At 63.1% G+C, this 57,671-nt stretch carries 47 protein-coding genes, 1 tRNA gene and 1 pseudogene (1 of these 49 running past the window's edge); 27 read left to right on the forward strand and 22 right to left on the reverse strand.

The genetic code is table 11. From position 1 onward, the window contains the following. Positions 1–288, reverse strand: a 288-nt coding sequence (locus tag J6497_RS27705; RefSeq protein WP_225707442.1) for a transposase, incomplete at its 3' end; no start/stop codon positions are given. Between the two features lie 253 nt (positions 289–541). Between J6497_RS27705 and J6497_RS27710 the strand changes: the two genes are divergently transcribed. Both J6497_RS27710 and J6497_RS27715 read left to right on the forward strand, forming a co-directional pair. Beyond that, positions 542–1,540: an SPFH domain-containing protein gene (locus J6497_RS27710; protein ID WP_225707443.1), complete on the forward strand. Its 999-nt coding sequence runs from the start codon at positions 542–544 to the stop codon at positions 1,538–1,540. 38 nt (positions 1,541–1,578) lie between these two features. Continuing rightward, entirely contained in the window at positions 1,579–2,025 is a 447-nt protein-coding gene (locus tag J6497_RS27715; protein WP_225707444.1) for an NfeD family protein, read from the forward strand. A gap of 157 nt (positions 2,026–2,182) precedes the next feature. On the opposite strand, the gene J6497_RS27720 is transcribed toward J6497_RS27715, so the two are convergent. Beyond that, the gene (locus tag J6497_RS27720) at positions 2,183–2,524 is read right to left on the reverse strand and encodes a winged helix-turn-helix transcriptional regulator (RefSeq protein ID WP_225707445.1); all 342 of its coding nucleotides are present in this window, start codon (positions 2,522–2,524) and stop codon (positions 2,183–2,185) included. A 74-nt stretch (positions 2,525–2,598) separates the two neighbouring features. Here J6497_RS27720 and J6497_RS27725 point away from each other — a divergent pair, with 74 nt between their 5' ends. Further along, positions 2,599–3,138: a carboxymuconolactone decarboxylase family protein gene (locus tag J6497_RS27725; RefSeq protein ID WP_225707446.1), complete on the forward strand. Its 540-nt coding sequence runs from the start codon at positions 2,599–2,601 to the stop codon at positions 3,136–3,138. 289 nt (positions 3,139–3,427) lie between these two features. On the opposite strand, the gene J6497_RS27730 is transcribed toward J6497_RS27725, so the two are convergent. Then, positions 3,428–4,420, reverse strand: coding sequence for a KpsF/GutQ family sugar-phosphate isomerase (locus J6497_RS27730; protein WP_376708280.1), 993 nt, complete (start codon positions 4,418–4,420; stop codon positions 3,428–3,430). A gap of 210 nt (positions 4,421–4,630) precedes the next feature. On the opposite strand from J6497_RS27730, the gene J6497_RS27735 reads away from it, so the two are divergent. Continuing rightward, a complete protein-coding gene (locus J6497_RS27735; protein ID WP_376708279.1) occupies positions 4,631–6,355 on the forward strand; it encodes an outer membrane beta-barrel protein in 1,725 nt (574 codons plus the stop codon). A 114-nt stretch (positions 6,356–6,469) separates the two neighbouring features. Here the strand turns inward: J6497_RS27735 and J6497_RS27740 are convergent, their stop codons facing one another. Next, entirely contained in the window at positions 6,470–7,927 is a 1,458-nt protein-coding gene (locus J6497_RS27740; RefSeq protein ID WP_225707449.1) for a glutamate synthase subunit beta, read from the reverse strand. 181 nt (positions 7,928–8,108) lie between these two features. After that, positions 8,109–12,842, reverse strand: a complete 4,734-nt coding sequence (gene gltB, locus J6497_RS27745; RefSeq protein WP_225707450.1) for a glutamate synthase large subunit — start codon at positions 12,840–12,842, stop codon at positions 8,109–8,111. 456 nt (positions 12,843–13,298) lie between these two features. On the opposite strand from gltB, the gene J6497_RS27750 reads away from it, so the two are divergent. Further along, positions 13,299–14,018: a hypothetical protein gene (locus J6497_RS27750; RefSeq protein WP_225707451.1), complete on the forward strand. Its 720-nt coding sequence runs from the start codon at positions 13,299–13,301 to the stop codon at positions 14,016–14,018. Positions 14,019–14,204: 186 nt separating this feature from the next. Here J6497_RS27750 and J6497_RS27755 read toward each other — a convergent pair whose 3' ends face one another. Then, positions 14,205–14,681: an Hsp20 family protein gene (locus J6497_RS27755; protein WP_225707452.1), complete on the reverse strand. Its 477-nt coding sequence runs from the start codon at positions 14,679–14,681 to the stop codon at positions 14,205–14,207. A gap of 218 nt (positions 14,682–14,899) precedes the next feature. Here J6497_RS27755 and J6497_RS27760 point away from each other — a divergent pair, with 218 nt between their 5' ends. After that, positions 14,900–15,847: an alpha/beta fold hydrolase gene (locus J6497_RS27760; RefSeq protein ID WP_225707453.1), complete on the forward strand. Its 948-nt coding sequence runs from the start codon at positions 14,900–14,902 to the stop codon at positions 15,845–15,847. Positions 15,848–15,868: 21 nt separating this feature from the next. On the opposite strand, the pseudogene J6497_RS27765 reads toward J6497_RS27760, so the two are convergent. Continuing rightward, positions 15,869–18,627, reverse strand: a pseudogene (locus J6497_RS27765) (di-heme-cytochrome C peroxidase). A 174-nt stretch (positions 18,628–18,801) separates the two neighbouring features. Then, positions 18,802–20,595 carry an adenylate/guanylate cyclase domain-containing protein gene (locus J6497_RS27770; protein ID WP_225707454.1) on the reverse strand — a complete coding sequence of 598 codons (1,794 nt, stop codon included), beginning with the start codon at positions 20,593–20,595 and terminating at the stop codon, positions 18,802–18,804. Positions 20,596–20,836: 241 nt separating this feature from the next. Between J6497_RS27770 and J6497_RS27775 the strand changes: the two genes are divergently transcribed. After that, positions 20,837–21,472, forward strand: a complete 636-nt coding sequence (locus tag J6497_RS27775) for a LysE family translocator (protein WP_225707455.1) — start codon at positions 20,837–20,839, stop codon at positions 21,470–21,472. A gap of 3 nt (positions 21,473–21,475) precedes the next feature. On the opposite strand, the gene J6497_RS27780 is transcribed toward J6497_RS27775, so the two are convergent. Continuing rightward, entirely contained in the window at positions 21,476–22,228 is a 753-nt protein-coding gene (locus J6497_RS27780; protein ID WP_225707456.1) for a sulfite exporter TauE/SafE family protein, read from the reverse strand. An 89-nt stretch (positions 22,229–22,317) separates the two neighbouring features. Here J6497_RS27780 and J6497_RS27785 point away from each other — a divergent pair, with 89 nt between their 5' ends. Further along, positions 22,318–23,208 (forward strand): LysR substrate-binding domain-containing protein, encoded by an 891-nt coding sequence (locus J6497_RS27785; protein WP_225707457.1) that lies wholly within the window; start codon positions 22,318–22,320, stop codon positions 23,206–23,208. Positions 23,209–23,220: 12 nt separating this feature from the next. Here J6497_RS27785 and hisN read toward each other — a convergent pair whose 3' ends face one another. Together hisN and J6497_RS27795 are read right to left on the reverse strand one after the other, a co-directional pair. Next, positions 23,221–24,000 (reverse strand): histidinol-phosphatase, encoded by a 780-nt coding sequence (gene hisN / locus J6497_RS27790; RefSeq protein ID WP_225707458.1) that lies wholly within the window; start codon positions 23,998–24,000, stop codon positions 23,221–23,223. 485 nt (positions 24,001–24,485) lie between these two features. Next, positions 24,486–25,373, reverse strand: a complete 888-nt coding sequence (locus tag J6497_RS27795; protein WP_225707459.1) for an N-formylglutamate amidohydrolase — start codon at positions 25,371–25,373, stop codon at positions 24,486–24,488. A gap of 311 nt (positions 25,374–25,684) precedes the next feature. Between J6497_RS27795 and cpdR the strand changes: the two genes are divergently transcribed. Next, positions 25,685–26,044, forward strand: coding sequence for a cell cycle two-component system response regulator CpdR (gene cpdR, locus J6497_RS27800; RefSeq protein WP_027583737.1), 360 nt, complete (start codon positions 25,685–25,687; stop codon positions 26,042–26,044). Positions 26,045–26,123: 79 nt separating this feature from the next. Beyond that, positions 26,124–26,198: transfer RNA gene (locus J6497_RS27805), tRNA-Val, on the forward strand. A gap of 961 nt (positions 26,199–27,159) precedes the next feature. On the opposite strand, the gene J6497_RS27810 is transcribed toward J6497_RS27805, so the two are convergent. Next, positions 27,160–27,450, reverse strand: coding sequence for a PilZ domain-containing protein (locus tag J6497_RS27810; protein WP_225707460.1), 291 nt, complete (start codon positions 27,448–27,450; stop codon positions 27,160–27,162). A gap of 660 nt (positions 27,451–28,110) precedes the next feature. Between J6497_RS27810 and J6497_RS27815 the strand changes: the two genes are divergently transcribed. Further along, positions 28,111–28,815, forward strand: coding sequence for an energy transducer TonB family protein (locus J6497_RS27815; RefSeq protein WP_225707461.1), 705 nt, complete (start codon positions 28,111–28,113; stop codon positions 28,813–28,815). A gap of 214 nt (positions 28,816–29,029) precedes the next feature. On the opposite strand, the gene J6497_RS27820 is transcribed toward J6497_RS27815, so the two are convergent. Both J6497_RS27820 and J6497_RS27825 read right to left on the reverse strand, forming a co-directional pair. Continuing rightward, positions 29,030–29,854, reverse strand: a complete 825-nt coding sequence (locus J6497_RS27820) for a glutathione S-transferase C-terminal domain-containing protein (RefSeq protein WP_312010373.1) — start codon at positions 29,852–29,854, stop codon at positions 29,030–29,032. 183 nt (positions 29,855–30,037) lie between these two features. Continuing rightward, on the reverse strand, positions 30,038–30,523 hold the full coding sequence (locus J6497_RS27825; protein ID WP_225707462.1) for a hypothetical protein: 486 nt from the start codon (positions 30,521–30,523) through the stop codon (positions 30,038–30,040). Between the two features lie 213 nt (positions 30,524–30,736). Here J6497_RS27825 and J6497_RS27830 point away from each other — a divergent pair, with 213 nt between their 5' ends. The 3 genes from J6497_RS27830 (at position 30,737) to J6497_RS27840 (ending at position 33,537) form a co-directional block, all read left to right on the forward strand. Next, positions 30,737–31,801 (forward strand): amidohydrolase family protein, encoded by a 1,065-nt coding sequence (locus tag J6497_RS27830; protein WP_225707463.1) that lies wholly within the window; start codon positions 30,737–30,739, stop codon positions 31,799–31,801. Positions 31,802–32,008: 207 nt separating this feature from the next. Beyond that, a complete protein-coding gene (locus J6497_RS27835; protein ID WP_225707464.1) occupies positions 32,009–33,121 on the forward strand; it encodes an amidohydrolase family protein in 1,113 nt (370 codons plus the stop codon). A gap of 2 nt (positions 33,122–33,123) precedes the next feature. Further along, positions 33,124–33,537: a Rieske (2Fe-2S) protein gene (locus J6497_RS27840; RefSeq protein WP_225707465.1), complete on the forward strand. Its 414-nt coding sequence runs from the start codon at positions 33,124–33,126 to the stop codon at positions 33,535–33,537. A gap of 87 nt (positions 33,538–33,624) precedes the next feature. Here the strand turns inward: J6497_RS27840 and J6497_RS27845 are convergent, their stop codons facing one another. After that, positions 33,625–34,236: a TetR/AcrR family transcriptional regulator gene (locus tag J6497_RS27845; protein ID WP_225707466.1), complete on the reverse strand. Its 612-nt coding sequence runs from the start codon at positions 34,234–34,236 to the stop codon at positions 33,625–33,627. Between the two features lie 230 nt (positions 34,237–34,466). Here J6497_RS27845 and J6497_RS27850 point away from each other — a divergent pair, with 230 nt between their 5' ends. Continuing rightward, positions 34,467–35,522 (forward strand): hypothetical protein, encoded by a 1,056-nt coding sequence (locus tag J6497_RS27850; RefSeq protein ID WP_225707467.1) that lies wholly within the window; start codon positions 34,467–34,469, stop codon positions 35,520–35,522. After that, complete coding sequence (locus J6497_RS27855; protein WP_225707468.1) at positions 35,522–36,721, forward strand: hypothetical protein; 1,200 nt, start codon at positions 35,522–35,524, stop codon at positions 36,719–36,721. Before J6497_RS27850 ends, J6497_RS27855 begins: the two co-directional genes overlap by 1 nt. A gap of 42 nt (positions 36,722–36,763) precedes the next feature. Here the strand turns inward: J6497_RS27855 and J6497_RS27860 are convergent, their stop codons facing one another. After that, positions 36,764–37,387, reverse strand: a complete 624-nt coding sequence (locus J6497_RS27860; protein WP_225707469.1) for a hypothetical protein — start codon at positions 37,385–37,387, stop codon at positions 36,764–36,766. A 147-nt stretch (positions 37,388–37,534) separates the two neighbouring features. After that, positions 37,535–38,386 carry an SDR family NAD(P)-dependent oxidoreductase gene (locus tag J6497_RS27865; protein WP_225707470.1) on the reverse strand — a complete coding sequence of 284 codons (852 nt, stop codon included), beginning with the start codon at positions 38,384–38,386 and terminating at the stop codon, positions 37,535–37,537. Between the two features lie 205 nt (positions 38,387–38,591). Between J6497_RS27865 and J6497_RS27870 the strand changes: the two genes are divergently transcribed. The 4 genes from J6497_RS27870 to J6497_RS27885 all read left to right on the forward strand — a co-directional run bounded on the left by J6497_RS27870 (position 38,592) and on the right by J6497_RS27885 (position 43,745). Next, complete coding sequence (locus J6497_RS27870) at positions 38,592–40,088, forward strand: aldehyde dehydrogenase family protein (RefSeq protein WP_225707471.1); 1,497 nt, start codon at positions 38,592–38,594, stop codon at positions 40,086–40,088. A 243-nt stretch (positions 40,089–40,331) separates the two neighbouring features. Then, positions 40,332–41,459 (forward strand): alkene reductase, encoded by a 1,128-nt coding sequence (locus J6497_RS27875; protein WP_225707472.1) that lies wholly within the window; start codon positions 40,332–40,334, stop codon positions 41,457–41,459. 109 nt (positions 41,460–41,568) lie between these two features. Further along, a complete protein-coding gene (locus J6497_RS27880) occupies positions 41,569–42,051 on the forward strand; it encodes a GFA family protein (protein ID WP_225707473.1) in 483 nt (160 codons plus the stop codon). A 209-nt stretch (positions 42,052–42,260) separates the two neighbouring features. Further along, on the forward strand, positions 42,261–43,745 hold the full coding sequence (locus J6497_RS27885) for a serine hydrolase domain-containing protein (RefSeq protein WP_225707474.1): 1,485 nt from the start codon (positions 42,261–42,263) through the stop codon (positions 43,743–43,745). A 214-nt stretch (positions 43,746–43,959) separates the two neighbouring features. Here the strand turns inward: J6497_RS27885 and J6497_RS27890 are convergent, their stop codons facing one another. Beyond that, the gene (locus J6497_RS27890) at positions 43,960–44,343 is read right to left on the reverse strand and encodes a rhodanese-like domain-containing protein (RefSeq protein WP_225707475.1); all 384 of its coding nucleotides are present in this window, start codon (positions 44,341–44,343) and stop codon (positions 43,960–43,962) included. 585 nt (positions 44,344–44,928) lie between these two features. On the opposite strand from J6497_RS27890, the gene J6497_RS27895 reads away from it, so the two are divergent. The 3 genes from J6497_RS27895 to J6497_RS27905 all read left to right on the forward strand — a co-directional run bounded on the left by J6497_RS27895 (position 44,929) and on the right by J6497_RS27905 (position 49,084). Then, on the forward strand, positions 44,929–45,342 hold the full coding sequence (locus J6497_RS27895; RefSeq protein ID WP_225707476.1) for a cupin domain-containing protein: 414 nt from the start codon (positions 44,929–44,931) through the stop codon (positions 45,340–45,342). 371 nt (positions 45,343–45,713) lie between these two features. Beyond that, complete coding sequence (locus J6497_RS27900) at positions 45,714–47,147, forward strand: sensor histidine kinase (RefSeq protein WP_225707477.1); 1,434 nt, start codon at positions 45,714–45,716, stop codon at positions 47,145–47,147. A 272-nt stretch (positions 47,148–47,419) separates the two neighbouring features. Then, positions 47,420–49,084, forward strand: coding sequence for a thiamine pyrophosphate-binding protein (locus tag J6497_RS27905; RefSeq protein WP_225707478.1), 1,665 nt, complete (start codon positions 47,420–47,422; stop codon positions 49,082–49,084). A gap of 107 nt (positions 49,085–49,191) precedes the next feature. On the opposite strand, the gene J6497_RS27910 is transcribed toward J6497_RS27905, so the two are convergent. Then, positions 49,192–50,580, reverse strand: coding sequence for an LLM class flavin-dependent oxidoreductase (locus J6497_RS27910; RefSeq protein ID WP_225707479.1), 1,389 nt, complete (start codon positions 50,578–50,580; stop codon positions 49,192–49,194). 149 nt (positions 50,581–50,729) lie between these two features. On the opposite strand from J6497_RS27910, the gene J6497_RS27915 reads away from it, so the two are divergent. Beyond that, positions 50,730–52,115 carry a M20 family metallopeptidase gene (locus tag J6497_RS27915; protein WP_225707480.1) on the forward strand — a complete coding sequence of 462 codons (1,386 nt, stop codon included), beginning with the start codon at positions 50,730–50,732 and terminating at the stop codon, positions 52,113–52,115. Between the two features lie 88 nt (positions 52,116–52,203). Next, on the forward strand, positions 52,204–53,490 hold the full coding sequence (locus J6497_RS27920) for an MFS transporter (RefSeq protein WP_225707481.1): 1,287 nt from the start codon (positions 52,204–52,206) through the stop codon (positions 53,488–53,490). Positions 53,491–53,600: 110 nt separating this feature from the next. Here J6497_RS27920 and J6497_RS27925 read toward each other — a convergent pair whose 3' ends face one another. From J6497_RS27925 to J6497_RS27935, 3 genes are all read right to left on the reverse strand, one after another. Beyond that, entirely contained in the window at positions 53,601–55,109 is a 1,509-nt protein-coding gene (locus J6497_RS27925) for a tripartite tricarboxylate transporter permease (RefSeq protein WP_225707482.1), read from the reverse strand. A gap of 7 nt (positions 55,110–55,116) precedes the next feature. Next, complete coding sequence (locus tag J6497_RS27930) at positions 55,117–55,602, reverse strand: tripartite tricarboxylate transporter TctB family protein (protein ID WP_225707483.1); 486 nt, start codon at positions 55,600–55,602, stop codon at positions 55,117–55,119. A 73-nt stretch (positions 55,603–55,675) separates the two neighbouring features. Beyond that, on the reverse strand, positions 55,676–56,647 hold the full coding sequence (locus tag J6497_RS27935) for a Bug family tripartite tricarboxylate transporter substrate binding protein (protein WP_225707484.1): 972 nt from the start codon (positions 56,645–56,647) through the stop codon (positions 55,676–55,678). A gap of 123 nt (positions 56,648–56,770) precedes the next feature. Between J6497_RS27935 and J6497_RS27940 the strand changes: the two genes are divergently transcribed. Together J6497_RS27940 and J6497_RS27945 are read left to right on the forward strand one after the other, a co-directional pair. Beyond that, positions 56,771–56,962: a hypothetical protein gene (locus tag J6497_RS27940; protein WP_225707485.1), complete on the forward strand. Its 192-nt coding sequence runs from the start codon at positions 56,771–56,773 to the stop codon at positions 56,960–56,962. Positions 56,963–57,124: 162 nt separating this feature from the next. After that, positions 57,125–57,671, forward strand: partial view of an amino acid ABC transporter substrate-binding protein gene (locus tag J6497_RS27945; RefSeq protein WP_225707486.1) — the 5' portion only. Its footprint extends 365 nt past the window's final position; 547 of the gene's 912 nt are visible here — the first part of the coding sequence; it begins with the start codon at positions 57,125–57,127; its stop codon lies off the right edge, out of view.

A 57,671-nucleotide genomic window follows, 5' to 3' on the forward strand; every position in this document is an offset into this window, starting at 1 on the left:
GTCCAGCACAAAACCGCAGAAATCGCGGAACGAGGCGCGGTCATCCAGCGCCTCTTCAAGCTCCGGATCGGACAGTCCATACCATTGCTGCAGCAGCAGCGCCTTGAACATCACCAGCCGCGGGTAGGGCGGCGCGCCACGCTCCGGTTCCGGAAGGCCGCGCAGCACAAGCTCCACAGCCGCCCAATCGACCAGCTCGCCGATCCGCTTCAACGCTGGATTGCCTTTTCCCCGCCGCGATACCAGCGCATCTGCGAAGCTCGGTTGTCCAACCCGCCGATATGTCACTCCAGCCCCCCTCCGATCCTCTCTTAGAGAATCGCAGATTCGCCCATTATGCAAAGCTCTCGCTTGCGGGAGAGATGAGGTGAACTCCCACAGGCATAACGCCTGACACATCGTTTACGTTCACAGGCTATATCTGGCAGCCTCGCAAACCGCTTCTTACCTATGGTGGTAACCAACAGCCGGCTGAACCGGCGCAGCGGTTTTGCAGACCAAATGCAGGGCCGCACCGGCTTCGCCGGTCTTGGAGGACTTTATGAGTGGTTTCGACATTTTCGCGATTGCCCTTGTTCTGCTTGTCGTCGTCACGCTGTTCGCCGGGGTCAAGACCGTGCCCCAGGGCTATGTCTGGACCATCGAGCGCTTTGGCAAATACACCCGCACGCTGCTCCCTGGCCTCAATCTCATCGTGCCCTATTTCGATCGCATCGGGCGCAAGATGAACATGATGGAGCAGGTGATCGACATCCCCGAGCAGGAGGTGATCACCAAGGACAATGCCACCGTCACCGCTGATGGCGTTGCCTTCTTCCAGGTGTTCGACGCCGCGAAAGCGAGCTACGAGGTCGCCAACCTGCACCAGGCGATCACGGTGCTGACCATGACCAACATCCGCTCGGTGATGGGTTCGATGGATCTCGACCAGGTGCTGTCGCATCGCGACGAGATCAACGAGCGGCTCTTGCGCGTGGTCGATGCCGCGGTCTCGCCCTGGGGTGTCAAGGTCAACCGCATCGAGATCAAGGACATCGTGCCGCCGGCCGACCTCGTGGAGGCGATGGGCCGGCAGATGAAGGCCGAGCGCGTCAAGCGCGCCGACATCCTCCAGGCGGAAGGTCAGCGGCAATCGGAAATCCTGCGCGCCGAAGGCGCCAAGCAGGGACAGATCCTGCAGGCGGAGGGCCGCCGCGAAGCCGCCTTCCGCGACGCCGAAGCGCGCGAGCGCCTGGCGGAGGCCGAGGCCAAGGCGACCCAGATGGTGTCCGAAGCGATTAGCCGGGGCGACGTTGCCGCGCTCAACTATTTCATCGCCGACAAGTACATCAAGGCGTTCGGACAATTGGCGGAAGCGCCGAACCAGAAGATCGTGATGCTGCCGATCGAGGCCTCGAGCGTGCTCGGCTCGCTTGCCGGCATCGGCGAAATCGCACGCGCCACCTTCGGCGAAAGCGCCGCTTCCGCGACCGTCGCCCCGCGGCGATCCGCGGTGCCGCCGTCTGGCCCGACGCCGCCGCCGGTCGCGCCGCAAAGATAAGGAGTGCTGGGTCGCGCTCGAAATAATAGAGTCGTGTCATGATCGAGATGTTTTTGACATTGGGTAGCTGGAATTGGCTGGTCCTCGGCTTCGTCCTGATGGCGCTGGAATTGGCGGCGCCGGGCGTGTTCCTGTTCTGGCTCGGGCTGTCGGCACTCCTGGTTGGGCTGGTGTCATTCGCCATCGATCCGCATTGGCAGACGCAGTTCCTGATGTTCGCCCTGTTTGCGGTCGCCGCCGTGCCGGCATGGCGGCACTTTGCCAAAAGCGCGAGCTCGGCAAGCGCGAGCAGCCCGTTCCTCAACCGGCGCACCGAAGCCCTGGTCGGGCGCGAGTTCACGCTGGAGAAGCCGATCATCGACGGATCAGGCACGGTGCGGATCGATGACACGATCTGGCGCGTCGCCGGCCCCGACGCGCCGGCCGGCAGCCGCGTCAAGGTGATCCGCGCCGACGGCGCCAGCCTGACGGTGGTGGTGGCGTAGCTCTTTACCTCTCCCATCGGGAGAGGTCGGATCGCATCGTCAGATGCGATCCGGGTGAGGGGCGAGGTCCCTCGATAGAGGGTAACCCCTCACCCGATTTGCTGACGCAAATCGACCTCTCCCTTTGGGAGAGGTGTTCCGAACAAGCGGCGTCTTCTCAATCTTCCTCGCGCTTGCTCCATCGCTCCGCGAACCGGTGCAGCGGCACAAAATTCTCCAGCAAGTCTTTGCCCCATCCGGTGAGGCCATAGCCCTCGCCCGGAGCGAGTTCGACAAATCCGGCCTCGCGCAGTTCGGTCAGCCGTGTCTGCAGGATGGTCGGGGACGCCTGATCGCAGACCGCCCGCAGCGCGCGCGAGGTGAGGGCGCCGCCACGCAATTCCCAGATGATCCGCAAGGTCCAGCGCCTGCCGAGCAGATCGAGCAGCGCCATGATTGGCCGGCCGGTTCGCGACCCGCGGACGGAGTGTTTCCCGGCGGCTGAGGGTGACTTCGGCATCGTTGTTTCCCGCTTGCGTCTTGCTACATATATTGTAGCGTATTGCTACGTTTATTGTAGCAGAGGAGCCGGCCATGTCACGGATCGCCCCGCTCGAGCCGCCATATGCGGCCGAACTGAAGGCACAGTTCGACCGCATCATGCGCGGCGCACCGCCGTTGCTGTTGTTTCGCGTGATAGCAGGCCAGGACCGGGCCTGGCGGAAATTCACCGCCGGCAGCCTTTTGGATCGCGGTCCGCTGAGTTTGCGGGAGCGCGAGATCGTCATCGATCGCACCTGCGCGCTGACCGGCTGCGAATATGAATGGGGTGTCCATATCGCAACCTTCGCCGAGGCTGCATCGCTGACCGAAGCACAGATCAGCGCCACCGTGCACGGCGAGCCCAATGATCCCTGCTGGTCAGATGCCGAGCAGGCGCTGATCGCCGCCGTCGACGCGCTGCATTACCGGGCGACCCTGAGCGAGGCGGAATTCGCGGCGCTGTCGGCGCACTATGATGACGCGAAGATCCTGGAGGTCATGCTGCTCTGCGGCTTCTACCACACGGTCTCCTACATCGCGAACGGCCTGGCATTGCCGCTGGAAGAGAAGGGGGCGCGGTTTCCGCAATAACAACGCCGTCATTGCGGACGCGGGGAAGTTTGAATCAGAGCCTCTCCCCACGTCGTCCCGGGCTTGCCACGGGCCCATAACCACAGGCGTTTGTGGTGTGCAAAGCTGTAACCGCTTGCCCGCATCACAATAACATCCTGTGGTTATGGCCCCGTCTTTCGACGGGACGACGGGGGGCGTAGGATGGGTAGAGCGCAGCGAAACCCATCATTCGCGCCGTTCGCTTCATCGCGATGGGTTTCGCTGCGCTCTACCCATCCTACGCATCTCGCGATGACCGCCCGCGAGCCTACGCCACGCCCGCGCGCAGGAAGTCGTGGAAATGCACGATGCCGACCGGCTTGCCGGCGTCGATGACGATCAGCGCGGTGACCTTCGACGAGTTCAGCAATTCCAGCGCTTCGCCGGCCAGCGTGTCGCGGCTGATGGTCTTTGGATTTTTGGTCATGATCTCGTCGACGACAGCCGTCATCAGGTCGGGGCGCATGTGGCGGCGGAGGTCGCCGTCGGTGACGATGCCGACGAGATGGCCGCGGCCATCGACGATGCCGACGCAGCCAAAGCCCTTCGAGGTCATCTCGACCAGCGCGTCCGACATGCTGGTGCCGAGCGGCTTCAGCGGCACGGCTTCGCCGGCGTGCATGAGATCGCGGGTATATTTCAGCATCGCCCCGAGCTTGCCGCCGGGATGCAGCACGCTGAAATCGGTTGAGGTGAAGCCGCGGCCTTCCAGCAGCGCGATTGCCAGCGCATCGCCGAGCGCGAGCATCATCAGCGAAGAGGTGGTCGGCGCCAGATTGTACGGGCAGGCCTCGCGCGCCTTCGGCAGGGTCAGCGCGATGTCGGCGGCCTTGCTCAGGCTCGATTCCTTTTCCGCCGTGATCGCGATCACGGCGATGCTGAAGCGCGCGGCGTAAGAGATCAGGTTCTTCATCTCCGGCTGCTCGCCGGACCATGACAGCGCCAGGATGACGTCGTCGGCGGTGATCATGCCGAGGTCGCCATGGCTGGCTTCGGCGGCATGGACGAAGAAGGCCGGCGTGCCGGTGGAGGCAAAGGTCGCCGCGATCTTGCGCCCGACATGGCCGGACTTGCCGAGCCCGGTGACGATCAGCCGTCCCTTGGCGCTGCGGATCATCTCAGCCGCCGCGGCGAAGGGCACGCCGAGGTCGGATCGAAGCGCGGCGTCGATCGCGGCGACACCGCTTGCTTCGGCCTCCAACGTCCGCAGCGCCGATTGCACGGAGGTGTCTGCAGGCTCGGTGTCCGACGATTTCGGCATCAGCGGTTTGGGCTTGGCCATGTCTGTTTCCAGGGAGGAGGGGCGTCGCGCCCAGAGCGCTTCCCTTAGCACGGCGGCGTGCGCGAGGCGACGTGGCTAGCAGCTCTCAACGGAGCATTAACCATAATTGTTTTAACTCCATTAAGGACGTTCTCGGCCCGGTTCCGCGTATGCCGTGTAAGTCAGTGAATTTGTTGAGGTATTTCTATCGTGGGACGAGGGCGAGCAGGGAGCCGGAGGGGGCGCGCGCGCCATTTGCTCGCGCCTGTGGCATGGCTTGCCGTGCTCGGACTGAACGGCTCCTTCGCGCAGGCCCAGACGGTCACGCCTGATTTGTTCAGCCCGTCGCGCACTACCCAGGTAGCGCCATCAGATTCGCCCTTGCGCAAGACCGCGGCCGAACTGGCCGATCCGCTGAACGATCCACGATTGCGTGACCGGGATCTCGATGGCCGCCGCGCACCCTCGCGTGTCGGCCAGGTGCCGTCCTACGGCCTGCCGGCCGCGAATGGCGCTTCGACCTCCGGCTATGACTCACTCAACCGCAAGCGCCAGCAGCGGAAATACTATCCGGGACAGGCGAAGCCGAAGCCGCCGCCCGGTCCTGGTACGCCGCCACCCCCGCCTCCGCCGAGGAATCTGGCCGGACAATTACGCCTCTCGATCCCGCCATCGGAGACCGCCAACAAGCCGCCGGTGCCGCCGGCGCTGGCGGGCAATGTGGTGGGCCAGCCGCCGCGCAAGCGGCTCAAGATCGACGACGATCCGTTCGGTGCAGTCGGCGACTATGCCGGCAGCTTCCTGATCAAGTCGGCGGTCGAACTCAGCGCCGGCTATGAGACCAATCCCGGCCGGCTGGCGGTGCCGCAGGGCAGGCCGACATACGTGATCGCGCCGGAATTCCTGGCGGTGTCCGACTGGGAGCGTCATGCGCTGGTCGCCGACCTGCGCGGCTCCTTCACCGGCTACACCCAAAACCTGACGCCGAACGCCGACGGCACGCCGCTGTCGGCGCCGCTCGATGTCGATCGCCCCAACTTCATCGGCCATATCGATGGGCGGCTCGACGTCACCCGTGACACAAGGCTGCTGGGACAGGCGCGGCTGCTCGTGTCCACCGACAACCCCGGCAGCCCGAACGTGCAGGCAGGCCTCGCCAGATATCCGATCTACACCACCGTCGGCGGCACCTTCGGCTTCGACCAGAACTTCAACCGCCTGCAGGTCTCCGCAGGCGCCACCGTCGACCGCACCGATTACCAATGGTCAAGGCTCACCGACGGCTCGTCGAGCTCGAACGATGACCGCAACTTCAGCCAGTATGGCGGCGTCGCGCGCGTCAGCTACGAGGTGAACCCCGCGGTCAAGCCGTTCGTGGAAATCCAGGGCGACAGCCGTGTTCATGACTTGCGGCTCGACCGCTCAGGCTTCGCGCGCGATTCCTCGGGCGGCTATGCGAAGGCTGGCACGTCCTTTGAGTTCTCGCGGCTCTTGTTCGGCGAAGTCTCGATCGGCTACGCCGCGCGCGACTATCAGGATCCGCGGCTGAACCGGCTGGAGGGCCTGCTCACCACGGCATCGCTGACCTGGACCGCGACGCCGCTGACGACCGCCAAATTCTATTCCGACACGCAGCTAGGCGAGACCACGCTGCCGGGCACCTCGGGCGTGCTGGCGCGCACCTACACCGTCGAGGTCGATCACGACTTCCGCCGCTGGCTGACCGCGATCGGCAGGTTCACCTACGGTACGCTCGACTACCAGGGCGACGACCGCTTCGACAAGATCTACTCGCTGTCAGGCGATCTCATCTACAAGATGACCCGCAGCCTCTGGATCAAGGGCACCGTACGCCACGACATCCTGGACTCGAACTCGCCGGGATCGAGCTCGCAGTCGACGGTGATGCTGCTGGGGGTGCGGGTGCAGAATTGATGGTGAGCCAGTCGCACCGACGTCATACGCGGGCTTGACCCGCGTATCCATCTTCTTCGTCAGACTCTTTGCTAAGGGATGGATTGCCGGGTCAGGCCCGGCAATGACGAGTGCCTACCGCGGCAGATCCGTCTTCCCCATCAGGAACGTGTCGATCGCACGCGCGCAGAGGCGGCCTTCGCGGATGGCCCAGACCACCAGCGATTGGCCGCGGCGCATGTCGCCGGCGGAGAAGACGTTGGGCAGCGAGGTCTGGTAGTCGCTCGTGTTGGCGCGGACGTTGCCGCGCTGGTCGAGATCGACCGCGAGCTGCTTCAGCAGGCCATCGTGCACGGGATGCACGAAGCCCATCGCCAGCAGCACGAGCTCGGCGTCGAGTGCGAATTCGGTGCCGGGCAGTGGCTTGAACTTGTCGTCGACCTTGATGCAGTGCAGCTTTTTCACCTTGCCGCCAGTGCCCTCGAACTTCTGGGTCAGCACGGCGTATTCGCGGATCGCGCCTTCGGCCTGGCTCGACGACGTCCGCATCTTCAACGGCCAGTTCGGCCAGGTCACGCCCTTGCTCTCGCGCTCGGGCGGCGCCGCCATGATCTCGAGCTGGGTCACGGACTTGGCGCCCTGGCGCAGCGAGGTGCCGATGCAGTCGGACCCGGTGTCGCCGCCGCCGATCACTACCACATGCTTGTCCTTGGCGAGGATGTCGGCCACGCCGCCCAGCGGCTCGCCGGAGACACGGCGGTTCTGTTGCGGCAGGAAGTCCATCGCGAAATGGATGCCGTCGAGGTCACGGCCGGGGATGGGGAGGTCGCGCGGAGCTTCCGCGCCGCCGGTCAGCGCGATTGCATCATATTGGTTGTGCAGTTCGCGCGGATCGATCGCGCGGGGTGCATCGCCGCCGACAGGGACACCGTAGTGGAAGGTGACGCCTTCGGCCTCCATCTGCGCGACGCGACGGTCGATGACGCCTTTCTCCATCTTGAAGTCGGGAATGCCGTAACGCAGCAGGCCGCCGGCCCTGGCATACTTCTCATAGACGTGCACGTCGTGGCCGGCGCGCGCGAGCTGCTGGGCACAGGCCAGGCCCGCCGGCCCGGCGCCGATCACCGCGATCTTCTTGCCGGTCTTCTCGGCCGGAATCTCCGGCTTGAGCCAACCATTGTCCCAGGCGCGATCGACGATCGCGCATTCGATGGTCTTGATGGTGACGGGGTTGTCGTCGATGTTGAGCGTGCAGGACGCCTCGCACGGCGCCGGACAGATCCGGCCGGTGAATTCGGGGAAATTGTTGGTCGAATGCAGGTTGCGCGAGGCTTCTTCCCAATTGCCCTGATAGACGAGGTCGTTCCAGTCGGGGATCTGGTTGTTGACCGGGCAGCCGGGCGTGCCCGGCGCTACCGATCCGGTGCCGTGGCAGTAAGGAATGCCGCAGTTCATGCAGCGCGCGGCTTGGTCGCGGATGTCCTTCTCGCTGAGCGGAATGACGAACTCGTGGAAATGCTTTAGCCGCTCGGCGACCGGCGTGTACTTGCGCTCATTCCGATCGATCTCGAGAAAACCTGTAATCTTTCCCATTAAGCCTGAGGCCCCTGCACCCTGGTTCGTCCTGTTTCGTCATCCGGTTCGCGCTACGCGCCCCCGTAGACCCTCATCCTGAGGCGCGGCGCTCGCGCCGCGTCTCGAAGGATCAAGGCCGGTATCGTGGCCTCATGGTTCGAGACGGCGCGTCGCGCCTTCTCACCATGAGGGTCTGATATTACGCTCCGATCGCGATCTTCGGCTCGGCGTCGGCGTTTTTCTGCAACTCCTGCAGCGCGCGACGGTACTCGACCGGCATCACCTTGCGGAACTTCGGCAGCCATGACTTCCAGTCCGCCAGGATCGCGACGGCTTTCCGCGAGCCGGTCAGCTTGGCGTGCCGCGTGATCAGCACATGGAGCCGTTCGACGTCGGAATCAAGCAGGTTCTGGAACACGTCGACCCGGCCATGCGCCTCGAGATCGCCGGCATGGTGGTAGGTGGCGGCGTTGATCATCTCTTCGGACAGCACCGGTTCTAGGTCGACCATCGAAAGGTTGCACAGCTTCGGGAAGTCGCCGGCTTCGTCCAGGACATAGGCAATGCCGCCGGACATGCCGGCTGCGAAGTTACGGCCGGTCTTGCCGAGCACCACGACGATGCCGCCTGTCATGTATTCGCAGCAATGATCGCCGGCGCCCTCGACGACCGCGACCGCGCCCGAGTTCCGCACGGCGAAGCGCTCGCCGGCGATGCCTCGCAAGTAGCATTCGCCCTCGATCGCGCCGTACATCACGGTGTTGCCGACGATGATCGACTCTTCCGGCACAATGCCGGAATTCTTCGGCGGCTTGACGATGATGCAGCCGCCGGAAAGGCCCTTGCCGACATAGTCGTTGCCTTCGCCCTCGAGTTCGAAGGTGACGCCCTTCGCAAGCCACGCGCCGAACGCCTGGCCCGCGGTGCCCTTGAGGCTGACATGGATCGTGTCGAGCGGCAGCCCTTCATGGCCGTAGATCTTCGCCACCTGGCCCGACAGCATTGCGCCGGCGGAGCGGTCGGTGTTGTTGATCTCCGCCTCGATCCTTACCGGCGCGCCACGATCGAGCGCGGCGCGTGCCTTCTCGACCAGGCGACGGTCGAGCACAGCTTCCAGATGATGGTTCTGGGCCTCCGAATGATAGATCTTCTGGCCCTTCTCCTCCTTCTGCCGCACGAACAATCGCGAGAAATCGAGGCCCTTGGCCTTCCAATGTGCGACCAGCGAGCTCTGATCGAGCATCTGGGTCTGGCCGACCATCTCGTCGAACGTCCTGTAGCCGAGCGAAGCCATGATCTCGCGCACTTCCTCGGCGACAAAGAAGAAGTAGTTGATCACGTGCTCGGGCTGGCCGGTGAAACGCTTGCGCAGGACCGGGTCCTGGGTCGCGACCCCGACCGGGCAGGTGTTGAGATGGCACTTGCGCATCATGATGCAGCCGGCCGCGATCAAAGGCGCCGTGGCGAAGCCGAACTCGTCAGCCCCGAGCAGCGCGCCGATCACGACGTCGCGCCCGGTGCGGAAACCGCCGTCGACCTGGACCGAGATGCGGCTGCGCAGCCGCTCGCGCACCAGCGTCTGGTGGGTTTCGGCGAGCCCGATCTCCCATGGGCTGCCGGCATGCTTGATCGAGGTCAGGGGCGAGGCACCGGTCCCGCCCTCGAAGCCTGCGATCGTCACATGGTCGGCGCGCGCCTTCGCGACACCGGCGGCAACCGTGCCGACGCCGATTTCGGAGACGAGCTTGACCGAGACCTGGCCGTCCGGATTGACGTTCTTCAGGTCGTAGATGAGCTGCGCCAGATCCTCGATCGAATAGATGTCGTGGTGCGGCGGCGGCGAGATCAGGCCGACGCCGGGCGTCGAATGGCGGACGCGGGCGATCGTCGCGTCGACCTTGTGGCCGGGCAGCTGGCCGCCTTCGCCGGGCTTGGCGCCCTGCGCCATCTTGATCTGCATCATGTCGGAGTTGACGAGGTATTCCGTCGTCACGCCGAAGCGGCCCGAGGCGACCTGCTTGATCGCCGAGCGCATGGAATCGCCGTTCGGCAGCGGCTTGAAGCGATCGGATTCCTCGCCGCCTTCGCCGGTGTTGGACTTGCCGCCGATCCGGTTCATCGCGATCGCGAGCGTGGTGTGCGCCTCGCGCGAGATCGAGCCAAACGACATCGCGCCCGTGGAGAAGCGCTTGACGATCTCCTTGGCCGGCTCAACCTCTTCGAGCTTCACCGGCTTGCGCTTTTCGTCTGCCGCGGTCTTGATCCGGAACAGCCCGCGCAGCGTCAGCAGGCGCTCCTGCTGCTCGTTCAGGATCTTGGCAAACGCGCGATAGCGTTCGAGCGAGTTGCCGCGCACGGCATGCTGCAGCGCCGAGACCGACTCGGCCGTCCAGGCGTGGTCCTCGCCGCGGCTGCGGAAGGCGTATTCGCCGCCGACATCGAGCGCGGTCTTGTAGACCTGCGCGTCGCCGAACGCATCGGCATGCCGCCGCGCGGTTTCTTCTGCGATCTCAGCGAGGCCGACGCCCTCGATGCGGGTATGCGTGCCGGCAAAATACTTGGCGACGAAATCGGCCTTCAGCCCGACGGCGTCGAAGATCTGCGCGCCGCAATAGGACTGGTAGGTCGAGATGCCCATCTTGGACATCACCTTGAGCAAGCCCTTGCCGATCGACTTGATGTAGCGCTTCACGATCTCCTTGTCGTCGAGCCCGCCTGGCAGGCGGTCCTTCATCGCGATGATGGTCTCGAATGCGAGATAGGGGTTGATCGCCTCTGCGCCGTAGCCGGCGAGGCAGGCGAAGTGATGCACCTCTCGCGGTTCGCCGGATTCGATCACGAGGCCGACCGAGGTGCGCAAGCCAGTGCGGATCAAATGATGGTGCACAGCGGCGCAGGCGAGCAGCGCGGGAATCGGGATCCGGTCGGTGCCGGTCATGCGGTCGGACAGGATGATGATGTTGATGCCCTCGCGCACCGCGCCTTCGGCGCGCGCGCAGAGCTCGTCCAGCACCTGCTCCATGCCTGCCGCGCCGAAGCCGGCGTGGAAGGTGGTGTCGAGCGTGCGCGACTTGAAGTGCGTCTCGGCGACATCGGAGATCGAGCGGATCTTCTCCAGATCCGCGTCGGTGAGGATCGGCTGGCGCACTTCGAGGCGCTTGGTGGAGGCGAGCCCCTGCAGGTCGAACAGGTTCGGCCGCGGCCCGATGATCGAGACGAGGCTCATCACGAGCTCCTCGCGAATCGGATCGATCGGCGGGTTCGTCACCTGTGCGAAGTTCTGCTTGAAATAGGTGAAGAGCGGCTTCGGCTTGTCCGACAGCGCCGAGATCGGCGTGTCGTTACCCATCGAGCCCGCGGCTTCCTCGCCGGTCGCCGCCATCGGCGTCATCAGGATGTTGATGTCTTCCTGCGAATAGCCGAACGCCTGCTGGCGGTCGAGCAACGGCAGGTTCGAGCGCACGCTCTTGGTCGAGGCATCAGGCAATTCCTCGAGCTGCATCTGGGTCCGGGCGAGCCATTCCTTGTAGGGATGGCTCTTGGCCAGATCGGCCTTGATCTCGTCGTCGGGAATGAGCCGGCCCTGCTCGAGATCGACGAGCAGCATCTTGCCCGGCTGCAGACGCCATTTGGTGACGATCTGGTCTTCCGGGATCTTCAGCACGCCCATCTCGGACGCCATCACGATGCGGTCGTCTTTTGTCACCAGATAGCGCGCCGGTCGGAGCCCGTTCCGATCCAAGGTCGCACCGATCTTGCGGCCATCGGTGAACGCGATCGCGGCCGGGCCATCCCACGGCTCCATCATCGCGGCATGATATTCGTAGAATGCGCGGCGCTCTTCATCCATCAAGGGATTTCCGGCCCACGCTTCCGGGATCATCATCATCACCGCGTGCGGCAGCGAGTAGCCGCCCTGCACCAGGAATTCGAGCGCGTTGTCGAAGCAGGCGGTGTCGCTTTGGCCTTCGTAGGAAATCGGCCAGAGCCGGCTGATATCCTTGCCGTAGAGCTCCGAATGCACGGAAGCCTGCCGCGCCGCCATCCAGTTCACGTTGCCGCGCAGCGTGTTGATCTCGCCGTTATGCGCGATCATGCGATAGGGATGCGCCAGCGACCAGGTCGGGAAGGTGTTGGTCGAGAAGCGTTGGTGCACCAGCGCCAGCGCGCTCGCGAAGTCGTCCTCGTGCAGGTCGGGATAATACTTGCCGAGCTGATCGGCCAGGAACATGCCCTTGTAGATCACTGTGCGGCACGACAGCGAGACCGGGTAGTAGCCGGCCATGCCGCGGTCGCGGCGCTGATAGATCGCCTGCGAGATCGATTTGCGCAGGATGTAGAGCCTGCGCTCGAACTCGTCCTCGGTCTTGGCGGCGCCGTTGCGGCCGATGAACAGCTGCAGGTGATAGGGCTCGGTCGGCTTCACGGTGACGCCGAGGGAGGAATTGTCCGATGGCACGTCGCGCCAGCCGAGCAGCTTGAAGCCCTCGTTCCTGATCTCGTCGGCGATGATGCTCTTGATGACGTTGCGCCAGGAAGCGTCGCGCGGCATGAACAGCGCGCCGATCGCATAGTCGCCCGGCTGCGGCAGCTTGAAGCCAAGCTCGGCGGCCTTGCGCGCGAAGAAGGCGTGCGGGATCTGCACCAGGATGCCGGCACCGTCGCCGGCACGCGGATCGGCGCCGACGGCGCCGCGGTGCTCGAGGTTGCAGAGGATATTCAGCGCGTCGGAGACGATCTGGTGCGAGGGCTTGCCCTTGATGTTGGCGATGAAGCCGACGCCGCAGGCATCCTTCTCCAGGCTCGGGTCGTACATGCCTTCGGCTTTGGGACGCCAATCATGTTCGCGCGCCGGTTCGTCCGCTTTCGAGGCTATGGCCGCCGACAGCGCTTCTGTCACGATGGTTTCGCGCTCGAATTCCGACCCGCTCATGTTTCCTCTCAAAATAAGGCTAAAAGGCCTCACGGTCGTTGGCGCACCTTGGGCGTTGCGGCACCCACCGGGGCCACCGCTCGTCCTCCGCGAGCCGCAATGTCCTAAATCAGGCGAGGAGCGTTCAACGTCCCTGAGGAACGGCCTTGCCCGCAGCATTCTCGGAGCCCAAAGGGCCGAGGTTCCGTCGCAATCCCCTATGCCGGAACTGCCCCGCGATTAAGACAGCTATACTGTCCTAACTCCGACCTTGCCAAATTTTTTTCTATCACACAAGCGCGTCAGAGTCCTCGTCTGCATGTAGTTTTGGGTGGAGCGCGGTGAAGGCCCGCCCCCGATTTGAAGCAAACGCGCCCTGATGCGGCCCAAGGACCGCCGGAATTGCCGATGAAGTTTCCTGCGGGCGCCAGAGAGCAAAAATGCTCCACGCCCAGCGTCTTACAGGAGCTACCGGTGATGAAGCTGTTTACGGGATGGGTCTTGTCTGTGGGGTTCATGCTTTCGGCCCCGACCGCCAATGCGCAATTTCTGGCGCCCAATCACGTCGGAGATCCGTCGGTCGTGACCGTGTCCGACTTCGATGGCCCCTATGCGGCGACGCCGCCGGAGGCGCCGGCGCCGCGCTATGGGCCCGTCTACGAACCAAGGCTGCTGCCGCCCATCGAAGTCTACACCGTGCTGCGCGAAAACGGGTTCTTGCCGCTCGGCATCCCCCGGCGGCGCGGACCGGTCTATACGATCGCAGTGATCCAGCCCGGCGGCAGCGACGGCAGGCTGGTCATCGACGCGCGTACCGGCCGCATCATCCGCTTCATTCCGGCCGATGGGATGGACGACGATGACCGAGGCGATGATCTGACCGGCGCCTATGGCCCTGCCGGACCCTTGCCGCCGGCAACCCCCGTTCGCAGCGGCGTGCCACGGCCGCCGGCTCCCATTCCGCATGTGGCGAGCCGGACCGTGCCAAAGCCGAAGCCAAACCCGCGCCCGCAGGCAGCACGGCCTGCCCCGGAGCCGGCCCAGCAATCAGCCGCGGTGCAACAGAAGCCTGCGGAGACACCCCAGACCGCTCCGGTGGCTGCTGCGTCGGCCGTCGGCGAGTCGAAGCCGGCTGCGCCCGCCGCGCCGACGATTTTGCCGACGCAGGAAATGCCCCATGTGCAAGGGTTGGAGTAGCTGACCTCGTCATTCCGGGGCGCGCGAAGCGCGAACCCGGAATCCATTTCGCCCCTTGTCCCATGGCTGAATGGATTCCGGGCCTGCGCCTGACGGCGCATCCCGGAATGACAGAGGGAAAAACAAAAACGCCCCGGTTTCCCGGAGCGTTTTGCGTTCGGCCAATACCTGCCGAAGCTGCCTCAATTAGGCGGCGGCCTTGTTGGTGGAGCCGTCGGCGACCTGCGGCGCGGCGGAGCCGGTCGTGATCGGAATGCTGCGCGGCTTCTTGGCCTCGGGGATCTCGCGAACGAGGTCGACGTGGAGCAGGCCGTTCTCAAGCGAGGCGCTCTTCACCTGCACGAAGTCGGCAAGCTGGAATACGCGCTCGAAGGCCCGAGAGGCGATGCCGCGATAGAGAACGTTGGATTTGTCCTTGCCGTTCTCGTTGGCGGTCTTCTCGCCCTTGATCGTCAGCGTGTTCTCCTTCGCGACGATCGAAAGCTCACTCTCGGAGAAGCCGGAAACCGCTACGGTGATGCGGTAGGCGTTCTCGCCCGTGCGCTCGATGTTGTAGGGGGGATAGCCGGGGCTGCCGTCCGAAGTCGCCTGGTCAAGCAGGTTGAAAAAGCGGTCAAAGCCGACGGTGGAACGATAGAAGGGGGTCAGATCATAGGTACGCATAGTAGTCCTCCAATGAGCGACTGATTCGATTACCCGCCCGCCAATCGGGCCGGGCTTTAGTCTGTGTGCAGCCTGATGTTCCGGTTCCGAAACACTGGTAGCGGCCTGCACGAAGATGATATGGGTGGGGCTATCAGGCGTTCAAGAGGCGGAAATATCGTCGCTTTTTGGCGCTCACGCCTTGATTCCCGCCGTCTCTCACCTAGCGGTTCCCCTTCATGACGCTCGTCTCCATTCCAGCCAATCCGGTTCCGGAAGACGTCGTCAGCGCGATCATCAAGACGCCGGATGGCGCCGAATTGCGCTTTGCGCGCTGGGCGCCGCCGCCGGGCCGCAAGGGAACGGTCTGCGTGTTCACCGGCCGCGGCGAGATGATCGAAAAGTATTTCGAGACCGTGCGCGATCTGCGCGACCGCGGCTTTGCGGTGGCGATGATCGACTGGCGCGGGCAGGGCCATTCCTCGCGGAGATTGCGCGATCGGCGCAAAGGCTATGTGCGCGACTTTGCCGATTACGAGATCGACGTCGAAACATTCGTGCAGCAGGTGGTGCTGCCGGATTGTCCGCCGCCCTATTTCGCGCTGGCACATTCGATGGGCGGCGCGGTGATGCTGCGCATCGCGCATGCAGGGAAACGCTGGTTCGATCGCATGGTGCTGTCGGCACCGATGATCGATCTCCCGGGACGCCGCACCTCGTTCATCCCGACCGCACTGCTGCGGATCATGCGACTCACTGGCCAGGGCGGACGCTACGTTCCGGGCGGCAGCGATGAGTTGGTCGGGCTGGCGCCCTTCAGCAACAATCCGCTCACCAGCGATCCCGTGCGCTACTCGCGCAACGCGGCGATCCTGGAAGAAGACCCTACGGTTGGCCTCGCCGCGCCGACGGTCGCCTGGGCCGACACTGCCTTCAAGGCGATGCGCACGTTCCGCGAATATTACTACCCGTCGCAGATCCGTCAGCCGATCCTGATGCTGGCGGCTAGCAACGACACCGTGGTCTCGACGCCCGCGATCGAGGAGTTCGCCTATCACTTGCGCGCCGGATCGCATCTCGTGATCGCCGGCTCCAAACACGAGATCCTGCAGGAGCAGGACCGTTACCGCGCACAGTTCTGGGCGGCGTTCGACGCCTTCGTGCCGGGCACGCCGCTGTTCGGCTGACGCGCCAGCTTCCTCGGTCAGCTACAAGGTCTTCAGATATTCGATCAGCGCTTCACGTTCGCTTCTATCGAGCGCGCGGCCGACGATACCCTTCGGATACGGCGCCGCTCCCTCGAACGAGTGGCCGCTCACGCTGTTGCCGTGGATGTCCTTTCCGTCGCGATCGGCCGCCGAAAACAGTGTTTGGCCGTTCTTGCACTTCGTCTCGTCGCCCTTGACGTCGAAGCCGACCTGCTCCGGATCGAAATCACGCGCGCCCATGCAGAACTTCCTTGGGCGCTCGGCAGCAGCCAGTCGAGCGAGGGGACCGAGCCGTTATGCAGGTAGGGCGCCGTGGCCCAGACGCCGTTCAGCGGTCGCGCGCGATAGCGCGGCGCCGGCTCGCGGTTGGGGCAGTTCTTTCGCTCGCCCCACAGCTTCTTCTGCGCTGCTGACGGGATGTGCTGATCGTCCATCCATTTCCGGCTGACGAGGTCCACCGTCACCATCAAGGCGAGGGCATAGGACATCTCGGTGGAAGAGGTCGGCTGAAGGTCAGGACATTCCCACCACTTCGCGAGGTCGCGCGTGGGATCGATGCCGAGAAAGCCGGGGACCTGAACGGTTCGCGTGGTCAGTACCTTGGCCTGCGCGGAGTCCGTTCCCATGTCATCGGCCTTTTTCTGGACGGGGTCGAGGACCGGGCTCCCGCCGGTGTGGTCCCAGCGCGGCGAAGACCAGAAGCTCTTGTCCGGAAATTGAGCGTCGAACGCGGGGTCATTGACCGGACCGAGATGACATTCGACGCAGATCTCGGCGTACAGCTCCCGGCCCTTCGCGACGCGATCGGGCTTGAGCTTCCAGGCCTGATCGTCGAACAGCTGCGACGGCCATTTCGGCGCGGTCAAACCGCCGAAGCGCGGCGGCGTCTGGCTGAAGGGATCGGGGCCGCGCAGCATCGATTCGATCCACAACAAATTCTGCACCTCCACCGACGAACGGAACAGCGTGTCGGCCGGATACTCGGGCGACATGTTGATCAGCGCGGTCACTCCCAGCGCCTCGCCGGCATTGCGGATCAGCGGCTGCTCGATCGAGGCGTCGTATTGCGCGTATTTGAGCCATGGCACGGTCCAGATCGGCGGGAAGCTGACCGGCGCGTCCTGGGCATGCAGATTCTTCTCGAAGCCGCTGAGGCCGTTGATAACCGGGTTCTGCGAGAAGACCTGGTTGCCGATGCGGTTGAGCGCGTCAAGACGGCCGAATCCCTCTTCGGTGTCCTTCTGCGGATCGCCATTTTCGGTCGTCTTGTCGGCTATCGTCTTGTCATAAGTCTTCTGCCAGTCGATCAGGAATGTGCCGATTGCTGCCAGCTTTTGCTTGAGGACGCTGCGGTCTGCATCGCTTGCGTCGGGCCCGAGCACGCGATCCGCGAAGCGCTTGAAACGGAACGGCACATACAAGGTATAGGCAATCGACAGGCCGGTCGCGAGTTCGAGCTTTTTCAGGTCGGTCATGGCCGGGCCGCCGTCGAAGCGCACGGCCACGCCCTTGTAGTGAAGCTGTCCGGTGTGACAGGCGGCGCAGGTCAGCCCGATCCTGTCGTCTTCGCGGCGGCCCGTCGCCGGATCGACAACGCCGGTCATCCGCGCGAAGCCGACCGGCAAGCCGTCGACATTCTCAACCGGTGTCTTCCACAGGCCCGAAGATGCCGGCGTCGGTGTCGTCTCGAAGATGCTTGCATAGCCGAAGCGACGCAGTGTGCTGTCGTCGGTGTGGATGGTCTGAGGGCTTGGAATGAAGCCGAAGCGCTCAAGATAGGGGCTGTCCTTTATCAGTCCGGGCTGGCTGAACAGGTACAGGTATGGCTGCTCCAGCGCGACGAACCACGCATAGGGCACCGGAAATGTCGCGGTGCCCTGGCTGACATGGTGGAACCAGTAACGATCCTCGCGCGACCAATTCTGGTCGAGCCAGTACGCAGCCTTGGTCGCCGGCGCGTCCGGCAGCGGAGGCGGCAGCAATTGTGCGAGCTTGTCGGGCAGGAGGGCCCTGACGTGATCCGGGAACTGAGTGAGCGCAACCAGCAGCGCGATCACCACGGCCGCGGCGCTGCCGAGAACGCAAAGCGCGCGCCGGGCGGGGGCGACTTCCGGTTGGGATTCGATGCGCGCGACAATCCGCTCGGGCAGCCGGCGATCGACGAACAATGTCCTCACCTCCGTGACGCTGAGGTAGCGGTCCTTGCCTTGGCCCTTGCCCATGATGCGAAGCAGGACGGGCCATTCGCCCTTCATCAGCAGTGGGTCGTACCAGCGCCGGTCGTCTTTCGCCCGTTCGAAATTGGCGCGCATGAAGGTCGTGATTTCGGACACCGTCAGGCCGCGCTCGACGTCGCCGGCGGGATTCGTGCACTCCTGGCCGAACTCGGCAAGGCGCGCGATCTGGTCCTCGTGCACATGGGCGTGGGTGTCAAGAATGCGCGAGCCGACGCCGTGCTTATCGAGTGGCCCGTCGCGCAACGCATCCAACTCGGCACCGGACCACCAGCTCTTGAGCAGGCGCCAGGGACTGAGGCCGTTCGCCACGAGCGCGACGAGATAAATCTCGATGCGAGCCCGTATCTTGCTCAGCCCCGTCTCTCCGCTGGCCGCTCCGATTGTCCTTGATAGCGTCGAGAGGGGGACGATGTGGCCGTCGACAAATCCTTCCGCGACCAGCGCACGCAGGAACGGGCAAGGATTGTTCGGAGAAACGTCGATTGGCGGCGTGACCGGCTTCTTGGTGCGGGGGTCGTGCATGGCGCAACATCCTGAGCGCAACGAATCATGAAAAGCGATCGCCCGATAGAAGCGGACGAAGTCTTAACATCCAGAATACAAGCGAGATGTTACGCTACTACAGCGTGTGGCAAAGCCTGGCCGAACCCTCAGTGAGCGAACGATCGGAGGTGCCGTGCTGGATTGCACGATCGTTCACGATTCGGCGGCAAGCTTCCGGGTTTCGACAAGGGTCAGCCGGGCGAGCGGTATGCCGGCCTTCAAGAGACCCTCACGATAGTGCTCGATATCGGCCGGCTGTTTCCAATGGAAATTCCTCAAATGCCGATCGACGGTGAAAGTCGGATAGTTGGACATCAGAACGCTGGTTGCGTCCGCCGCCTCTTTGGTCCGTCCCAATTGGGCCAGCGCGGCTGCGCGGATCGCCAGCGCCGGCATATGGTTCGGATTGATGTAGAGCTGCTCGCGCGCCCAGGACAGCGTCGCGTCGTATTGTCCCAGGAGGTAATGGCTGAACGCGTTCAAGGCCGCCCACTGGTACCGCGGGTCACTGTTGGCGCGCTGCGCCCCCATGGAAAAGAGCTCGATGGCCTGGCGATGCTCGCCGCTCACGAGGTGAACATATCCAAGGACGCCGCGTGCACCCATATCGTATGGGTTGAGCGCCACGGCGCGGTTCGCGGCATCCATGGCCGCTTCGTAGTGTCCCTCTACCGAACGCACATAGGACAGGATCTGAAAGGCGAAGGATGAGCGCGGATCGAGCCGAACGCTGGCCTCGGCAAGGCCGACTATCGACGTCCACAGTTCGCGCGTGCGCTTGATCCAGCCAAACTGGATGCTCTGCACCTGGATCGTCGCGAGATAGGCATGCGCGATCGAAAGCGTCGGATCGAGTGCGATCGCTTCCTTGAACAGCGCGATGGAAGCCTCGTAGTCCTGCTTGGTGTGCCGATAGTAATAGGAGAGCCCTTTCAGGAAGCGATCCCACGCCGTGACATCGTTGGAAATGCGGGCAGGTGCGGACGCCTCCGCGCGGAATATCTCGGTGGCGATCGCCGCGGAGAGACTGGTCGTGATCTCGTCCTGCATCGCAAACAGGTCGCCCATGTCGCGGTCATAGCGGCCGGTCCACAATTGCTCGCCGTTCTCAGGCGCGACCAACTCGGCCGTCACCCGGACCTTGCTGCCGGCCCGCCGCACCGAGCCCTGGATCAGGTAGGTCGCATCGATCTCGCGCGCGATCAGGCGGGTGCTCACATTCTTGCCCTTGAAAGAGAATGTCGAGTTGCGGCTCAGCACCCGATAGAAGGACTGTAGCGAGAGCGCGTGGATCAGGTCTTCGGTTAATCCATCGGAAAAATATTCGTCGCTGGAGTCGCTCAAGTTGGCGAAGGGAAGCACACCGACGATCGCGGTCCGACACTGCCCCGGCAGGCTCGACGAATCCCGTGGCTGACGCTCACGCGCCTCCGAGCCGCCCGGCTCCCAGGTGAAGACCTCCACCGGGTCTGCGATGTTCTTGAAGCGATGGCTACCGGAATTGACCAGGGTTGCTTTGAGGTGCTTGCCGGCCTCCTGATACGCCTTGGCCGAAGCGGCCAGCCCGCCTGGCGGGGAAACCGTCTCAAGCCGGACGGCGATGTTGACATCATCCCCGAACAGTTCGTCCTCGTCGGCCATCACATCGCCCATGTGAACGCCTATCCGGAACTGCATGACACGGTCGGCGGGAAGCTGGTTGTTACGTTCCGCCATCAGCATCTGCATCTCGATGGCGGCCTCCAGGGCTCCGACGATGCTCGGAAATTCCAGCAGGAAGCCGTCGCCGGTGTTCTTTACGATACGGCCGCCATGATTGAGGATGATTGGATGGATCGCGGTTCGATGGGCTTTGAAGGCGGCATGCGTGCCCGCTTCGTCGGCACCCATCATCCGCGAGTAGCCGGCGACATCGGCGCAGACTATGGCAGCTAGCCGTCTCTCCATAACCGTGTCTGTACTCCGGAATCGGTCGATGACTGCCGAGGGCGCGGCCGACCGTTCCATTTTTCTTATAAAGCAAGATGTGCCTGGCGGAAGCCCGAACCGGAGATCATAGTAATGCAAACGTTCCGGAATTGGCAGCGGATCGCCTCGGAAATGTTAGCTGCACGATTTTTATGTAGCGGAACAATGCGGCACGGCTGTCCCTGTCAGTCGGCCAACGATCGCGCGAGAGACCACGACGATGCTCGGAATTCACGAACTATGGCTCTTCATTCTTTCGGGGCTGCTGCTTAACGTCACGCCGGGGCCGGACACCGCCTATATCATCGGCAGGAGCCTGCAGCTCGGATGGCGCGGCGGGGCGGCGGCCGCGATCGGTATTAGCTGCGGCTGCCTTTTTCATGTCCTTGGGGCGGCGATAGGGCTTTCAGCGCTGCTGATGACCTCCTCACTGGCCTTTGCCGTCCTCAAATGGGTTGGCGCAGCCTATCTCCTGTTCACGGGTGTCCAGATGCTGCTGTCACGCCAGCGTCCGACCGCGGATGTCGCCCTTCAGGGTGACGCGCCGACGCTGCACCGGGTCTTCTGGCAGGGCGCGCTGACCAATGCGCTCAATCCGAAGGTGGCGTTGTTCTTCCTCGCTTTCCTGCCGCAGTTCGTGGCCGCTGATTCGCCGCACAAGACCGTCGCGTTCCTGCTGCTCGGCGCAATCTTCGTCTTCAACGGCACGCTGTGGTGTCTCGGTGTGGCGGCCTTTGCAGCGCGGGCGGCGAGGCGGATCCGTCGCTCCAGCGGCGTGATCGCCTGGATCAACCGCACGCTCGGCGGGCTGTTCGTCTATCTTGGCTTCCGTGTCGCGATGCTGGAGGCGCGCTAAAACTTAGCCATGGATCTTCACCAGCGCGCTGCCAGCGAGATAGAGCCCGAGCAGGATCATCGCGATCAGGAACCAGCGGCGGAATGCCTCCGGCTGCAGCCGTGACCGCACCGCCTGCCCGATGAACATGCCGATGAACGACGCCGCCATCGCCACCGCGCCGGGCAGCGCAGTCGCCGCGGTCAATACGCCGGCGGCGGTAAGATTGAAGGCGAGAGCGATAGTGGCCGTCGTGAAGAACACGCCGAGCGCCTGCACCAACTCATCCTTCTCCATGCCGATCGCCTGCATGAAGGGCATCGAGGGGATCACCTGCACGCCGGTTGCCGCCGAGATCACCCCGGTCACGAGGCCGACGATGCCGCCGATCCATTTCTCGTCGCGGCGAGCGACCTTGAAGCTGACGCGGCTGAGGCCAACGACCGCATAGATGATGAGCAGGAGACCGAGCACCACGGTGCCATACGGCGCATAAGGCCCGGTCAGCAGCCCGCGGTTCAGCCAGATGCCGACCACGGTGCCGATCATCAGTGGCCATAGCCGCTTGATGATGTCGCGCAGATAAGGGCCGACGAAGGTCTGCCAGACGTTGGTGACGATCGCCGGCACGATCACGATCGAGATCGCCTGCGCAGGCGGCATCGTCACCGCCAGCAGTCCCATTGAAACCGTCGGCAGGCCAAGCCCCAGCGTTCCCTTGACAAAACCGGCAAGCAGGAAGGCGAAGGCGATCAGGATCAGCATCGAGTCGAACATGTCTGCAGATTGACCGATCGGCGGGAGCGGCACAATCTGGAGATTACGGAGAGTGCCTTCGGCTCTTCCGAAGGTAAATGGAGCCCGATATGCGCTTCGACCTGGTCGATCTGCAGCTCTTCATCGCGGTGGCGGAGACGCGCAGCATCACCAATGGCGCTTCCCGCGTTCACCTGGCGCTGGCGTCCGCCAGCGAACGTATCAAGGGATTGGAGGCTGCGCTCGGCGTGTCGCTGCTCAAGCGCGGCCGCCGCGGTGTCGAATTGACCGCCGCCGGCGAAAGCCTGCTCGACCACGCGCGGATCGTGATCCACAATGTCGAGGCGCTGCGCGGCGACCTTGCCGCCTATGCCAGCGGCGTCAGGGCGAGCGTACTGTTGCTCGCCAACACATCGGGCCTGTCCGAACATCTGCCGCGGGCGCTAGCGGCCTTCCTGCGCGAGCACCCCGACATCAATGTCGACGTCGAGGAGCGAGAGAGCGCCGACATCGCGGCCGCGATCGCGACCGGGGCCGCGGATCTCGGCTTCGCTGCCGAGCACGCCCTGCCCGAAAGCGTCGAGCGCTTCCTGTTCAGCGAAGACCGCCTGACGCTGGTGGCCTCGCGCCGCAGTGATCTCGCAGGCCGGCGCCAGATCGATTTCCAGGACGTGACCGGCTACGACTTCGTCGGGCTGACCGCCTCTACCGCGCTGCAGGCCCACATCGCAAAGCACGCCGCCCGGCTGGGCGCCCGCCTGCGGTTCCGGGCGCGCCTGCGCGATTTCGACGCGATCTGCCAGATGGTCGCGGCCGATGTCGGCATCGCCGTGATCCCGGAAACGGCTGCCCGGCGCTGCGCCCGGTCGATGCCGATCGCGACGATCCGGCTCCGCGACTCCTGGGCCGACCGGAAACTCACCATCTGCGCCCGCAGCTTCAAGGCGCTGCCGCGCCCGGCGAAGCTGCTCGTCGACTATCTTCGCAAGGGCGCGCCGTGATGGGCTGCTCGCTCAACCATTGAGCAGCTTCATCGCCGCCTCATGCACGCGCGGGTCGCCGGCCGCGATGATGCGGCCGCCGCTCTGCGCCGGCTTGCCTTCCCAGGTCGTGACGATGCCGCCCGCGCCGGTGACGATCGGGATCAGGGCCGCGATGTCATACGGCTTCAGCTCGGTCTCGACCACGAGGTCGAGATGGCCGGCCCCAAGCATGCAGTAGGAGTAGCAGTCGCCGCCATAGCGCGTGAGCTTGGTGGCGCTCTCGATCCGCGCAAAGCACGCCCGGTCGGTGGCGTTCATCAGCAGCGGACTGGTGGTGTAGGCCGTCGCCTCGCTCAGCGACGCGCAGCGCCTGACCGACAGCCGCCGCTCGCCGGACGGACCGGAATAATGGGCTGAGCCGTTGTCGCCGGAGAACCGCTCGCCGATATAGGGCTGATGCATCATGCCGAACACCGGCGTGCCCTTGTGCAGGAGCGCGATCAGCGTGCCCCAGATCGGGAAGCCGCCGATGAACGACTTGGTGCCGTCGATCGGATCGAGCACCCAGACATATTCGGCGTCTTCGCACTCATTGCCGAATTCTTCGCCGATGATGCCGTGCTGGGGGAAGTTGGCCTTGATCAACCGCCGCATCACCGCTTCCGCTACGCGGTCGGCCTCGGTCACGGGATCGAAATCATTGACGCTCTTGTTGTCGACGGAGAGCGAGGTGCGGAAGAACGGCAGGATGGTTTCGCCGGCGGCGGTCGCGAGGCGGCCGATGAAGGCAGTGAAATCGATGACCGGCACGGCTGTTCCTTAAAGCGCGATGCGAACTGGCAATTTAACGCTATTGCCTAGCTCAATCCGGGGTGATCCGCACCGACATTGAGGAGGCTCGTCGCTGGCATTTTGAATGCCGCGATGCTGTCCCGGTGCCGCTATGAATTTTGGTACTAGGTGCATCACGAAATCGGGAGGCTGCAGCTTAAGGATGGCATTATTGGTTCATTTCTTCATGAAGATGTTGAAAGAAAACGACAAAATTCGACTTTAGCCCTGTGTTGCGGGTCTGCAAGCCCTGCGGATATTGCATGGGAAATGAATCTAAAACCGCTTGCGTTTTGTGCGGCGCGGCCGCATATTGTTGCGGTGCGGTAGCGCCTCGCGCTATCGCTGCCCTCCTTGGGCGTTTCCTCCCTAGACTTGGGCCGCTTGTTCATTCAAGCGGCCCTTTTTTCTTTTGTGGTTCTCGCTGTCATTCAGGGCACTCGTCCCGAAATGACGTTGAACGGCTACTCCGCCGCCGCCTGGAACGGACCGAGGTCGCCGAGCGGAACTTCCGCTAGGGCCTCCGCCAGAGCCGCGAAATCGGCCACCACCTGCGCAAAGCGCGGCCCGCGCTCGCGCCGGCGCTCATCCATGTAGACCGCGCGGTTGAGCTCGAGCTGAACAGTGTGCAGCCCGCTCGCCGGGTTGCCGTAATGCTCGGTGATGAAGCCGCCGGCATAGGGCTTGTTGCGGCCGATCGAGTAGCCAAGCCCGCTCATGGCGTCCTCGACCACATCGGGGAGTACCGGCGCGCAGCTGGTGCCGTAGCGGTCGCCGATCACGATGTCGGACCGCCGCGGCTCGTCCCTGGACACCCCGATCGACGGCATCGAGTGGCAGTCGATCACGACGGCGGTTCCGAATGCCTGGTGCGCCTTGTTGATCAGCCGGCGCAGCGCCCGGTGATAGGGCTTGTACAGCGCCTCGATCCGCGACAGCGCCTCGTCGACATTGAGCCGGTCGCGATAGATCTCCTGGCCGTCGCCGACGACGCGCGGGATCGTGCCAAGCCCGCCGGCGACCCGCATCGAGCGCGTATTGGCAAAGCTCGGAAGCCGGCCTGTGAACATGCGCGGATCGAGCTCATACGGCTCCCGGTTGACGTCGACATAGGAGCGCGGGAAGTGCACCCGCACGACCGGAAAGCCGCGCTCGCTCAAGCCTTCGATCAACTCGTCCATGAACGAATCTTCCGAGCGCCTGAGCGAAGCCAGGTCGATCCTGGAGGCGTTCAGGAATTCGGCCGGATAGACCGAGCCCGAATGCGGTGAGTTGAAGATGATCGGCGCCCGCCAATTGACGGGCTCGACGATCTCGAACGGAGGCGACAATTCACCGACAGGCGTGCTCATCGTCCGGCGCCGTCCCTTCAATTCCGCTGGGGCTTCCAGCACGATTCTGCCGGAAAAACGGAGGTTTTGTGTGCGCGCATTGTCGATAATCGCACCCCTTCTGCCAAGCGAAAAAAAATTGTGAGCTGGACTGGAATGCCTCTTAAGAACGGGAAACGCCCGACGTGATTGATTCGCGTGCCGTTCCGGTCCACAACTAAACTAACCATCGCGTCGGCGGCGCCCGGTCATCTTTCACTCGAAATTTACCGTCTGTCGGGCTTAGTGTGCGGACCGATCCTCCCCAGCCGGGATTCGACGAAATCAACGCCATGCCCAAAATTCTCCTCGCCGAAGACGACAACGACATGCGCCGCTTCCTGGTCAAGGCGCTCGAAAACGCCGGATTCCAGGTCTCCCCGCATGACAACGGCATGTCGGCCTATCAGCGGCTGCGCGAGGAGCCGTTCGAGATGCTGCTCACCGACATCGTGATGCCCGAGATGGATGGCATCGAGCTCGCCCGCCGTGCCTCGGAACTCGATCCCGACATCAAGATCATGTTCATCACCGGTTTCGCGGCCGTCGCCCTGAACTCCGATTCGGAGGCGCCGAAGAACGCCAAGGTGCTGGCAAAGCCCGTCCACCTGCGCGAATTGGTCAGCGAAGTGAACAAGATGCTGGCGGCCTGAGCCGCGGCCAAGATTCGCCTCAAGCATCCTTGCCTGCCCGCCTGGGGTCCGTTATAGGGACCCGACCCAGCCGATTTTCGGGCGCGTAGCTCAGCGGGAGAGCACTACCTTGACATGGTAGGGGTCACAGGTTCGATCCCTGTCGCGCCCACCAGCCTTCGCTCGCGAAGCGAGAGAAGGCTGCCGCGCCGAAGCCCAACAGGCGGGCTTTTGTCCGCGAGCTACGGCTCGGCAAGCCACCTTTTCCTTTCCTTGGGCTCCGCGTGGCGCAGCCATGCGGAGCAGGCCAAGGGCGAAGCGCGTCCGGCGTAGCTTGAACGAAGTGAAAGCGTAGACGGACTGTCGCAGCGGCGGGGTTTCCGATTCAAATGTCAAACAGCTTCTCCGCTGTCATCCGCTGGCTTGACCGGACGATTTAGTATTCCGGTCCAGGTCCAGTAGGATGGGTAGAGCGCAGCGAAACCCATCGCGATGGAGCAAGCCGCCCAAGTGATGGGTTTCGCTGCGCTCTACCCATCCTACGTCTAATTCAAACAGCGGATGTGCGTTCGCGTTCTCGCGGCATGCGGTGCCCGAGCTTTGCATCACTTTTCACCCTCTCATCGTATAGAGGGCGCAGGGAAAGCCGGGTGCCGGTCGCACCCGTGGGCCCCGTGCAACAAAAAGCACGGGGGTAGGACCACAGGTCAACCGGAGCAACACCGGCTTTCCCTGCGCAGTGGTTTACAGCCTACTTCGTGCTCTTCCCGGTGACCGGGCTTTCTTGCCACCGTCATCTCTCGCGCAAACTTGGTTGCGCAAAAAACTTAGCGCCAGCGTCGGGGCGCCAGAACCACACGACTTCGCCGTCCACGGATAGCCACGCTCGTCAGTCGCAACACCCGCGTCCACCGCATCTCACCGCACGTTCGTGACGATCGCGAGCCGCCCCTCATTTCGGGTGAGACGCGCGGAGTTAAATCACTGATTTGCCCGACGACGGAAGCGGAATGTTTTTCGCAGGTTGACTGGACAGGTCAAATCACGTTGGAATCGCTGCAATAATTGGTTTGGTCGCGCGCGCCGATGTTGGCTCTCCATGGCGTGGGCCGCGTCTTCTCGGAATCAGCGGTCGGTCACACCGGTGCTGATGCGGCCTCGGGCTCGCTGTGGAGATATCCTGCAGGAAACACGACGCCGCATTCGTAGCCCCGCCTCCAGACGACGTGGCAGTACGTGCTCGTTTTGAAGCCGTCGAACGACAAGAGGAAGTCGTTGGCGAAGAAGTGAAATGAATTCGAGTACAGACCGGCGCCGCGCATATGGAGATTTCTCACCAGGCAGGGGTGGACGCCTGAAATCCCGCTAAAGGACAGCAATGCGGGCTGGTTCAACTGAATACGTTCAAGGGCACGCCGTTCAATCATGACCGGACGCTCCAATTGATAAAATATCCGCAAGTGAAGTCTCGGAGCACTGCAACTTTCCACCAGTGCGGCTGTCCTAACGCGTGCGCGCATGTCCGTATGGTTAACTGTCGACGCGAAGAAAGCCTGAGCCGGATGGCACAAACCGCATATCCGCGCGAGGCGTGACATTTCTAGCTTCGGTCTGGCACAAAGTGCACTGACGATCCCGCAACAGTTGTGCTTATTTGCGACGCTACTTCCCGCCGATCACACCCGAGCGCCATAGCCCCCGTGGTCGGCCGGGAGAGCCGAGGCGGCCCCGGCGTGATCGCGACTGTTTGCGCCGGGGCAGTCCGCCTGTTCGCCCGCAGGTGCGGAAGTGAGATCGACGCCCTCCTGGCAGTTCGATCTCATCTGGCGGGCCATATTGGTATCCGGCGCCAGTCCGTTTTTAGAGATATGTCACAAAACTTATATAGAGGTAGCCACTGTGTCTTGGCTGAGGGGCTCGGCACGCCCCAAACGATCTGATTGGCCTTCTCTAGAGATGTCCGTACCGCAATTCGATACGTGGTTTATCCGTGGCGTTCTGTTCGCTGGCGTTTGCGACATCGCGAACCTCATGCCTGTCACGGCGAAAGCGCCCGCCACATGAGGAGAGACGGTTCAGATCGTCCGGTGCGCGCGCGTGAGACGGACCAGATAAAGGCTGCGCTCACTGCAGGAGATCCCACCGCGTGGTCCAACGCGGAATTGGCGCGTCTCGTCATCATCCCGGCGCTCGCGGTGCTTTTGTTTGCCGGTGGAATCTATTGGATCAAGGTTCAACAGCCGGCCGCATCATCCCTCGATCAAGGACCGCCATCTACAGTCCAGGTGCGCCTGATTCCTCAACACGAACAGACACCGATCCCGATCGATGCGGCTTCGCAGGCGACGACGGCGAGTGTCGCCCATTCGAACCCGAATGCCGAACAGTTGGATGACGAGGCGAAGGGTGAGGCCGTGGTCAAATCGCCCGACCAGGCGTCGCTGCCTGTCGAACCGAGCATCCCCAGCATCTCACGCCCTTCGGCCGTGACGAATGCGGTGCCGAACAACGCGCTGGTGAAGTTTCAACAAAGCCTGCTCAAGCACATCGCAAGATTTCAGCGATATCCCGCGGCGGCCCACAATAGGCTTCAGGGCACGGTCGAAACGTTCTTTTCGATCGACCGGAAAGGGCGCCTGTTGGCTGTTTGGGTGAAAACAAGCTCCGGTCAGAGACTGCTCGACACCGAGGCGATCGAGACCATCAAGAGGGCGCAGCCCCTTCCATCCATCCCCGCCGAGCTTCCGGATCGCCTCAACGTCCAGGTTCAACTCGCCTTCGATCCATCCTGAGCCGATTCCTCGTAACCTACCCATGATCCACATCCTGATCTTGTCCGGCCAAGTTCCGACATCGCCGTAACTATCGCAACACGTCGCAAGCTCGGAAAGAATGTGATTAGTTGGCGAGCATACAGCCGATGCTCGTGCGGGGACACGGTGGAGGCGGCTCAACGTCCGCCGCTACAAGGCTTGACTGCACGACCATCCGAAGTGAAGCAGCATTCTATCTTTGATCGGTGAACCACTGCCGAGGGTTCAGGCTCAGCCCTTCATCTGCGAGCGCTCTGGCGACCGAAGGCATCTTCTGCATCTGCGCGAGATAGCCGGTGAGCCGCTCCGGCACTTCGATTTCATTCTTGCCAGCCCACATCAGCATCACGACGAGATACGGGTCTGCGATCGTCATTCGATCGCCAACCAGGAACGGCCTGTCGCCAAGCTGCTCGGCGATCGTGGCGAAATGCTTGACCAGCAACTTTCGTGCCTTGTCCCTTTCCGCCTGGGTCGCGTCAGCGTGAAAAAACGGCCTGAAATTGCCGTGGAGTTCGGTGGTCATGAAGGAAGTGGCTTCAAGCGCGCGCCAACGGTCGAGACCGTCGCCCGGAAGCAGGGCGCCTGCTTGGTGGGCGATGTAGACAAGAATGGCGAGATTTTCGGTAAGGACACTCCCGTCGTCGAGTTCCAGCGCGGGAATGAAACCCTTTGGGTTTATCATCGTGAAGTCGCGTCCATCCTCGGTCCGCTTGCTCCGTTCGACCTTAACAAGCTTGTATGGAAGGCCTGTCTCGATCAGTGCGATGTGATCAGCCAGACTACAGCCTCCAGGAGCGTAATAGAGGATCATGACAGTCTCCGTGCTTGGGGGCGATGGGAAGCTAGGATGTTGACCAGCACGAGGGTTCGTGCATTCGCGTAACAATTTGATTACGGCTCTGAAGAAATCGCCTACAAGCGTAACCTCGGCACTGTCCAGCCGCCGGCACAACCGATGACGTGAAAGATGCGATCGGAATGGGTGGCGTACCCGAATGACCACTTCTGTGCCCAACTCGGACCTCTGGTGAGGTCTGCTATCATGCTGCTCTCAGGGGCACAGCGGACTCCTGCGCACCCTGGTCCATGATCCGACTAGGGGGAATCGGATCATGATCTTTGTTTGAGTATGATCTCCGCGCAAGCGCTTTGCGTTTGTCGCGAGTGAAAACGGTCTCCACCTTTGACGGATCATGCTCTACGGCTGATTCCCCGGCTCGAAAGCGCAGTCGGCGCCGCCGCCCGCCTTCTGCTTGATCACCTTGGGATCGAGCGTGCAGTCGAGCTTCGAAAGCCCTGCGATGTTCGATCCGGCGGTGCCTTCGGCAGGGATGCCTGCCATCAGCATGGTTGCAAACAACTCATTGGCCTCGCGGCCCTTCAGCGCCCGCTTGGCGATCTTGAAGGTGATGTCGCACGAGCGCGACGTGATGTCGACATTGCCAGTGCGGCAGATGATCTTGTCGGCGATGACGGAGATCTTTCCGCCATAGGGAAAATTGGTGTCGCCCTTGAAAAAGGACGCGATGGCCCGCTTGGGCGCGGCGGCGATCGGCGCGTATTGCGCGATCACGGCGGCGAGTGCCAGTGCCCGCGAACCTGACGCGGAGGCCGCCGAAGCGCCACTCGCGCCGGTGATCGAAAGAAGAAAGAGGGTGAGGGCTGCCACTGGTCCAACGCGCATCGTTCCTGCCTCCCGGTCGGTGATCGACCTTTCCTCCACCTGCGTAGCACAGGGAATCTTGCCAGTTGGTGATCTTTCCTGAGTCGCTGTGCTGTGAGGGCAGAGCGGCCCCGCGGCCAGAGCCTTGCATGAGCCTGGAATAGGCGTCACATTGATCGTCGCGACACCAAGATCGCCAAGAACGAATACCAAGAATAAACAACGGGAAACGCCATGGTCGGCACGCGGATCGACTGCGACATCCATCCTGCGGTGGGCGGAACACGCACCACGCTGTTGCCCTATCTCGACGATCACTGGAAAGAGCAGGTGGTGAGCCGGGCGATCGACGGGCTCGACCTCAATTCCTACCCGCCGTCCATGCCGCTGTCCGGCCGCGCCGACTGGCGGCCGGCCGACGGCAGCAAACCGGGCAGCGACCTTGCCATGGTGCAGCGCGGCGCGTTCGATCAGCTCGGCGCAAGCCATGCGATCTGCAACGTGGTCTACGGCGCGGAGGCCGTGTTCGATCCCTATATGGCGGCGGGCTTCTGCAAGGCGATCAACGACTGGATCGCCGCGGAATGGCTTGGCCGGGACAAGCGGCTGCGCGCCTCGATCGTGGTGCCGATGCAGGCGCCGGATCTGGCGGTCGAGGAGATCGAGCGCCGTGCGGCCGACAACCGTTTCGTCTCCATCCTGATGCTTGCGCAAGGCGAGATGCTGCTCGGCCGGCGGCATTACTGGCCGGTCTATCAGGCCGCCGAGAAATACAGGCTGCCGCTCGCGATCCATGCCGGCAGCCAGTATCGGGGCGCGCCAAGCTCGATCGGCTGGCCGTCCTACCGCTATGAATATTATCTGGCCGAAGCCCAGGCCTTCCAGGCGCAGGTCTTGAGCCTGATCTATGAGGGTGTATTCGGCAAGTTTCCGGAGCTGAGAGTGGTGCTGATGGAGTCGGGCGTGAGCTGGCTGCCCGCCTTCATGTGGCGCGCCAACAAGACCTGGCGCGGCGTGCGCGTCGAGGTGCCCTGGGTCGAGCGCGAGCCCGCCGCGATCGTCCGCGACCATGTCCGCGTCACCATGCAGCCGTTCGACGCGGCGCCGGATGCGGCAGGCGTCGCCGACATCATCGAGCAGATCGGCTCCGACAAGATGTTCCTGTTCGCTTCCGACTATCCGCACTGGCAGTTCGACGGCGACGATCCGATTCCGCCGAACCTGCCGAAGAGCCTTGTCGCGCAGATGTGCGTCGACAACCCGCTCGAAACCTTTCCGCGGCTGAAACTCGACGCGTGATGAGATTGGATCGATTTGGCGCCGCATCGACAGTGCCCCACCTCTCCCCGGCGGGGAGAGGTCGGCGCGTAGCGCCGGGTGAGGGGGCGCAGGTCTCACGAGGGAGCGTAACCCCTCACCCGGATCGCATCTTGCGATGCGATCCGACCTCTCCCGCTGGGAGAGGTGAAGTCGGCGTCGGCGAGCAAGTCAACAAAGGAGGATCGCATGAGTGAGGTCATCGACCGCCCCATCCTCGAGCAGGAAAAGACTGCCGCGACGCGGCTGCGCATCATCGATTGCGATGTCCATCCGAGCATCCATGCGCATAGCGACCTCAACGCGTTCCTGCCGAAGCGCTGGCAGGAGCATTTGAAGACCTATGGCAGCCATCTGCGCACGCCCTATATCGGCACCACGCCCTATCCGCGTTCCTCGCCTCTGATCGCACGGCGCGACGCGTGGCCGCCGACCGGCGGCCCGCCGGGCTCCGACCTCGATTTCATGCGCAGGCAGCATCTCGATCCGCTCGATATCGAGTTTGGCATCCTGCAGGTGCTCGACCTCTTCATCTTCTCGCAGCAGAATCTCGAATTCGGCGCCGCGATCCAGCGCGCCATCAATGACTGGCAGCTCGCGTTCTGGTCGCACCGCGATCCCCGCCTGAAGGCGTCTATCCTGGTCGGGCAGGACGACACGCAGCTTGCGATCGAGGAGATCGAACGCTGCGCCAAGACCGGCGAATACATCCAGATCAACGTCTCGCCGCGCGCCAACGAGCCGCTCGGCCGCCGCCGCTACTGGCCGATCTATGCGCGGGCGCAGGAATTAGGCTTGCCGCTCGGCATCCATGTCGGCGGCTATGGCGGGCACGCGCCAACCGGCGGCGGCTGGCCGTCCTATTATTGCGAGGAGCACCAGTCGAACGCGCACACGGTCGCGGCGCAATTGACCAGCCTGGTGCTTGAAGGCGTGCCGGAGCGCTTTCCCAAATTGAAGATCGTGTTCATTGAGGGCGGCTTCGGCTGGATCCCGCCTGCGACCTGGCGGATGGACCAGCATTTCGAACGCTTCCGCAGCGAAGTGCCGCATCTGAAGCGGAAGCCGAGCGAATATGTGAAGGAGCATTTCTGGTTCACGACCCAGCCGATCGACGAGCCGGATGAAGCAAAACATCTGCGCTCCCTGATCGAATGGATCGGCGTCGATCGGCTTCTATTCTCCTCGGACTATCCGCATTGGGACTATGACGACGCGCGCTACGCGTTCAAGACGCCGCTGACTGAGACCGAGCGCCGCAAGATCTTCGACGCCAACGCCCGCGCAGTCTACAAGCTCTGAACATGGCCCGTCACATCGTCGCCCGCACCTCTGACGTCCCGCCCGGCGGCAACAAGGTCGTTGGCGTCGAGGGCCGCGACATCGTCGTGTTCCACGTCAACGGCGAATTCTTCGCGCTGCTGAACCGCTGCCCGCACGAGGGCGCGCCGCTGGCGAAGGCGGCCTGCGTCGCACGCCTGAGCTCGCCGGAGCCCGGCGTCTACCAGCGCGACCGCGTCGGCGAATTGTTGCGGTGCCCGTGGCACGGCTGGGAGTTCGACATGCGCAACGGCCAGAGCTGGTTTGATCCGAAGCGGGTGAAAGTGCGCTCCTATCCGGTTGCGGTCGAGAGCGGCGAGGAGTTGCAGAAGGGGCCATACGTGGCGGAGACGTTCCCGGTGCACGTCGAAGACAATTACGTCGTGGTCGAGGTGTAGTGCCGTAGGGTGGGCTAAGGAGCACAGCGACGTGCCCACCACTACCGATTCCGCTCGCAATGGTGGGCACGCTGCGCTTTGCCCACCCTACGAATTCGCCGTCTTCGTCAACCCCTCGACCATCGCGCGGACGATGGTGGCGACTTCGCTGCGCAGCGCTTCGATCGGCACGGCGATCAGCTTGTGCTCCAATCCCAGTGCGACCATGCCGTGGACGGCGGAGAACAGGCTGCGGGCGGTGACGCTGAGCTGCTCGAGCGAGCGGGCGGGAAAGAGCGCGGCGAGCGGGCGGTAGATGTGGCGGAACATGTCCATCTGCTCGGAGATCGCCCAGTCCGGGACCGACTTGCCCGGCGCCATCCGGTGCTCGAACAATGCGCGCCATAGCTCGAGATTGTCGACCGCGAAATCGCAATAGGCGACCGCGATGCGGACCAACGTGGCGGCCGGATCCGCCGGGCCGTCGCGCTCAGCCGCGGTGAGGACTTTGTCGAGCCGCGTCAGCGTACGCGATCCCACCCGCAGGATCAGTTCGTCGACGTCGTCGACCAAGTTGTAGACCGCGCCATTGGCGATGCCGATCTCGCTGGCGAGATCGCGCGTCTTCAGGCCGGCCAATCCGCTGGCAGCAATCGAGCGCTCTGCCGCCGCGATCAGCCGGTCGCGGTTCTTAGCTCGTCGTTCCAGCGCCTTGGACATCTGCTAACCAATTTCTTGCGCGTTGCCCGCGATATTGAACCACATTGAACCGCGCCCAAGCCGGCGCTACAAAGACATGGTGAGCAATGCTCATAACAGGGAGCAGGCAAATGTTCAAAAACCGTTTTCACGCTTTTCCGCGGCGCGTGTTCTTCCTGCTGTCGATCTCTGGATGAGAGGCTATCTCACCACGAGTGTTGATTGGTGAAGCCCGATAGCGGGGAGGCGGCATGGCGTCTTCTCGGAGTGCAATTTCGGCCTCGCGCTTGCGCGAAGGTTTTGGCAGGGCCGGCGCTGCACTGGCGCGCCTGCCCGGCCACGCCACCTTCTGGCTCAAGGCGTTATCGCAGCCAAATATCGATCTCACCCTGCGGACGCATGCGGGGCTGCGCACGCGGATCGTCGAACGTCCGGGCATCTCGCTGCCGCCGGACGATTTGGAGGCGCTGGTCTCGCAGCTGCGCTCCATCGCCGCCAAGACGCTGCCGCAGCAGAGCCTGACCTACGGCATCTTCTCCGGCAAGCCCGAGCGTCTGGCGCGCGCCATCGTTACGCTGATCTCCGAGGAGGAAACCGGACGGCCGATCGCGTTCAATGCACTGTCGGTGATGGAGATCGATCTTGACGGCGCTCCGATCGAGGTGACGCATCTGGGGCTTGTCATGATCGACCCCGATGTGCGCGGGCAGGGGCTGTCCTGGGTGCTCTACGGCATGACCGCACTGGTGCTGTTCGCGCGCGACGGCTTGCGTCCGAAATGGATTTCCAATGTCACGCAGGTGCCCGCGGTGGTCGGCATGGTCTCTGAGACGTTTTCCGATGTGTATCCGTCGCCGCTATCCGGCGCGCGGCGGAGTTTTGCGCATCTGCAGCTCGCACGCGGGATCATGGCGCATCACCGCGCGGTGTTCGGTGTCGGCGCCGAGGCCGGCTTTGACGATGAACGATTCGTCATCACCAATGCCTATACCGGCGGCTCGGATGCGCTGAAGAAGAGCTTCGAGATTGCGCCAAGGCACCGCAACGAAATCTACAACGAATTCTGCGCCCGCGAGCTCGACTATGTGCGCGGCGATGACGTGCTGCAGCTCGGCCGCATCGATCTGGCCGGCGCCCGGCGCTATCTCATGAGCGAGGTGCCGGGAGGCTCGCTGCCGGCGCTGATTGCCACCTTGGCCATGCTGGCGCTGCAGCGGCTGGTGCTGCCGTTCTTCTACTGGATGGACGATACGCGTGCGTTCGGCTCGCTGCGGCCGCGTTCTCGCGACGAGAAAGGCAGTCGCTGATGAATCCCGGAATCATCGCCGATTCCATCGTCAATCTCTGCGGCGCGATGGGGCTCTGCGTGGCAATGATGACGTTCTACTGGCGCGACCCGAATAGTCCGCTGACGCGGCGGCTGTTGTTCGCGCTCGGCGTGATCGCGCTCCTGTTCCTGGTGCGCGGTGTGGCGTGGTGGAGCGGCAGCGACGTGCTGGATCGCCTTTCGCTCGTTCCGGCGGCGCTGATCCCGCTCGGCGCGCTGGTTGTGACCGAGGGCATGCTGCGGCGGCATGCGCCGCGCGTGGTGAAGATGCTGGCCGTGCTCGGCGGCATCCTGCTCGGCCTTGGCGGCGCGCTCGGGCTCGCCCGGTTCACGACGGCCTATGGCGCCTCGCTGTCGCTGTTCCAGCTTGCGGGCTTCATCGTCTGCGCCTTATTGCTCGCGCGCCGCGACCGCGCATCGTTGATGGCGTCCGAAAACCGCAGTATTGGACGCCTCGCGGCCGGCGCGCTGATCGTGATTCCGTTCGTGATCACGGATTTCCGCACGCTGTTTCCGGACATCCCGGTCCGGCTCGGTGCGCTCGGCGCGCTGCTCACCGTGACCGTGATCCTGATCGCGGGCGGCGGCGCCGAGACGCGGCGTCACGGGCTGACGCTAATGGCCTTGCGGCTTGGCAGCGCTGCGCTGCTGGGCATCGCCGCCGCCTTCATCGCCAATGATGTCGATGCGGCGCAGATCATGCGTTTCTGCGCGGTCGCGATCGCAGGCGTGCTCACGATCGCCCTGATGACGGATACGCTGCGGGCGGTGTTCGAGGCGGAGGAGCCGGGGGTGTTGAATGCGGCTGCGGCGTCCCCGGCGAGGACACGTGACGAGCTGATCGCCGAACTGGCGCGGCATCCGATTTTCGAGCATGCCCGGCGCTACCGCGAGGTCGAGCTCGCCAGCTACGATCCGCTGCTGCTGCGCGAGTTCTTCGCGACACAGCGGGTGCTGCGCCGGTCCGACGCGCCCTGGGGATATCAGTCTGATGACCCCGCGGTCGAGCGCGTGCTGTCGCTGGTCACGGCGAGCAGCGCCACGCATGTGATCGTGCTCTCGCACGATCCGATCGACCTGATCGTGCTCGCCGTGCCCGTCACATCAGCCGACCCCGCTACTGAGACCGCGCTCGCATTGGTGCGGCGGCTGCTGGCGCTGACGCCGGAGAAAGTTTGAGGCCGGCGGAGATTGCCGGCCTCATGGTTTTGCGACGAGCCATCAGCCGCAGACCTGCACCGGCTGCGTACGCCAGCCGTGCGTGGTGTGGATACGACGGTTTGTGACGTAGCAATTGCCGTTGTCGTAATAGGTATCGCCGTAGCCATAATACGGATAGTCGTAGCCGTACGGAGAGTCGTAGGCATAGTCGTCATAATAATACGGCGAATACAGGCCGAGGCCAAAGCCTGTGCCGAAGGCGAAGCGCCGTCCATGGAAACCGCGGCCGTGGAAGCCGCCACCATGGAATCCGCCGAAGCCGTGATGAAAGCCGCCGAAGCCGTTGTGGAAGCCTCCGCCGGCAAATCCGCCGTGGAATCCACCGACGCCGCCATGGAATCCACCACCGCCAAATCCGCTGCCATGGAATCCGCCACCGCCAAATCCGCTGCCATGGAATCCGCCACCGCCAAATCCGCCGCCATGGAATCCACCGCCACCAAATCCACCACCGCGGAAGCCACCGCCGCCGCCAAAACCGCCGCCGTGGAAGCCGCCGCCTCCACCAAAGCCGCCACCATGGCCGCCGCCTCCGCCACCACCACGCGCCAACGCCACCGTTGGCGCCGCCGCAAGACCAACCGATGCAGCCGCCAACAATGCGATAACCATCTTGCGTAACATCACACCACTCCGTCAGAATCGCACCCAGCCCGCGATACTGATGAAGTGGCGATCATTCGGAAGATCGCGACGCGCGCGCCGCTCAACTCCGCGCGAGACTTTCTAAATTCCAGTTTACAGACGGCGCACGATCGCGTGTGCTCGCACTCATGTGTTCTTCACGAACGCGGCAAATGCATCCGCATAATCCGGATGCCAGCGCGAGAGCGCGGGACGGTTCTCGACGATGTCGGAGGCCGCCCAGAGGATTCGCCGCTCGTCGAGCTGGCGCGGCACGTCATTGTCGGGACAAAGAATGTAGAAGTCGCCCGCGTCCAGCCGCTCGATCATGAAGTCGATCGTCTGCTCCGCCGTCCAGGCGCTGGCCGGTTTCTCGGCGCGGCCGCGTGCGGTCAGGCCCGTGAAGACGAAACCGGGGATGAGCAGATGCGCGCTGAGGCGGCAGCCGGGCGTGTTGCGCAATTCATGCTGCAACGCCTCGGTGAAGGCTTTCACGCCGGCCTTGGATACGTTGTAGGCGGGATCGCCCGGCGGCGTGGTGATGCCCTGCTTGGAACCGGTGTTGATGATGAGGCCATCGCGCCCGCGCTCGATCATGCGCGGCACGAAGGCATGCGTGCCGTTGATGATGCCCCACAGATTGACGCCGAGAATCCGCTGCCAGTTCTCGCGCGGACCGAACATCTGGCTGCCCGGCTGGATGCCAGCATTGTTCATCAGGACGTCGGCGCCGCCGAACCGCTGCTGGACCGCGCTTTCCAGCTTGACGAGATCCTCGAAGCGGCTGACGTCGACGGTTTCGGTCATGATGCTGTCGGCGCCGCCGGGCGCGACCGATGACAGTTTTGTGGCGGCATCCTTCAGGCTGTTCGCACTGACATCGGCGACACAGACCTTCATGCCCGAAGCGGCGAAGCGCATGGCGGCAGCGAGCCCGATGCCGGACGCGCCTCCGGTGATCACGGCGACATGGTCTGGCGACATGGTGGGATGAGGCATGGTCTGTCTCCGACAAATATGTGGCAGGGTTCTCTAGGCTAACACGGCGGGCTCGCCATGCACGAAGCTGCATGGGAGGCTTTCATTGCTGCGCTGCCCGCAATCAAGCCGGCTGCTTTACGGATTCGCCCCACCGTTGTAGAGTTCCGCATATAACGGTTTTGGAATCCTTCGAAATTCGAGGCAACATCAAGGGAGTGCAAACATGGCTGTCACGCAGGCAATTCCGCTCACGCGTCATCCCTATGCAGACGGTTCCTACAAGAAGATGCTGATCGACGGCCAATGGGTCGATGCCGCCTCCGGTAAAAAGTTCGAGACCCACAATCCCGCGACCGGCGAATTGCTCGCGACAGTGGCCGAAGGCGATGCGGAAGATATCAACCGCGCGGTGACTGCGGCGCGCCGCGCCTTCGAGGGTCCGTGGAGCCAGGTCAAGCCGTTCGAGCGGCAGAACATGCTGCTCAAGCTTGCCGATCTCGTCGAGAAGAACTTCGACGAACTTTCCGAACTCGACACGCTCGATATGGGCGCGCCGATCAGCCGCACCCGCGGCAACCGCCTGCGCGTGCTCGGCATGCTGCGCTATTACGCCGGCCAGGCGACCGCGCTGCATGGCGAGACCATCGAGAACTCGCTGCCGGGCGAGATCTTCTCCTATACCTTGAAGGAGCCGGTCGGCGTGGTCGGGGCGATCATTCCCTGGAACGGACCGCTCGCGGCAACCGTCTGGAAGATCGGTCCGGCGATCGCGACCGGCTGCACGGTGGTGCTGAAGCCCGCCGAGGAAGCGCCGCTGACGTCGCTGCGGCTTGCCGAGCTCTGCATGGAAGCCGGCATTCCGCCTGGAGTCGTCAACGTCGTGCCGGGCTATGGCGAGACTGCGGGCGCGGCGCTCTCCTCACACCCCGGCGTCGACAAGGTCGCCTTCACCGGCTCGCATATCACGGGACAAGCGATCGTGCGGGCCTCGGCCGGCAACCTCAAGCGCGTCTCGCTCGAGCTCGGCGGCAAGTCGCCCGACATCGTGTTCGCCGATGCCGATCTCGATCAGGCGGTGCCGGGCGCGGCAATGGCGGTGTTCGCCAATTCCGGCCAGATCTGCAGCGCCGGTACGCGCCTCTTTGTCGAGCAGAAGATCTATGACGAGTTCGTCGGCCGCGTCGCTGAATTCGGCAAGAAGCTGCAGGTCGGCAACGGCATCGATCCGAACACGCAGATCGGCCCCCTGGTGTCGCAGCAGCAGATGGACCGTGTCAGTGGCTATCTCGAGATCGGCCAGAAGGAGGGCGCGAGAGCGCTTGCCGGCGGCGCGCGGCTGACCGAAGGGCCATTGGCAAAAGGCTATTTCGTGCAGCCGACGGTGTTCGCCAATGTGCAAGATAATATGCGCATCGCGCAGGAGGAGATCTTCGGGCCCGTCATCTCCGCGATCGCCTTCAAGGACACCGACGAACTGATCAAACGCGCCAATGCCACGATGTTCGGGCTCGGCAGTGGCGTCTGGACCACCAATGTCAGCAAGGCGCATCAGGTCGCCCGCGCGCTACGTGCCGGCTCGGTCTGGGTCAACTGCTACCAGACGATGGACCCGGCGGTGCCGTTCGGCGGCTACAAGATGAGCGGCTATGGCCGCGAGTCCGGCAAGCAGCACCTTGAGGAATATCTCAACGTCAAGGCGGTCTGGATCAAGACGGCCTGAGACGTGTTCACCTCTCCCGCTTGCGGGAGAGGTCGGCGCACCCGGATCGGCGCTTCGCGCCGTCCGAGTACAGGCTCCGCGCCGGGTGAGCGGCTCTCTCCACTCCGGGAGTCCCTATGCGGAGACACCCTCACCCCAGCCCTCTCCCGCAAGCGGGAGAGGGAGTCTACTCGCCACTTGCTTTTCAGCGGCGCGCGCCTCCCCTATAGTGCCGGCAACGACAACACAAAATTTGGGGCAGGCATGAAATTCCCGTCGCTGTTCTCTCCTCTCAAGGTTGGTCCCTATCAGCTTCAGCACCGCGTGGTGATGGCACCCTTGACGCGGATGCGCGCGGAAAAGCCCTCGCTCGCACCGCGGCCGCTGAATGTGGAATATTATGCCCAGCGCGCCACGCCGGGTGGTCTGATCATCGCGGAAGCCTCGCCGGTCGTGAACACCGGGTTCGGCAGCCCCGGCATTCCCGGCATCTACAGCGAACAGCAAATTGCCGGCTGGCGGAAAGTGGTCGATGCCGTGCACGCCAAGGGTGGCATCATCTTCCTGCAGCTCTGGCATGTCGGGCGCGTTTCGCATTCCTCGTTCCAGCCGGGTGGCGCGCTGCCGGTCGCGCCATCAGCGGTGGCGATCTCCTCTGAGTTCAAGGCGATGACGGCGGAGGGTAAGGTGGTCGAGTATGAGACGCCGCGCGCGCTCGAGACCAGCGAGATTCCCGGTGTGATCGACGCCTACCGCGAGGGCGCGAAGAACGCGCTGAAGGCTGGCTTCGACGGCGTCGAGATTCATGGCGCCAATGGCTATCTGATCGAGCAGTTCCTGCAGTCGCGCAGCAACCTGCGCACCGACCAATATGGCGGCTCGATCGAGAACCGCGTGCGCTTCCTGATGGACGTGACCAAGGCTGTGATCGAGGTCTGGGGTGCGAACCGCGTCGGCGTGCGGCTGTCGCCTTACGGTATTGCCAACGGCAGCGGCGAGGCGGACCCGATGCCGCTTTACAGTCACGCCATCAAGTCGCTCGATCCGCTCGGGCTCGCCTATCTGCACTTCATCGAGCCGCGCTCCTCGGGCGCCGGCCGCGCCGAGGTCAATCACCAGAACGTGCCGTCGGCGATGGTGCTGTACCGCCCAATGTGGAGCGGCGTCCTGATCACCGCCGGCGGCTTCACCGGCGAGACTGCGGATGCCGCAATCGCCGCGGGACATGCGGATGCGATCGCCTTCGGCCGCATCTTCATCTCCAATCCGGATCTGCCGCGACGGTTGCGGCGCGCCTATCCGATAACGCCGTATAACCGCGCCACCTTCTATGGTGGCGAGCAGAAGGGATATACGGATTATCCCGCGCATGACGAGATGGCGCAGGCGTAAGGCATTCGTTGTTGCGAGCGAAGCGAAGCAATCCTTGTCTCCGCGGGAGGAGAGATGGATTGCTTCGTCGCTTCGCTCCTCGCAATGACGGAAGAGACGGAAAACCGAGATGGCCAAAGCAGCCGCTGCAGGAGGTATCGCGTCGGGCCAATGCCTGTGCGGCGCAGTGCGGTTTGAGATCGACACGCCGGCGCGCTGGGCGTGGCATGATCATTCCGCGCCAAGCCGCCGTGCGCATGGCGCGGCCTATGCGACCTATGTCGGGAGCTGGCGCAAGCGGTTCCGCATCACCGCGGGCGAGGATGCGATCACGCGCTACGAGGATCAGGCGACGAAGACCGTGCGCAGCTTCTGCGCGACCTGCGGGACGCCCTTAACTTACGAACGCGCCCGCTCGCCGCACATGGTGAACATTCCGCGCGCGCTGTTTTCGGGGCGCACCGGCCGGCAGCCGCTCTATCACATCGCCATCGAAGAATTGCAGGAGTGGACTTATACCGGCGAGCCGCTGGTGCCGCTGAAGGGTTACCCCGGCGTGGTCTGGCAACGCTCGAAAAAGAAGAAGCGATCCGATCGCGAGGGGATGTTCTAGGGCGTGTACTCATAAGGAGTGCCGATGGGCATGGCATTTCCGCATCACCCTCGGAATCGGACATCCGGGCTTGCCTTCAGCCGGTCTGCTTTGGGGCCACGCGCGGACATTGGCTGCTCTGCGTAGTCACGCACCGGAGCAGCCTATCCTTCCCCGTGAAATGCGATAGCATTCGTAGCCTACGAAAGTCTTTTGATCGGGAGGTGGCCATGACCAGAGCTTTGCTTGCCCTGCTCGTCGCGATTCTGGGCATCTGCATGGCAGCAGCAGGGGAGCCGCTGTCCGCCCAAGATGCTCTCATCGCTCGTGCAAGATCGCTTGAGCTGGACACGCCCTATGTGCCGCCTCCCGGGGATCCGCTGGAGCATCATACGGCGGGGTTTGCCAAGGTCATGTGCTCGGCGGTTTTCATTACGGGACTTGATCCCGAGTTTGCCGCCGAAAATGTGGGATATTTCACGAGCCCCTACGCGGAACGGGCAAAAGTCGGCAAACCGGTGATCGATCGCGCCAACCAGGCCGTTCACATCACGCTTCCCTATGGAATTGCGCGCACCGCAAAATATCTCGGCTCTCAAGGCTGCGTCACACTGCCGGTCGGCGAAACGACCGTGAAGTTCAAGCCGGTTGCCGTGAAGAGCGGGTTGCCGGACCCTGCCACGCAGCGATGGCCGATGGGCGACGTGGTGGGCGATGAGCCACTGCCGCGGGAGATCGACGCGGCGAAGCTTCAGCAGGCCGTGGACGCAGCCTTCGAGCCGGCCGAAGCGATGACCGCGGCTTTTGTGGTCACGTGGAAAGGCCAGCTTATTGCCGAGCGTTACGGTCCAGGCATAACTGCGCACACGCCGCTGGAATCCTGGTCGATGGGCAAGAGCATGATCGCCGCCCTCTTTGGGATTCTCGTGAAACAGGGCAGCTACGACCTCTCGCAGCCGGCACCGATTCCGGAGTGGCAAACGCCGGATGATCCCCGTGCAAAAATCCGGATTGCCGACCTTCTTCACATGTCGAGCGGACTCCGGATCAAAGCGCCGCAGGATCCCGATTACGATCCTTCGGGTCCGTATCCCGACCACGTTTACCTGTACACCGGAGGCATCGATTCCTGTCACTACGCGGCAACGCGCCCATTGCAATGGCCTCCCAACACGATCGGCCGCTACCACAACACGGATCCGGTGATGATCAATTATCTGATCCGACTGGCAGTGGAGAAACGTGGTGAGGATTATCTATCGTTCCCGCAGCGTGCGTTGTTCGACAGGATCGGCATCCGCACGATGGTGATCGAAACCGATCCATTTGGAAACTTTCTCGGGCAGGGATATGATTTGGGGTCCGGACGCGACTGGGCGCGTCTTGGAAATTTGTATCTTCAGGATGGTGTTTGGAACGACGAACGGATTCTTCCAGAGGGCTATGTCAAATTCGCGAGCACGCCTGCGCCTGCCTGGAAAGCCGACGGGCAGCCGATCTATGGCGCCTTCTTCTGGATCAACGGTAACGGCACGTTTCCGGTACCGAAGGATGCCTATTACATGGCAGGCGCAGGTGGGCAGACCACGCTCATTATTCCGTCGCACGATCTAACCGTCGTGCGCATGGGGCACTACAAGGGTGCCGCGCCTGGAGCGGCGAGCTTCAGGAAAGCGCTTGCACTCCTGATGCAGGCAGTACCAAAGAGCGATTAACGTGTGCGAAGACCACCGCCATTCGGATCGCGCTCTGATGTAATTCGAGCGGGTTCGAGCGGGTTCGAGCAGCGAGCGCGTTTACGAGGCAGCCGACGCCAGCTCTGAGTCAAAAGCGCCGTTTTGAAAGCCGGCAAGTTCCGGTCTACCACGATAATCAGACGATTCGAGAGCCATGCCGGCCTTCGCGTTAGGGCCCAGGAGCAGACATTCCTTACGTCGCCGATTCCGCCTCAATCCCCGCTTCGGCAAGTTCTTTGAACCCCCCAATGTTGAAAACCTTCGTATAACCCATCTCCTGAAGGGCTTTTCCGGCAAGTGCAGAACGACCACCTGACGCACAATGCAAAAGGATCGTCTTGTCTTTGTTGAACGCTGGATTGTAATAGGGGCTTTCGGGGTCGGCGCGAAACTCCAACATGCCGCGTGACACGTTCAGAGCACCTTTGAGCTTACCTGTTTGCTGAACCTCGGTCGGATCACGAACATCGACGACCAGCACCTCCGGCGACCGCAGTTTCTCAGCCGCTTCAGCAGGAGACAACTTCGGGACTACAGCATTCGCTTCCGCCAACATCTGCTTCACATTCTGGGGCATCGCTTTCCTCCTCCGGCTAGCCGTTTAGCCGCGACGCGATGGTATACGAAGGAACCTATTCAGTCCAATACGCCTGAGCCGCAGTCAGGGATCCGCGTCCAAAGCGTGAGTTTTGGAGTTTGCAGGAGCGCGCGCCCATCAACCGCGGCGCTCGCATAGCGCTGCGCCCGTCCGACGAGACAGCGGTGAGATACGCTGCGGATCACGCGTTGATTGCGACCGCAACAGCTAGCTGGGACGCTGCATTGGTCAGACGCGGATGACCTGTCCTTTGAGTGAGTAGAGGATTGCGACGACCTCGTTGCGTTCCCCTGAACGTCGGCTCTGGGTCACGAACCGTAATGCTCGCGGCGAGCAAATAACGTCAGTTCTGCCTCCGAGAGACCAGAGCGAGACCTGCCAAATCCGTCGCGATGGGCCAAAAGCAGTCGGCCTCGAGTGCACGCGAGTCCGAAGCGGAAGGCGAACGGCCATCATAACGCGCGGTTATTGACTTCATCGCGTGACGTCATTTCCCATTTGCCGCGCGGAATTTCATGCTTACACGGTACCGGGCTCATCCGGCGCACAATCAGGAGGCTACAAATGTCAGTCCAGAAGCCGGTTCTAACGCCGCCCCACGGTGGCGAGAAGGTGACCACGAGCGGAGGCTCGAGCATCGAGATTAAAGTGGAGAGCAGCCAGTCCGGAGGCGAATATGGCGCTGTCTTGTGGACGGTGCGAGCTGGAGAGGAGCCTCCGATGCACATTCACTCGCGCGAGGACGAGCTAGTCTACGTGGTTGAGGGGCGGCTAATCGCGCGGGTCGGCGATTCCCGCGTTGAGGTGGGGGCAGGCTCATACGCGGCTCTTCCCCGTGGTGTGCCGCATACGATCGAAGTGGTCGGCGACCAAGCGACCCTGCTGGCCACCTACGTGCCGGGTGGGCTGGAGCGTTTGTTGGTGCCCCGGAAAGGCGAGAAGCCCGATCCGGCTGCTTTCGGCGTGACGTTCCCGTAGGGCCGAGGACCACGGCGCGTGGCGTTCGTGACCGTGCGCCCACGCTGGCGCTCGGGACCGCGCCAGATGATCGATTGCACGCGCCGGCCAGGTGCGCGTAACGGCCTCCCAGCTTCAGACCAACCAGCGCATATTTCCGCCTTGGGTCACAAGCGGCGTCTTCACCTGCTGGCGGTCACTTCCGGTCTTCCCGATAAGCAGACAATCTCAGTGTACGCCGGCATGTCTCAAAGGGGGCCATGACCGGACATTTCGTCGGTCACAGAGTGCGAGCACCCGCTAGCTGTTCCGAATAATTGAGACTAGATTAACGTTCTGCGCATGCGACACGATCGGCTAAGTTCATTCGGCCGCGAGTTTCGGACGAAGCCATGATCTCGGATTCCGTGCCTCTGATGACGGCTATCGATCTCCTGATCATAGCAGTTATCGTCTATGGCATATGGCGTTGCCGACTGATCAGTCATGGAAAGCGCTTCGAACGGCCGCGAATCAGCCTGCTGCTCATCAACTTGGGACTGCTGGTTGTTGCTTTATTTTATGCGGCCGACCTCGCGACCATGTACGTGCTTCCGATGGTCACTGGGGTGGGTGAAGCAAGGAAGGCCATGGAGGCTCTTCATCGCGACCTCAACTGGCTGGTCATTCTGTTCGCGATGATTTCCATGTCTATCGGCTTCATCGAACTTCTCGTCGAACTTCAAAGACGGGAGGCGAAAGTGCGTCGCCTGATCGACGCCAACGTCGTCGGTATCTTCATCTGGGGTCCTAACGGTCGGCTCGTTGACGCGAATGAAGCCTTTCTCCGCATTACTGGATACAGCCGCGACGATCTCGTCTCCAAGCGCCTGGGCTGGACGGAATTGACTCCCACCGAAATGCGCAGTGTCGACGAGCAACGCTTGGCCGAGCTAAAGGCGACCCGAGTGGTCCATCCCTACGAGACAGAATACGTCCAAAGGAACGGTGGCCGCGTGCCGGTACTGGTCGGAATGGCGATGTTCGAAGAAGCGTCAGAGGAAGGTGTTGCCTTCGTGCTCGACCTGACCGCTCAGAAGAGAGCCGAACGGGCATACACTCAGGCACAGATGGAACTCGCGCACGCGAACCGCGTCGCAACGATGAGCCACCTGACGGCATCGATTGCCCACGAAATCAAGCAGCCGCTCGCAGCGGTCGTCGCTTGCGCCAACGCCGGCTTGAATTGGCTCCGTGTCCAACCGCCAAATCTGGACGAGGCCAGGCAAGCGTTCGACGCTATCGTGCAGGCGGGCCTCCGGACCAGCGACGTCATCGACCGGACACGCGCGCTGGTCAAGAAGGCCCCTCCGCGAAGGGACGCATTGGCTATCAACGAAATGATCCTCGAGGTCGTTGCACTGACCCGACTCGAAGCGGCCAAGAACCATGTTTCCGTTCAGACGCAGCTTGCCGAGGGGCTGCCGCCTGTTCAAGGGGATCGAGTCCAACTGCAACAAGTCGTCCTCAACCTGATTGTCAATGCCGTCGAAGCGATGAGCGGCTCAGACGAAGGGACGCGACAGCTGCTAATCAACGCGGACAGAGCCGACCAGAAAGAAATACGAATCGCGGTGCAGGATTCGGGCCCCGGCATGGCGCCCGAGAGCATCGATCATCTCTTTGATCCCTTCTACACGACCAAGTCGAGCGGTTTGGGAATGGGTCTCTCGATCTGCCGCTCAATCATTGAGGCGCACGAAGGACGATTGTGGGCAACCGGGGCCGAGCCCAAAGGGGCTGTTTTTGCCTTCACGTTGCCTGTGCGCCCGGACAATCGGTTGTGATCTGCCTGCGCCGTCTCTGATTACCATCCGCGCAGAGCGCGGGCCGACGCGAAGGCCCGATACGGGTCAAAAGGCGAAATTCCGCGATGACCAGCGCATGTCTGCTTTAGCTCCAAAAGCGAACATCTGTCGTTTTATGGGTACAGGCCCTAGCCAAGTTCGCAAGCCTCTGCGCAAGGCAGCCATGAGCGCAGGTGCGATTGCTCGAGGCCCGCAAGTTTGGTCATGATGCCTCATCGCGCGCGCCAACGAGTCCGAGGGTAGGAGGAGACATGAAGAACCGCATTACCGGGCGCTCGGCTTTCCTGGCGCTGTTGAAGGACGAGGGCATCACGCATCTGTTCGGCAATCCCGGCACCACCGAATTGCCGATCATGCATGCACTGAAGGACCATCCCGACCTCACCTATGTGATGGCGATGCAGGAGAGCCTGGTGGTGGCGATCGCCGACGGGTTCAGCCGCGCCTCCGGCAAGCTCGTCGCCTGCAACGTCCATGTCGCGCCCGGCCTCGGCAACGCGATGGGCTCGCTGTTCAACGCCAAATTCACCGGCACACCGTTGATCCTCACGGCCGGCCAGCAGGAGCAGGGCCACGGATTGACCGAGCCGGTGCTCTATGGGCCGCTGGTGCAGATGGCGGAGCCGCTGGTGAAATGGGCGGTCGAGGTGACGCGCCTGGAAGACCTGCCGCGCATCGTGCGGCGCGCCGCGAAGGTCGCGACCACGCCGCCGACCGGGCCGGTGTTCATCTCGCTGCCCGGCGATATCCTCAATTCCGAAGCCGGCATCGAGCTCGGCCGGGCGACCCGCGTCGACACGCGCGTGAAGCCGTCGGATGAATCACTCCAGGCGCTGGTCGCGCGCATCCTGAAAGCGGAGCGGCCGGTGATCGTCACCGGCGACGAGATCGTCAAAAGCGATGCGCTGCAGGAAGCCGCCGAGTTCGCGGAAGTCCTTGGCGCGCCGGCCTATCAATCGTCCACGCCCTATGGCGCGCACTTCCTCTCCGAAAGCCCGTGCTTCATGGGCGCGATCGCGCGGGTGCAGAAGCTGGCGCGCGAGACGCTGGCGCCTTACGACCTCATTATAGCGCTCGGCGGTGATCCGCTGCGGATGTCTGTTTATAGCGAGATCGATCCGCTGCCGGATGGGCTCGGGATCGTGCAGGTCGGCCTGGTCGACTGGGATCTCGCCAAGAACTACGGCGCAGAGATCGCCCTGAAGGCTGACGTGAAGGAAACCCTGCGCGCGCTGATCCCGGCGCTGAAGGCGGCCGCCGGCGGCGCGCTTGAGACGCGGGCGAAGCAGGGCGTTGCGGCGCTGGCTTCGAAGAACTGGACCGCGAAGCGCAAGGCCCTCGTCGAGCAGATTTCGAAAGCCGAGGGCACCTCGCCGATCGATCCCGACTGGCTGGCGCTGCAGGTGGTCGAGGCGATGCCCGACAACGCGATCCTGGTCGATGAAGGCCTGACCTCGTCGCGCCACGTGATCGCGCTGCGCCCGCACCGCGACCGCTATGGCTATCACGCGCTTGCCTCCGGCGGCATCGGCTGGGGATTGCCGGCGTCGGTCGGCGTCAGCCTCGCCAATCCGCAGCGGCCGGTGGTGTGCTTTTCAGGCGACGGCAGCGCGATGTACTCGATCCAGTCGCTGTGGACGGCGGCCAACCACAAGCTGCCGCTGACCTTCGTCATCGTCAACAATGGCGGCTACCGCATCATCAAGCAGCGCCTGCTCGCCTTCCACGGCGACGACCATTATGTCGGCATGGATTTCGTCGATCCGCCGGTTGATTTTACCGGCGTCGCGAAGTCGCTTGGATTGGAAGCGATACGGATCACCGATCCCCGTGAGCTGAAGGGTGCAATGCGGTCGGCGTTCAGCCGGCCCGGCACGAAGCTGATCGAGGTGGTGGTCAGCAACGCGGTGAATTAAGCCACGAATCGTAGGGTGGGTAGAGCGCGGCGAAACCCACCAACTTGGTTGCAAGCTGCACCGATGGTGGGTTTCGCTGCGCTCTACCCACCCTACGATTCGACAATCTACTCCGCTGCCGCGGCGTGGGGCTTGATGCGATAGCGGCTCGCGGGATGCTCGTCCGTCAGCCGCGCGCGGCCGGCGCCGAACAGTTTCTCGCGCAGTGTGCCTGTCACATAGTCCTGCTTGTACCGGCCGCGGCGGGTCAACTCCGGCACCAGCATGTCGGCGATATCCTCGAAATCGCCGGGCGAGATCGCAAAGGCGACGTTGAGGCCGTCGACGTCGGTCTGCTCGAACCAGCGCTCGATGTCATCGGCGACCTTTTCCGGCGTACCGACCATGACCGGGCCAATGCCGCCGATGCCGACATGCTCGGCGACCTCGCGCACGGTCCAGATGCGATCAGGATCGGCGCGGGTGATGTTGTCCATCGCGGTGCGGCCGGCGTCGTTGTGGACATGACGGACCTCCTGGTCGAGGTCGTAGGTGGAGAAATCGACGCCGGTCCAGCCGGACATCAGGGTCAGCGCGCCCTCGTGGCTGATGTGGCGGCGATACTCTTCATACTTTGCTTTCGCCTCGGCCTCGGTGCGGCCGAGGATGACAGTCATCATGCTGAACATCAGGATCTCGGCCGGATTCCGTCCCTTTTGCGCGGCAAGCTCGCGGATGGCGGAAACGCGCGGCGCGATCACTTTCGCTGACGGTCCCGACATGAACACGCATTCGGCATGCTCCGCGGCGAACTGGCGGCCGCGCGGCGAGGTGCCGGCCTGATAAAGCACCGGCGTGCGCTGCGGCGACGGCTCGCTCAAGTGAAGCGCGTTGAGGCGGAAATTCTTCCCCTCGTGCCTGACCGGATGTACCTTGGCGGGATCAACGAAAATGCTGCGCGTGCGATCGCGGATCGCGGCGTCATCTTCCCAGCATCCTTCCCAGAGCTTGTAGACCACTTCCATATACTCGTCGGCGACATCGTAGCGGTCGTCATGCGCGGTCTGCTTGTCCTTTCCGGCGCCGCGCGCGGCCGAGTCGAGATAACCGGTCACCACGTTCCAGCCGACGCGGCCTTCGGTCAGATGATCGAGCGTCGACATCCGCCGCGCGAATGTGTAGGGCGGCTCGAAGGAGAGATTGCTGGTGACGCCGAAGCCGAGATGCTTGGTCACCGCGGCCATCGCCGGAACCAGCAGCAGGGGATCGTTCACCGGCGTCTGCGCGGCGTTGCGCAGCGCAGCGTCCGGGCCGCCGCCGAACACGTCGTAGACGCCGAGCACGTCGGCGAGGAACAAGCCGTCGAACCGGCCGCGCTCCAGCGTCCTGGCAAGATCGAGCCAGTAGGGCAGCCGGTTGTACTCCGCGGTGCGGTCGCGCCGATGGGTCCACAATCCCGGCGACTGATGCGCCACGCAGTTCATGGCAAAGGCGTTGAGCCGGATTTGCTTCGTCATGATTGGTAGCCTTCGATGCTCATTTGTGGCGTGCCGAATGCAATTTTAGCAGAACCCGACGTCGCCGCGCCACTTCCAGCATACGGCGTATCCCGATAATGAGGTCGAGAGAATATTTCGGTCGACAAGGCGCGGCGAAAGGGAACGTTATGGCTGACAGGGGTGACGCGATTGGTCGCGTTCGACAGCATTTTCAATCGGGCGAGTTTCTTCGCGAACTCGATCAACGTGTCGGCTACCGGACCGAGAGCCAGAATCCTGCCAGCGGCGCCGCGCTGCGCGCCTATCTGACTGATAACCTTCAGCCTGCGCTGGCCGAACTCGACTTCAAGACTCGTTTGATCGAACCGCCGACGGGCAAGGGCCCGTATCTGCTGGCCGAATATATCGAGGACGCCTCGCGCCCGACCGTGCTCACCTACGGCCATGGCGACGTCGTCGATGGCATGATCGGCGAATGGCGCGACAATCTCGATCCCTGGAAGACCACGATCAAGGGCGATCGCGTCTATGGCCGCGGCACCGCCGACAACAAGGGCCAGCACAGCATCAACATCGCGGCGCTGCGTGCCGTGCGGGAGGCCCGCGGCGGCCGGCTCGGCTTCAACGTGAAATTCATCGTTGAGACCGGGGAGGAGATCGGCTCGCCCGACCTGCGAGCGGTCTGCGAAGCGCATCGTGAGGAACTCAAGGCCGATCTGTTCCTGGCGTCCGATGGGCCGCGGCTTTCGGCCGAGCGGCCGACGATCTTTCTCGGCTGTCGCGGCGGCAACCGCATCCATCTCGATGTCAACCTGCGCGAGGGCGGGCATCATTCCGGCAATTGGGGCGGCGTGCTCGCCAATCCCGCCACCATCCTGGCGAACGCGATCGCGAGCCTGGTCGACGGCAAGGGGCGGATGAAGCTGGAGGCCTTGAAGCCGCCGCCGATCTCGAACCGGGTCCGTGCAGCGCTGGCGGATGTGAAGGTCGACCCGGGCGCGGACGAACCGGCGCTATCGCCAGACTGGGGCGAGGAGGGGCTTTCGCCCGCCGAGCGGCTCTACGCCTGGAACACGCTGGAGGTGCTGGCGATGTCCTCGGGCAATATCGCAAGCCCGGCGAATGCGATCCCGGGGCATGCGAACGCGGTGCTGCAGCTTCGTTTTGTCGTCGGCACCAGGCATGAACAAATCATTGACGCCGTGCGCGCGCATCTGCACGCCAATGGTTTCCCGATGGTCGAAGTCAGCGGCGCCCAGCGTTTTGCGGCGTCGCGGACAGACATGGACAGTCCCTGGATCGACTGGACCGCGGACTCCATCCGCAAGACCACCGGCAAGGCACCGGCGGTGCTGCCGAATTTCGGCGGCTCGCTGCCAAACGACGTGTTTTCGGAAGGGTTGGGCCTGCCGACGATCTGGGTGCCGCATTCCTATCCCGGCTGCTCACAGCACGCACCCGACGAGCACATCCTGCTGCCGGTCACCGAGGAGGCGCTCGCCATCATGGCCGGCCTGTTCTGGGACCTCGGCGAGATGGCACGGAAATTGTAACGAGATGCTTCCACTGGCGTCATGCCCGGGACAGCCGGAATGACGAATTGAGGGGCCAACACCCAACTCTCTCAGAAAGGCCGTGGTGATGACCGTATCTGCGTCGCTTGACTCGCGCGCCGGCGTCGGGACGAGGAAGAAGAACATCACACGCCTGATCGTCGCGACCTCGATCGGCAATGCCCTGGAATGGTATGACATCTCGGTCTACGCCTATTTCGCCGTCTATGTCTCAAGAGCATTCTTCCCGAACAATGATCCGACGACATCGCTGCTACTGACCTTCGGCACTTTCGGGTTGTCGTTCCTGATCCGGCCGATCGGCGGCGTCATGCTTGGCACTTATGCCGACCGCCATGGCCGCAAGGCGTCGCTGATGGCGTCGATCATGCTGATGACAGCGGGAACGCTCACGCTGGCCTTGATGCCGACTTATGACACGATCGGCATCCTCGCGCCGATCGGGGTCTTGCTCGCCCGCCTGGTGCAGGGCTTCTCCGCCGGCGGCGAGTTCGGCAGTTCGACGGCGTTCCTGGTCGAGCACATGCCGGAGCGGCGCGGTTTTGTCGCAAGCTGGCAGTTCGCCAGCCAGGGACTGAGCGGATTGCTCGGGGCGGGCTTCGGCGCGCTGCTGACATCATGGATGAGCCCGGCAGACCTGCAGTCGTGGGGCTGGCGGCTGCCGTTCCTGTTCGGCGTGCTGATCGGACCGGTTGGCATCTACATCCGCAATCGTATCGATGATGCGACGCCGCCGCCGGCCGCTGAACGGAGCTCGCCCGTGAGCGAGGTCTTGCTGCACCAAAAGCTGCCGGTGCTGCTCGCAATCGGTGCGCTTGCGGTCTCCACCGCGGTCAATTACCTCATCGTTTACATGCCGACCTATGTGGTGAAGACGCTCAATCTGCCGCCGTCGGTCGGGTTCATCGCCTCGCTTGCCGCGCAGACTGCCGTCATGTTCCTGGCGCCGATCGCCGGCCTGGTCTCCGACCGGATCGGCCGCACCACGCATATGATCGCGTTCGGCGTATTGCTCCTGGTGTCGATCTTTCCGGCATTCCTGCTGCTGACGGGAAGCCCGACGCCGGGATTCATCCTGCTCGGCGTGCTCTGGCTCGGCATCTTGAAGGCGCTCTATTACGGGCCGCTCGCCGCGTTGATGTCGGAACTGTTTCCGCCGGCGACCCGTGCCACCGGTCTTGGCCTCAGCTACAACATCGGCGTCGCTGCGTTCGGCGGGATGGGACCAGTGATCATGACCTGGCTCGGCGGCTTCGCCCTGATCGGCGAGCTTGCGCCGGGATATTATCTCACCGCCGTTGCCGTCCTGAGCCTTGCGGCGCTGGTGACGACACGCCGCCTGGCGCTGGCCTAGAGCATGATCCGGAAAAGTGTGAAGCGGTTTTCCGAAAAGATCATGCTCAAATAATAACCTAAAGCGAGATGATGATTCATCCTCATCTCATCGCGCTTCAGCGTTGCCCCTCATGCGCCCTCATCCAGCGCGACCAGCTCGCGCTTCCTCCGCAGCGCCGGCAGCAGTGGGCCGATCAGCAGCACCAGTGCGAACGCGAGACATGCCGCCGAGATCGGCCGCTCGACAAAGGTCATCAGGTCGCCTTGCGAGAGGATCAGCGACTTGCGCAGATTGTTTTCCAGCATCGGCCCGAGCACGAAGGCGAGCACCAGCGGCGCCGGCTCGTAGCCGAGCTTGCGCATGAAATAGCCGATCACGCCAAAAGCGATCATCACGTACACATCGAAGACATTGTTGCTGGAGCAGTAGACACCGATGATAGTGAACAGGATGATCAGCGGGAACAGCACGTTGTATGGCAGCTTCAACAGCTGCACCCACATCCCGATCATTGGCAGGTTGAGCACGAGCAGCATCAGATTGCCGATATACATGCTGGCGACGATGCCCCAGAACAGGCCGGGATTCTGCGTGATCAGCAGCGGGCCCGGCTGCAGGCCGTGAATGACGAAGGCGCCGAGCAACAGCGCCATCACCACGTTCGGCGGGATTCCGAGCGTCATCAGCGGAATGAAGGCACCGCCGGCGGCGGCGTTGTTCGCCGATTCCGGACCGGCGACGCCCTCGATGGCGCCCTTGCCGAACCGCTCCGGGGTCTTGGAGAGCCGCTTCTCCAGTGCGTAGGACGCAAAGGACGAGATTACCGCGCCGCCACCCGGCAGGATGCCGAGGCAGAATCCAAGGACTGTGCCGCGCGATACCGGCCCGAGGCTGGCCTTCCAGTCCGCCTTGTTCGGCAGGAGGTGCGTGATCCTGGTGTTGATAACGTCGCGCTTGATCACCTGCTCGGTATTGAGCAGCACTTCGGCGATACCGAACAGCCCCATCACGACCGGAACGAGTCCGATGCCGTCGATCAGCTCCAGGCGGCCGAACGTCAGCCGCGGCATCGCCGTGATGCTGTCAAGCCCGACCAATCCAAGCACGACGCCGATGCAGGCCATCAGCAGCGCCTTGGCCATCGATCCCTGCGTCAGGAAAGTCAGGACCACCAGCCCCAGCACCATCAGCGAAAAATATTCGGCCGGACCGAATGCAATTGCGACGCTGGCGAGCTTTGGCGCAACCAGCATCAGCGCGATCAAGGCAAATGTGCCGGCGATGAACGAGCCGAACGCGGAAATGCCAAGCGCCGGGCCCGCGCGGCCCTGCTTGGCCATCTCGTGGCCGTCGATGCAGGTGACGACGGAGGCGGCTTCTCCGGGGATGTTGACCAGGATCGAGGTGGTGGAGCCGCCATACATCGAGCCGTAATAGATGCCGGCCATCATGATGATGCCGGATTCCGGCGTACCCGACAGCGTCACCGGCAACAACAGCGACATCGCCGAAATCGGGCCGATGCCGGGCAGCACGCCGACCAGGGTGCCGATGAAGACTCCGATGAAGCAATAGAGCAGGTTGATCGGCAGAAGCGCGACGCCGAAACCATGGCCGACATTGAGGAGCGTATCCATGATGCGCTCAGCCGATCTCGAACACGCCCGAAGGCAGTTGAATGCCGAGCAGGTGCTTGAGTATCCACCACATGCCGAGCGGGGCCAGAATCGACAGCGGAATGGTCAGCGACCACCGCACGGGATCGATCACGCGCAAGAGCAGCACCATCAGCGGAATCGCCGACAGCAGGAAGCCGAACGTGTCGAGCGCGAACGCAAACAATGTGAGGCAGGCGATGATCAGAAGCGGCTTGGTCCAGCGCGTGTTCTCCCAGCGCGAGGCAAGGGTCGGCCCGCCTTCGGTGACGGCACTGACAATGATCGTGATGGCGAACAGGCAGATCAGGATGCCGGTGTAGAACAGCACGTAGCCGGAGCCGGGATCGTTGATGGTGCCGAGCTTGAGCTTGAGGCCCGACCAGATCACAAAGCCGCCGAAGGCGAGGCCAATCAGCCCGCCCCAGAGTTCGGAGTTGCTGAGGCGGAATTTTACGTTCGCGTCGTTGCTCATGTGCCGCGCTTCCAAATGCATCCTTTGAAGCGCGCAAGCGCGCGCCTCATGATGATTCTGCCCTCCGGCAGGACTAGTTCGTCTTCTTCGCGAGACCGAGCGACTCGATCACCTTGCGTTCTGACGCGGTGACCTCGACGACGAATTTCTTGTAGTCCTCGGTGCCCTTGTAGTTCGGCACCATGTCGAATTTGGCGAGCGTTGCGATCACCGCCGGATCCTCGATCGCCTTCTTGAAGGCGTCGTGCAACTTGGCCACGATCTTGGGGTCCATGCCCTTCGGTCCGGCGATGCCGAACGGAGAATCATAGACCATGGGATAGCCGAGCTCCTTGAGCGTCGGCACGTCGGGATAGTTCGGTGAGCGTGCGGCGGTCCACACCATCAAGAGGCGCAGCTTTCCGGCGTCGACCAGCGGTCGCCAGCCGGTGGAATCCGCCTGCAGCATGGTGTGCTGGCCGAGCACCGCGGCGTTGGTCTCCGCTCCACCCTTGAACGGCACTTGCGTCAGCTTGATGCCGGCTAGGGCCGCGATCTGCTCCATTCCGATATGCAGCGAGGTGCCGGCGCCAGGCGTCGCATAGGTGACCTTGCCGGGATTCTTCTTGGCAAAATCGATCACGTCCTGCCACGTCTTGAACGGGCCTTCGGCGCTAGTCGTGATACCAAAGGTGTAGCCGGTGAGATGGACGATATAGCTGAAATCCTTGGCCGGATCCCACGATACTTCCTGCATCAGGGGCAGGCGGAACACGGTGATCGGAATCTGCGCGATGGTGTAGCCGTCCGGCTTCGCGGCAGCCGCCATGGTGGCCGGGCCGACCGTGCCGCCGCCACCGGCCTTGTTGTCGATCGCGATCGGCTGGCCCAGGATCTTCGAGGCGCTGTCGGCGATGGCGCGCATCGAGATATCGGTCGATCCTCCCGCCGGCCACGGCACGATCAGCGTGATCGGTTTTGTCGGATAGTCCTGGGCGGCGGCGTGAGTTGCCATCAGCATGGCGATGGCCGCGACGGCAAGCATCAAACGATTGGTACGAGGCATCATCAACTCCCTCTGCGGTCCCGTTGGCGCCGGGCCGGATTTATTTTGTCTGAGGGGGCAATCTTTCCCGAAAACGAAACGGAAGAAAAGTGTGTTGGGGGAAAGGTTTGTCGATGCCGGCGGATGAAACGGCACGTGCGACAATTCGCCTATCAGGGTATACCGAGCCACGGAATTGGCGCGGCGGCCGAGCCGACCGCCGCGGCCGATCGCAGGCGAACGCCGGCGGGGGCGGCAACGGGCGGGCGGGCGGACGCAATCGAGACTAAAGTATGGCCGCTCTATTTTCTCGCGGGCGAGTATGATTTCCTTTGAACGCTGGGGAGATGGGCGGACGGCTGCGGCCGCAGGGGGCGCAAGGGTTGCGATGATGGCGATGAGCGAGAAATCCGCAACCGTGTCGCGGCCACATTGCGCCGGTGCCGTCTAAAAGACATTCTGACACAATCGCACCTATCCAAACGAGGAGACCACGCAATGAGACGCCTTCTTTCGATCGGCTTCGCGCTCGCCGCTGCGCTCGGCGCGGCTGAGGCCGGCGCCCAGGAGCTGACGGGGACGTTGAAGAACATCAAGGAGACTGGCGCGATCACGCTCGGCCACCGTGATTCCTCGATCCCCTTCTCCTATCTCGACGACAACCAGAAGCCGATCGGCTACGCGATGGATATCTGCTACAAGATCGTCGATGCCGTGAAGAAGGAATTGAAGCTCGACAAGCTCGAGGTGAAGCTCAACCCGGTGACGTCATCGACCCGCATCCCGCTGCTCGCCAACGGCACCATCGATCTCGAATGCGGCTCGACCACCAACAATGCCGAACGGCAGAAGCAGATTTCCTTCACCAATACCCATTTCCTCACCGCGAGCCGCTTCGTCTCGAAAAAGTCGAGCAAGATCAATTCTATTGACGATCTCAAGGGCAAGCCGGTGGTCTCGACCGCCGGCACCACCAACATCAAGCAGCTCACCGAGGCCAATGCCGCGCGCGGGCTGAACGTCAACATCATCCCGGCCAAGGATC

It is taken from the genome of Bradyrhizobium cenepequi (genome assembly GCF_020329485.1).
Taxonomy (GTDB): domain Bacteria; phylum Pseudomonadota; class Alphaproteobacteria; order Rhizobiales; family Xanthobacteraceae; genus Bradyrhizobium; species Bradyrhizobium cenepequi.

Bases quoted from the DNA above. Each gene is read 5' to 3' on its own strand.
- J6497_RS27885 (WP_225707474.1), top strand. From the start codon at position 42,261: ATGACCAGAGCTTTGCTTGCCCTGCTCGTCGCGATTCTGGGCATCTGC.
- J6497_RS27940 (WP_225707485.1), top strand. From the start codon at position 56,771: ATGAAACGGCACGTGCGACAATTCGCCTATCAGGGTATACCGAGCCAC.
- J6497_RS27810 (WP_225707460.1), bottom strand. From the start codon at position 27,450: ATGATTGAACGGCGTGCCCTTGAACGTATTCAGTTGAACCAGCCCGCA.
- J6497_RS27890 (WP_225707475.1), bottom strand. From the start codon at position 44,343: ATGCCCCAGAATGTGAAGCAGATGTTGGCGGAAGCGAATGCTGTAGTC.
- J6497_RS27795 (WP_225707459.1), bottom strand. From the start codon at position 25,373: ATGAGCACGCCTGTCGGTGAATTGTCGCCTCCGTTCGAGATCGTCGAG.
- J6497_RS27835 (WP_225707464.1), top strand. From the start codon at position 32,009: ATGAGTGAGGTCATCGACCGCCCCATCCTCGAGCAGGAAAAGACTGCC.
- J6497_RS27915 (WP_225707480.1), top strand. From the start codon at position 50,730: ATGGCTGACAGGGGTGACGCGATTGGTCGCGTTCGACAGCATTTTCAA.
- J6497_RS27720 (WP_225707445.1), bottom strand. From the start codon at position 2,524: ATGCCGAAGTCACCCTCAGCCGCCGGGAAACACTCCGTCCGCGGGTCG.
- J6497_RS27830 (WP_225707463.1), top strand. From the start codon at position 30,737: ATGGTCGGCACGCGGATCGACTGCGACATCCATCCTGCGGTGGGCGGA.
- gltB (WP_225707450.1), bottom strand. From the start codon at position 12,842: ATGAGCGGGTCGGAATTCGAGCGCGAAACCATCGTGACAGAAGCGCTG.
- J6497_RS27935 (WP_225707484.1), bottom strand. From the start codon at position 56,647: ATGCCTCGTACCAATCGTTTGATGCTTGCCGTCGCGGCCATCGCCATG.
- J6497_RS27880 (WP_225707473.1), top strand. From the start codon at position 41,569: ATGGCCAAAGCAGCCGCTGCAGGAGGTATCGCGTCGGGCCAATGCCTG.
- J6497_RS27785 (WP_225707457.1), top strand. From the start codon at position 22,318: ATGCGCTTCGACCTGGTCGATCTGCAGCTCTTCATCGCGGTGGCGGAG.
- J6497_RS27770 (WP_225707454.1), bottom strand. From the start codon at position 20,595: ATGGAGAGACGGCTAGCTGCCATAGTCTGCGCCGATGTCGCCGGCTAC.
- J6497_RS27775 (WP_225707455.1), top strand. From the start codon at position 20,837: ATGCTCGGAATTCACGAACTATGGCTCTTCATTCTTTCGGGGCTGCTG.
- J6497_RS27865 (WP_225707470.1), bottom strand. From the start codon at position 38,386: ATGCCTCATCCCACCATGTCGCCAGACCATGTCGCCGTGATCACCGGA.
- J6497_RS27750 (WP_225707451.1), top strand. From the start codon at position 13,299: ATGAAGCTGTTTACGGGATGGGTCTTGTCTGTGGGGTTCATGCTTTCG.
- cpdR (WP_027583737.1), top strand. From the start codon at position 25,685: ATGCCCAAAATTCTCCTCGCCGAAGACGACAACGACATGCGCCGCTTC.
- J6497_RS27930 (WP_225707483.1), bottom strand. From the start codon at position 55,602: ATGAGCAACGACGCGAACGTAAAATTCCGCCTCAGCAACTCCGAACTC.
- J6497_RS27740 (WP_225707449.1), bottom strand. From the start codon at position 7,927: ATGGGAAAGATTACAGGTTTTCTCGAGATCGATCGGAATGAGCGCAAG.
- J6497_RS27715 (WP_225707444.1), top strand. From the start codon at position 1,579: ATGATCGAGATGTTTTTGACATTGGGTAGCTGGAATTGGCTGGTCCTC.
- J6497_RS27850 (WP_225707467.1), top strand. From the start codon at position 34,467: ATGGCGTCTTCTCGGAGTGCAATTTCGGCCTCGCGCTTGCGCGAAGGT.
- J6497_RS27925 (WP_225707482.1), bottom strand. From the start codon at position 55,109: ATGGATACGCTCCTCAATGTCGGCCATGGTTTCGGCGTCGCGCTTCTG.
- J6497_RS27725 (WP_225707446.1), top strand. From the start codon at position 2,599: ATGTCACGGATCGCCCCGCTCGAGCCGCCATATGCGGCCGAACTGAAG.
- J6497_RS27845 (WP_225707466.1), bottom strand. From the start codon at position 34,236: ATGTCCAAGGCGCTGGAACGACGAGCTAAGAACCGCGACCGGCTGATC.
- J6497_RS27905 (WP_225707478.1), top strand. From the start codon at position 47,420: ATGAAGAACCGCATTACCGGGCGCTCGGCTTTCCTGGCGCTGTTGAAG.
- J6497_RS27710 (WP_225707443.1), top strand. From the start codon at position 542: ATGAGTGGTTTCGACATTTTCGCGATTGCCCTTGTTCTGCTTGTCGTC.
- J6497_RS27855 (WP_225707468.1), top strand. From the start codon at position 35,522: ATGAATCCCGGAATCATCGCCGATTCCATCGTCAATCTCTGCGGCGCG.
- J6497_RS27730 (WP_376708280.1), bottom strand. From the start codon at position 4,420: ATGCCGAAATCGTCGGACACCGAGCCTGCAGACACCTCCGTGCAATCG.
- J6497_RS27760 (WP_225707453.1), top strand. From the start codon at position 14,900: ATGACGCTCGTCTCCATTCCAGCCAATCCGGTTCCGGAAGACGTCGTC.
- J6497_RS27755 (WP_225707452.1), bottom strand. From the start codon at position 14,681: ATGCGTACCTATGATCTGACCCCCTTCTATCGTTCCACCGTCGGCTTT.
- J6497_RS27910 (WP_225707479.1), bottom strand. From the start codon at position 50,580: ATGACGAAGCAAATCCGGCTCAACGCCTTTGCCATGAACTGCGTGGCG.
- J6497_RS27900 (WP_225707477.1), top strand. From the start codon at position 45,714: ATGATCTCGGATTCCGTGCCTCTGATGACGGCTATCGATCTCCTGATC.
- J6497_RS27875 (WP_225707472.1), top strand. From the start codon at position 40,332: ATGAAATTCCCGTCGCTGTTCTCTCCTCTCAAGGTTGGTCCCTATCAG.
- J6497_RS27895 (WP_225707476.1), top strand. From the start codon at position 44,929: ATGTCAGTCCAGAAGCCGGTTCTAACGCCGCCCCACGGTGGCGAGAAG.
- J6497_RS27780 (WP_225707456.1), bottom strand. From the start codon at position 22,228: ATGTTCGACTCGATGCTGATCCTGATCGCCTTCGCCTTCCTGCTTGCC.
- J6497_RS27870 (WP_225707471.1), top strand. From the start codon at position 38,592: ATGGCTGTCACGCAGGCAATTCCGCTCACGCGTCATCCCTATGCAGAC.
- J6497_RS27860 (WP_225707469.1), bottom strand. From the start codon at position 37,387: ATGTTACGCAAGATGGTTATCGCATTGTTGGCGGCTGCATCGGTTGGT.
- J6497_RS27920 (WP_225707481.1), top strand. From the start codon at position 52,204: ATGACCGTATCTGCGTCGCTTGACTCGCGCGCCGGCGTCGGGACGAGG.
- J6497_RS27840 (WP_225707465.1), top strand. From the start codon at position 33,124: ATGGCCCGTCACATCGTCGCCCGCACCTCTGACGTCCCGCCCGGCGGC.
- J6497_RS27825 (WP_225707462.1), bottom strand. From the start codon at position 30,523: ATGCGCGTTGGACCAGTGGCAGCCCTCACCCTCTTTCTTCTTTCGATC.